The 54,382-nt window shown below is 59.9% G+C and carries 56 protein-coding genes, 2 tRNA genes and 2 pseudogenes (1 of these 60 cut by a window edge); 25 read left to right on the forward strand and 35 right to left on the reverse strand.

Going from position 1 to position 54,382, the window contains the following annotated elements:
- Positions 1-504 precede the first annotated feature (504 nt).
- From AC1RP7_RS25150 to dapA, 5 genes are all read right to left on the reverse strand, one after another.
- Positions 505-594, reverse strand: a tRNA-Ser gene (locus AC1RP7_RS25150).
- Between the two features lie 83 nt (positions 595-677).
- A complete protein-coding gene (purC, locus tag AC1RP7_RS25155) occupies positions 678-1,391 on the reverse strand; it encodes a phosphoribosylaminoimidazolesuccinocarboxamide synthase (RefSeq protein ID WP_007944067.1) in 714 nt (237 codons plus the stop codon).
- Positions 1,392-1,419: 28 nt separating this feature from the next.
- Entirely contained in the window at positions 1,420-2,178 is a 759-nt protein-coding gene (locus tag AC1RP7_RS25160) for an MBL fold metallo-hydrolase (RefSeq protein WP_429520617.1), read from the reverse strand.
- Between the two features lie 4 nt (positions 2,179-2,182).
- Positions 2,183-3,298 (reverse strand): NlpB/DapX family lipoprotein, encoded by a 1,116-nt coding sequence (bamC, locus tag AC1RP7_RS25165; protein WP_057716016.1) that lies wholly within the window; start codon positions 3,296-3,298, stop codon positions 2,183-2,185.
- Positions 3,299-3,315: 17 nt separating this feature from the next.
- Positions 3,316-4,194 carry a 4-hydroxy-tetrahydrodipicolinate synthase gene (dapA, locus tag AC1RP7_RS25170; RefSeq protein ID WP_057716017.1) on the reverse strand — a complete coding sequence of 293 codons (879 nt, stop codon included), beginning with the start codon at positions 4,192-4,194 and terminating at the stop codon, positions 3,316-3,318.
- Between the two features lie 327 nt (positions 4,195-4,521).
- Here dapA and AC1RP7_RS25175 point away from each other — a divergent pair, with 327 nt between their 5' ends.
- Both AC1RP7_RS25175 and AC1RP7_RS25180 read left to right on the forward strand, forming a co-directional pair.
- Complete coding sequence (locus AC1RP7_RS25175; protein WP_007979776.1) at positions 4,522-5,082, forward strand: glycine cleavage system transcriptional repressor; 561 nt, start codon at positions 4,522-4,524, stop codon at positions 5,080-5,082.
- 10 nt (positions 5,083-5,092) lie between these two features.
- Positions 5,093-5,566, forward strand: coding sequence for a peroxiredoxin (locus tag AC1RP7_RS25180; protein WP_493182270.1), 474 nt, complete (start codon positions 5,093-5,095; stop codon positions 5,564-5,566).
- A gap of 143 nt (positions 5,567-5,709) precedes the next feature.
- Here the strand turns inward: AC1RP7_RS25180 and AC1RP7_RS25185 are convergent, their stop codons facing one another.
- Together AC1RP7_RS25185 and AC1RP7_RS25190 are read right to left on the reverse strand one after the other, a co-directional pair.
- The gene (locus AC1RP7_RS25185) at positions 5,710-6,780 is read right to left on the reverse strand and encodes an AI-2E family transporter (RefSeq protein WP_057716019.1); all 1,071 of its coding nucleotides are present in this window, start codon (positions 6,778-6,780) and stop codon (positions 5,710-5,712) included.
- Positions 6,781-6,811: 31 nt separating this feature from the next.
- Positions 6,812-7,051 carry a sulfurtransferase TusA family protein gene (locus AC1RP7_RS25190; RefSeq protein ID WP_007979782.1) on the reverse strand — a complete coding sequence of 80 codons (240 nt, stop codon included), beginning with the start codon at positions 7,049-7,051 and terminating at the stop codon, positions 6,812-6,814.
- Positions 7,052-7,149: 98 nt separating this feature from the next.
- Between AC1RP7_RS25190 and AC1RP7_RS25195 the strand changes: the two genes are divergently transcribed.
- Entirely contained in the window at positions 7,150-8,583 is a 1,434-nt protein-coding gene (locus AC1RP7_RS25195) for a M48 family metalloprotease (RefSeq protein ID WP_150814285.1), read from the forward strand.
- Between the two features lie 76 nt (positions 8,584-8,659).
- Here the strand turns inward: AC1RP7_RS25195 and AC1RP7_RS25200 are convergent, their stop codons facing one another.
- The 4 genes from AC1RP7_RS25200 to rpoE form a co-directional block, all read right to left on the reverse strand.
- Positions 8,660-10,084 (reverse strand): DegQ family serine endoprotease, encoded by a 1,425-nt coding sequence (locus tag AC1RP7_RS25200; protein ID WP_090453675.1) that lies wholly within the window; start codon positions 10,082-10,084, stop codon positions 8,660-8,662.
- A 178-nt stretch (positions 10,085-10,262) separates the two neighbouring features.
- Entirely contained in the window at positions 10,263-11,222 is a 960-nt protein-coding gene (locus AC1RP7_RS25205) for a MucB/RseB C-terminal domain-containing protein (protein WP_154861746.1), read from the reverse strand.
- A gap of 8 nt (positions 11,223-11,230) precedes the next feature.
- Positions 11,231-11,818: a sigma-E factor negative regulatory protein gene (locus AC1RP7_RS25210; RefSeq protein WP_057716023.1), complete on the reverse strand. Its 588-nt coding sequence runs from the start codon at positions 11,816-11,818 to the stop codon at positions 11,231-11,233.
- A gap of 31 nt (positions 11,819-11,849) precedes the next feature.
- Positions 11,850-12,431, reverse strand: coding sequence for an RNA polymerase sigma factor RpoE/AlgU (gene rpoE, locus AC1RP7_RS25215; protein WP_003172477.1), 582 nt, complete (start codon positions 12,429-12,431; stop codon positions 11,850-11,852).
- A gap of 552 nt (positions 12,432-12,983) precedes the next feature.
- Between rpoE and nadB the strand changes: the two genes are divergently transcribed.
- Positions 12,984-14,600 carry an L-aspartate oxidase gene (nadB, locus tag AC1RP7_RS25220; protein WP_492587805.1) on the forward strand — a complete coding sequence of 539 codons (1,617 nt, stop codon included), beginning with the start codon at positions 12,984-12,986 and terminating at the stop codon, positions 14,598-14,600.
- On the opposite strand, the gene AC1RP7_RS25225 is transcribed toward nadB, so the two are convergent.
- On the reverse strand, positions 14,569-15,021 hold the full coding sequence (locus AC1RP7_RS25225; RefSeq protein ID WP_493182268.1) for a protein YgfX: 453 nt from the start codon (positions 15,019-15,021) through the stop codon (positions 14,569-14,571). The two genes, nadB and AC1RP7_RS25225, sit on opposite strands and share 32 nt — an antisense overlap.
- Entirely contained in the window at positions 15,005-15,259 is a 255-nt protein-coding gene (locus AC1RP7_RS25230) for an FAD assembly factor SdhE (protein WP_057716026.1), read from the reverse strand. The genes AC1RP7_RS25225 and AC1RP7_RS25230 overlap by 17 nt, the downstream gene beginning before the upstream one ends.
- 149 nt (positions 15,260-15,408) lie before the next feature.
- Here AC1RP7_RS25230 and ygfZ point away from each other — a divergent pair, with 149 nt between their 5' ends.
- Together ygfZ and AC1RP7_RS25240 are read left to right on the forward strand one after the other, a co-directional pair.
- Entirely contained in the window at positions 15,409-16,350 is a 942-nt protein-coding gene (gene ygfZ, locus AC1RP7_RS25235; RefSeq protein ID WP_493182266.1) for a CAF17-like 4Fe-4S cluster assembly/insertion protein YgfZ, read from the forward strand.
- 34 nt (positions 16,351-16,384) lie between these two features.
- Entirely contained in the window at positions 16,385-17,206 is an 822-nt protein-coding gene (locus AC1RP7_RS25240) for an HDOD domain-containing protein (protein ID WP_493182265.1), read from the forward strand.
- Between the two features lie 114 nt (positions 17,207-17,320).
- Here the strand turns inward: AC1RP7_RS25240 and AC1RP7_RS25245 are convergent, their stop codons facing one another.
- Positions 17,321-18,709, reverse strand: a complete 1,389-nt coding sequence (locus AC1RP7_RS25245) for a sensor histidine kinase N-terminal domain-containing protein (protein WP_493182263.1) — start codon at positions 18,707-18,709, stop codon at positions 17,321-17,323.
- On the reverse strand, positions 18,702-19,373 hold the full coding sequence (locus tag AC1RP7_RS25250) for a response regulator (protein WP_007979804.1): 672 nt from the start codon (positions 19,371-19,373) through the stop codon (positions 18,702-18,704). Before AC1RP7_RS25250 ends, AC1RP7_RS25245 begins: the two co-directional genes overlap by 8 nt.
- 237 nt (positions 19,374-19,610) lie before the next feature.
- Between AC1RP7_RS25250 and AC1RP7_RS25255 the strand changes: the two genes are divergently transcribed.
- Genes AC1RP7_RS25255 through AC1RP7_RS25275 form a run of 5 tightly spaced genes read left to right on the forward strand, consistent with a single transcriptional unit; the run spans position 19,611 to position 24,983 of the window.
- Positions 19,611-20,900: an OprD family porin gene (locus AC1RP7_RS25255; protein ID WP_057716030.1), complete on the forward strand. Its 1,290-nt coding sequence runs from the start codon at positions 19,611-19,613 to the stop codon at positions 20,898-20,900.
- A gap of 39 nt (positions 20,901-20,939) precedes the next feature.
- On the forward strand, positions 20,940-21,917 hold the full coding sequence (locus AC1RP7_RS25260) for a Bug family tripartite tricarboxylate transporter substrate binding protein (protein WP_090453661.1): 978 nt from the start codon (positions 20,940-20,942) through the stop codon (positions 21,915-21,917).
- Positions 21,918-21,975: 58 nt separating this feature from the next.
- Entirely contained in the window at positions 21,976-22,434 is a 459-nt protein-coding gene (locus tag AC1RP7_RS25265) for a tripartite tricarboxylate transporter TctB family protein (protein WP_057716032.1), read from the forward strand.
- Between the two features lies 1 nt (position 22,435).
- Entirely contained in the window at positions 22,436-23,950 is a 1,515-nt protein-coding gene (locus tag AC1RP7_RS25270) for a tripartite tricarboxylate transporter permease (protein ID WP_057716033.1), read from the forward strand.
- A complete protein-coding gene (locus AC1RP7_RS25275) occupies positions 23,943-24,983 on the forward strand; it encodes an AbrB family transcriptional regulator (protein ID WP_407514063.1) in 1,041 nt (346 codons plus the stop codon). The genes AC1RP7_RS25270 and AC1RP7_RS25275 overlap by 8 nt, the downstream gene beginning before the upstream one ends.
- 102 nt (positions 24,984-25,085) lie before the next feature.
- On the opposite strand, the gene ung is transcribed toward AC1RP7_RS25275, so the two are convergent.
- Complete coding sequence (gene ung / locus AC1RP7_RS25280) at positions 25,086-25,778, reverse strand: uracil-DNA glycosylase (RefSeq protein ID WP_493182261.1); 693 nt, start codon at positions 25,776-25,778, stop codon at positions 25,086-25,088.
- A 132-nt stretch (positions 25,779-25,910) separates the two neighbouring features.
- Between ung and dspII the strand changes: the two genes are divergently transcribed.
- Entirely contained in the window at positions 25,911-27,023 is a 1,113-nt protein-coding gene (dspII, locus tag AC1RP7_RS25285) for an enoyl-CoA hydratase/isomerase DspII (RefSeq protein ID WP_154947598.1), read from the forward strand.
- Between the two features lie 144 nt (positions 27,024-27,167).
- Here the strand turns inward: dspII and AC1RP7_RS25290 are convergent, their stop codons facing one another.
- Together AC1RP7_RS25290 and AC1RP7_RS25295 are read right to left on the reverse strand one after the other, a co-directional pair.
- Entirely contained in the window at positions 27,168-27,620 is a 453-nt protein-coding gene (locus AC1RP7_RS25290; protein WP_079246795.1) for a hypothetical protein, read from the reverse strand.
- Positions 27,621-27,787: 167 nt separating this feature from the next.
- The gene (locus tag AC1RP7_RS25295) at positions 27,788-28,042 is read right to left on the reverse strand and encodes a hypothetical protein (protein ID WP_079246796.1); all 255 of its coding nucleotides are present in this window, start codon (positions 28,040-28,042) and stop codon (positions 27,788-27,790) included.
- Positions 28,043-28,329: 287 nt separating this feature from the next.
- On the opposite strand from AC1RP7_RS25295, the gene AC1RP7_RS25300 reads away from it, so the two are divergent.
- The 8 genes and pseudogenes from AC1RP7_RS25300 to AC1RP7_RS25335 form a co-directional block, all read left to right on the forward strand.
- Positions 28,330-29,823 (forward strand): sensor domain-containing diguanylate cyclase, encoded by a 1,494-nt coding sequence (locus AC1RP7_RS25300; protein ID WP_493182259.1) that lies wholly within the window; start codon positions 28,330-28,332, stop codon positions 29,821-29,823.
- Entirely contained in the window at positions 29,810-30,028 is a 219-nt protein-coding gene (locus tag AC1RP7_RS25305; RefSeq protein ID WP_008050697.1) for a cysteine-rich CWC family protein, read from the forward strand. The genes AC1RP7_RS25300 and AC1RP7_RS25305 overlap by 14 nt, the downstream gene beginning before the upstream one ends.
- Before the next feature lie 34 nt (positions 30,029-30,062).
- The gene (locus AC1RP7_RS25310; RefSeq protein WP_493182257.1) at positions 30,063-30,755 is read left to right on the forward strand and encodes a pseudouridine synthase; all 693 of its coding nucleotides are present in this window, start codon (positions 30,063-30,065) and stop codon (positions 30,753-30,755) included.
- 313 nt (positions 30,756-31,068) lie between these two features.
- Entirely contained in the window at positions 31,069-31,953 is an 885-nt protein-coding gene (locus tag AC1RP7_RS25315) for an alpha/beta fold hydrolase (RefSeq protein ID WP_090453634.1), read from the forward strand.
- Between the two features lie 181 nt (positions 31,954-32,134).
- A tRNA-Gly gene (locus AC1RP7_RS25320) sits at positions 32,135-32,208 on the forward strand.
- Between the two features lie 335 nt (positions 32,209-32,543).
- Complete coding sequence (locus tag AC1RP7_RS25325; RefSeq protein WP_493182255.1) at positions 32,544-34,088, forward strand: Fic family protein; 1,545 nt, start codon at positions 32,544-32,546, stop codon at positions 34,086-34,088.
- Positions 34,089-34,550: 462 nt separating this feature from the next.
- Positions 34,551-34,820: a short-chain dehydrogenase gene (locus AC1RP7_RS25330; RefSeq protein WP_095966257.1), complete on the forward strand. Its 270-nt coding sequence runs from the start codon at positions 34,551-34,553 to the stop codon at positions 34,818-34,820.
- 77 nt (positions 34,821-34,897) lie between these two features.
- Positions 34,898-35,152, forward strand: a pseudogene (locus AC1RP7_RS25335) (type II toxin-antitoxin system HicB family antitoxin); the annotation flags it as partial.
- 370 nt (positions 35,153-35,522) lie between these two features.
- Here AC1RP7_RS25335 and tam read toward each other — a convergent pair.
- The 6 genes and pseudogenes from tam to AC1RP7_RS25365 all read right to left on the reverse strand — a co-directional run bounded on the left by tam (position 35,523) and on the right by AC1RP7_RS25365 (position 40,419).
- Positions 35,523-36,293, reverse strand: a complete 771-nt coding sequence (gene tam / locus AC1RP7_RS25340; RefSeq protein WP_057716043.1) for a trans-aconitate 2-methyltransferase — start codon at positions 36,291-36,293, stop codon at positions 35,523-35,525.
- 213 nt (positions 36,294-36,506) lie between these two features.
- On the reverse strand, positions 36,507-37,010 hold the full coding sequence (locus AC1RP7_RS25345) for a DUF4142 domain-containing protein (RefSeq protein ID WP_057716657.1): 504 nt from the start codon (positions 37,008-37,010) through the stop codon (positions 36,507-36,509).
- Positions 37,011-37,082: 72 nt separating this feature from the next.
- Positions 37,083-37,240 (reverse strand): annotated as a pseudogene (locus AC1RP7_RS25350) (KGG domain-containing protein).
- Positions 37,241-37,358: 118 nt separating this feature from the next.
- Positions 37,359-38,705: a sensor domain-containing protein gene (locus AC1RP7_RS25355; protein ID WP_493182252.1), complete on the reverse strand. Its 1,347-nt coding sequence runs from the start codon at positions 38,703-38,705 to the stop codon at positions 37,359-37,361.
- Positions 38,706-38,784: 79 nt separating this feature from the next.
- The gene (locus tag AC1RP7_RS25360; RefSeq protein ID WP_218495096.1) at positions 38,785-39,423 is read right to left on the reverse strand and encodes a LysE family translocator; all 639 of its coding nucleotides are present in this window, start codon (positions 39,421-39,423) and stop codon (positions 38,785-38,787) included.
- An 87-nt stretch (positions 39,424-39,510) separates the two neighbouring features.
- Positions 39,511-40,419 carry a LysR family transcriptional regulator gene (locus tag AC1RP7_RS25365; protein ID WP_493182250.1) on the reverse strand — a complete coding sequence of 303 codons (909 nt, stop codon included), beginning with the start codon at positions 40,417-40,419 and terminating at the stop codon, positions 39,511-39,513.
- A gap of 77 nt (positions 40,420-40,496) precedes the next feature.
- Here AC1RP7_RS25365 and AC1RP7_RS25370 point away from each other — a divergent pair, with 77 nt between their 5' ends.
- Positions 40,497-40,985 (forward strand): DMT family transporter, encoded by a 489-nt coding sequence (locus AC1RP7_RS25370; protein ID WP_493182248.1) that lies wholly within the window; start codon positions 40,497-40,499, stop codon positions 40,983-40,985.
- A gap of 118 nt (positions 40,986-41,103) precedes the next feature.
- Here the strand turns inward: AC1RP7_RS25370 and AC1RP7_RS25375 are convergent, their stop codons facing one another.
- The 4 genes from AC1RP7_RS25375 to AC1RP7_RS25390 all read right to left on the reverse strand — a co-directional run bounded on the left by AC1RP7_RS25375 (position 41,104) and on the right by AC1RP7_RS25390 (position 45,881).
- On the reverse strand, positions 41,104-42,435 hold the full coding sequence (locus AC1RP7_RS25375) for an MFS transporter (protein WP_154861768.1): 1,332 nt from the start codon (positions 42,433-42,435) through the stop codon (positions 41,104-41,106).
- 184 nt (positions 42,436-42,619) lie between these two features.
- Entirely contained in the window at positions 42,620-43,546 is a 927-nt protein-coding gene (locus tag AC1RP7_RS25380) for a hydroxymethylglutaryl-CoA lyase (RefSeq protein WP_493182246.1), read from the reverse strand.
- On the reverse strand, positions 43,543-44,736 hold the full coding sequence (locus AC1RP7_RS25385; protein WP_407514080.1) for a CaiB/BaiF CoA transferase family protein: 1,194 nt from the start codon (positions 44,734-44,736) through the stop codon (positions 43,543-43,545). Before AC1RP7_RS25385 ends, AC1RP7_RS25380 begins: the two co-directional genes overlap by 4 nt.
- A gap of 236 nt (positions 44,737-44,972) precedes the next feature.
- On the reverse strand, positions 44,973-45,881 hold the full coding sequence (locus tag AC1RP7_RS25390; protein WP_493182244.1) for a LysR family transcriptional regulator: 909 nt from the start codon (positions 45,879-45,881) through the stop codon (positions 44,973-44,975).
- Positions 45,882-46,012: 131 nt separating this feature from the next.
- Between AC1RP7_RS25390 and AC1RP7_RS25395 the strand changes: the two genes are divergently transcribed.
- The gene (locus tag AC1RP7_RS25395) at positions 46,013-47,032 is read left to right on the forward strand and encodes a DUF4917 family protein (protein ID WP_493182243.1); all 1,020 of its coding nucleotides are present in this window, start codon (positions 46,013-46,015) and stop codon (positions 47,030-47,032) included.
- A gap of 98 nt (positions 47,033-47,130) precedes the next feature.
- On the opposite strand, the gene AC1RP7_RS25400 is transcribed toward AC1RP7_RS25395, so the two are convergent.
- The gene (locus AC1RP7_RS25400; protein WP_493182241.1) at positions 47,131-47,673 is read right to left on the reverse strand and encodes a helix-turn-helix domain-containing protein; all 543 of its coding nucleotides are present in this window, start codon (positions 47,671-47,673) and stop codon (positions 47,131-47,133) included.
- A gap of 159 nt (positions 47,674-47,832) precedes the next feature.
- On the opposite strand from AC1RP7_RS25400, the gene AC1RP7_RS25405 reads away from it, so the two are divergent.
- Positions 47,833-48,615 carry an aldolase gene (locus AC1RP7_RS25405; RefSeq protein ID WP_057716053.1) on the forward strand — a complete coding sequence of 261 codons (783 nt, stop codon included), beginning with the start codon at positions 47,833-47,835 and terminating at the stop codon, positions 48,613-48,615.
- A gap of 26 nt (positions 48,616-48,641) precedes the next feature.
- Positions 48,642-49,529 (forward strand): dihydrodipicolinate synthase family protein, encoded by an 888-nt coding sequence (locus AC1RP7_RS25410; RefSeq protein WP_493182239.1) that lies wholly within the window; start codon positions 48,642-48,644, stop codon positions 49,527-49,529.
- Positions 49,530-49,671: 142 nt separating this feature from the next.
- Here AC1RP7_RS25410 and AC1RP7_RS25415 read toward each other — a convergent pair whose 3' ends face one another.
- The 3 genes from AC1RP7_RS25415 to AC1RP7_RS25425 all read right to left on the reverse strand — a co-directional run bounded on the left by AC1RP7_RS25415 (position 49,672) and on the right by AC1RP7_RS25425 (position 51,090).
- Positions 49,672-50,016, reverse strand: a complete 345-nt coding sequence (locus AC1RP7_RS25415; RefSeq protein ID WP_090453598.1) for a YegP family protein — start codon at positions 50,014-50,016, stop codon at positions 49,672-49,674.
- A 172-nt stretch (positions 50,017-50,188) separates the two neighbouring features.
- The gene (locus AC1RP7_RS25420) at positions 50,189-50,494 is read right to left on the reverse strand and encodes a ribbon-helix-helix domain-containing protein (RefSeq protein ID WP_090453597.1); all 306 of its coding nucleotides are present in this window, start codon (positions 50,492-50,494) and stop codon (positions 50,189-50,191) included.
- A 14-nt stretch (positions 50,495-50,508) separates the two neighbouring features.
- Positions 50,509-51,090 (reverse strand): DJ-1/PfpI family protein, encoded by a 582-nt coding sequence (locus AC1RP7_RS25425; RefSeq protein ID WP_492587790.1) that lies wholly within the window; start codon positions 51,088-51,090, stop codon positions 50,509-50,511.
- 322 nt (positions 51,091-51,412) lie between these two features.
- On the opposite strand from AC1RP7_RS25425, the gene AC1RP7_RS25430 reads away from it, so the two are divergent.
- Positions 51,413-52,333, forward strand: a complete 921-nt coding sequence (locus AC1RP7_RS25430) for a DMT family transporter (RefSeq protein ID WP_349733367.1) — start codon at positions 51,413-51,415, stop codon at positions 52,331-52,333.
- A gap of 60 nt (positions 52,334-52,393) precedes the next feature.
- On the opposite strand, the gene AC1RP7_RS25435 is transcribed toward AC1RP7_RS25430, so the two are convergent.
- The 3 genes from AC1RP7_RS25435 to AC1RP7_RS25445 form a co-directional block, all read right to left on the reverse strand.
- Positions 52,394-53,608 (reverse strand): class I SAM-dependent methyltransferase, encoded by a 1,215-nt coding sequence (locus AC1RP7_RS25435; RefSeq protein ID WP_492624644.1) that lies wholly within the window; start codon positions 53,606-53,608, stop codon positions 52,394-52,396.
- Positions 53,609-53,741: 133 nt separating this feature from the next.
- On the reverse strand, positions 53,742-54,104 hold the full coding sequence (locus AC1RP7_RS25440; protein ID WP_057716059.1) for a hypothetical protein: 363 nt from the start codon (positions 54,102-54,104) through the stop codon (positions 53,742-53,744).
- Positions 54,105-54,106: 2 nt separating this feature from the next.
- Positions 54,107-54,382 carry the 3' portion of an Ogr/Delta-like zinc finger protein gene (locus AC1RP7_RS25445; RefSeq protein ID WP_349733369.1) on the reverse strand. The gene runs 3 nt beyond the window's last position, so only the last 276 of its 279 coding nucleotides appear in the window; its start codon lies beyond the right edge, outside the window; its stop codon occupies positions 54,107-54,109.

Here is a 54,382-nt window from a genome sequence, read left to right on the forward strand (position 1 = left end):
AGCACCCACACGAATTGCTTGATTCAGTTGTTAAAGAGCGGTTGGTTAAGATCTTTCGTCTCAACCGAGGCGCGCATCTTACAGCGCATCTTTTCAATTTGCAACCTTAAAAGTTTCTGATTTTTCAATAAAATCAACTACTTAAACCAAGAGCCACATCAAACTGCTCGTTAGCGGGAGGCGAATAATACAGTATTAAAATACGTGGTCAACCCCCCACCTGAAAATTCTTCTTCCTTACCAGAGCACCCGGGTCGCCACCATGAGAACCTCCAGCATCTATATAAAGCACTGGGGCAGCAACGAACCCAAACCACATCACCTGGACATATAGATACAACAATGGTGAGAAAGCCCTACGGCAAATGGATACCCGGTGGATCCCAAGAGCACAGCAGGCATCGCATCGAAAATGCCGGGGCACGAAACACCCGACCAATACGACAGAAACGAAAAAGCCCCTGTAATCTTTAACGATTACAGGGGCTTCGTCTTGTTCAATAATGGCGGAGAGATAGGGATTCGAACCCTAGGTACCGGTGAAGGTACAACGGATTTCGAATCCGTCCCATTCGGCCACTCTGGCATCTCTCCAACGGCGCGCATCATAACAACACTTTCGCAGGAAGCGAACCCCCTAAGCGAAATATTTCTGTGCTATCAGATGCTTGCGTCGGTTAAAGCGGTACGCCCAGACGATTGGCGACTTCTTCATAGGCTTCGATGACGTCACCGAGGCCCTGACGGAAGCGGTCCTTGTCCATTTTCTTGCCGGTGGCCTTGTCCCACAGACGGCAGCCGTCCGGGCTGAATTCGTCGCCCAGCACGATGGAGCCATCGTGGAACACGCCGAACTCCAGTTTGAAGTCGACCAGCAGCAGGCCGGCGTCGTCGAACAGTTTGCTCAGGACTTCGTTGACCTTGAGCGACAGCTCTTTCATGCGCACCAGTTGCTCGGCGGTGCCCCAACCAAAGGCCACAACGTGGGATTCGTTGATGAACGGGTCGCCCTTGGCGTCGTCCTTCAGGAACAGTTCGAAGGTGTAAGGGTTGAGCTTCATGCCCTCTTCGACACCCAGACGCTTGACCAGGCTGCCGGCGGCGTAGTTACGCACGACGCATTCGACCGGGATCATGTCGAGCTTCTTCACCAGGCATTCGTTGTCGCCCAGCAACTTGTCGAATTGGGTCGGCACGCCGGCCGCTTCGAGCTTCTGCATGATGAAGGCGTTGAACTTGTTGTTCACCATGCCTTTGCGGTCGAGCTGCTCGATGCGCTTGCCGTCGAACGCCGAGGTGTCGTTACGAAACAGCAGGATCAAGCGGTTAGCGTCGTCGGTCTTGTAAACCGACTTGGCTTTGCCGCGGTAGAGTTCTTCACGTTTTTCCATGATGGGCTCCGCTTGCTAAGTAGATGGGCTAGGCGATATGTCGCCAGTCGAGCCCTGAATCTTGATCGGCCAGTTGCAGCCAGTCCGGGTCGCACCCAAGGGTGTCGACAAAACATTGCCGGGCCAGCCGCGGCAGGTTGTTCTTGCTGCTCAGATGGGCCAGGACCAGGTGTTGCAGGTTTTTCCAGCCCAGCTCGGCCACCAGGAATGCCGCCTGGTGGTTATTCAAATGCCCCAGTTCACCGCCTACCCGCTGCTTGAGAAAGTACGGGTAATGACCGCGAGCCAGCATGTCACGACAGTGATTGGACTCGATCATCAACGCATCGAGGTCCCGATAGCCGTCCAGCACCTTGTCACAATACGAGCCCAGGTCGGTCAACAGGCCGAAGCGCCGTAAACCGTCACTGAAAACATATTGCGTCGGTTCTTGTGCATCGTGGGCCACGGCAATGACACCGATGCTCAAGTCGCCGATTTGCAGTTGATCGCCGCCGGCCAGAAAGCCCGCGGGCTCAATAGGTTTGCGCATCCCGCGCAAGGTCCCGCGACTGAGGTAGACAGGCAGATTGTAGCGCCGAGACAGCAAACCCACGCCATGCACGTGGTCGGCATGTTCGTGGGTCACGAGTATCGCGCTCAGCTGCGCAGGGTTCACACCCAGGCGCAGCAGGCGTTTTTCGGTTTCCCGCAGGGAAAAACCACAATCCACCAATACGTACGTATCAGCGCTGGCTATCAGCGTGCCGTTCCCTTGACTACCGCTGCCGAGAACGGCAAAACGCATAGGATCAGCCCAGGTTGTCCTGAATCTTGCTCAACACTTTACGCGCCACATCGGCCGGCGCCACGGTGTTGATGTTTTTCTCTACGGTGACCTGGACGTTCTCGCCAACCTTGCTCAGGCGAACCTGATAACGCTCGGCGCGGGCCTCAAGCTCTTCCTTGCTCGGCGCGCTGCCGAACAGGCTGCTGAAGAAGCCTGGCTTGTCGTCTTTGCTCTCGGCTTTTTCGGCCAGGTTGATGTAGTACAGGCCCAGGCTGCGGTTGATGTCTTCAACACGCCATTCGCCTTGTTCCAGCGCACGACCGACGCTCGACCAGGCACGATCCAGGTCGGTACCGACGTTCAGCACAGGGTTACCGCTGCCGTCTTCACTCAGGCTGACACGACTTGGCGCGTCGAAATCACGCGAAGCCAGCATGGAAACCGAACCGCCCTTCTCGGAGATACGGCTCATGCTCGCGAGCATGTCGTCGACCAGTGCCGCGTCCAGGCCAGTGTTGACCGAACGGTTGGTGAAGGCCACGTCGGCGGTGCTGCCGGCGGGACGCTCGGCGCTGACCACATAGACTTCACTGGTATTGCGCTGCACGCCCGGCTCGATGCGCACCCGCACGCGGGTTTCGCTGTCCGTGCTGACGCCGGCCGCGCTCAGGCGCTTGGCCATGGCCGCAGACAGTTCATCGGAATGCTGCCAGGTCGTGGTGAATTCACCGGTTTGCGGACGCTGTTCATCCAGACGGAAACCGTTGTCCTGGAAGAACTGAACGGCCACGGGCCAGACTTCAGCCGGCGGATTCTGCGCCAGGATGGAGCTGGAGCCGCCGCTCTTCTGCAGGGAGTAGGCACCGGCGTCAGCACCCGCGGTCAGCGGCTGCGGCCGAGGAACGATGTATTCGCCCTTGGCGGTGTCATCGGCCACGTTGCGCGGGATCGGCAACAGCGGATCCAGACGCTTGGCGGTACGGACATCCGGTGGCATTTGCATCGGTGCAGTCTGTTGCGCTTCCAGGTAATCGCTACCACGGTCACGGAAATAACCTTCCGGGCCCCAGATCCATCCACAGCCACTGGTGCTGGAGATAATCAAGGCAAGTGCGGAAAGTCCGGCCATTCGCTTCATGCGTTGTACTTCCTCAATTAAACCAGGACGCCGCACTGGCGCAGGGCCGTGCGCAGCGTTTCGTGACAAGGTGCGCTCAGCCAGGTCAACGGCAGGCGAATGCCTTCGTGCATCAGGCCCATTTCAACCAAAGCCCACTTCACCGGAATCGGGTTGGCTTCGATGAACAGGTCCTTGTGCAGCGGCATCAGTTTTTCGTTGATTGCCCGTGCAGTCTCGGCATCCCCCTTGAGGGCGGCCTCGCACAGATCGGCCATTTCACGCGGCGCGACGTTGGCGGTAACGGAAATGTTGCCCTTGCCGCCCATCAGGATCAGCTCGACCGCGGTCGGATCATCGCCGGAAAGGACGATGAAGTCCTTGCTTACGCCGTCGAGGATGGCCTTGGCGCGCTTGAGGTCGCCAGTCGCTTCCTTGATACCGATGATGTTCGGCACGGTGGACAGGCGGATCACGGTTTCGGCCTGCATGTCGCAGGAGGTGCGGCCGGGAACGTTATAGAGAATCTGCGGGATGTCGACCGATTCGGCGATGTGCTTGAAGTGCAGGTACAGGCCTTCCTGGGTCGGCTTGTTGTAGTACGGCACTACCAGCAGGCAGGCATCGGCGCCGGCTTCCTTGGCATTACGGGTCAATTCGACGGCTTCGCGGGTCGAATTGGCGCCGGTACCGGCAATCACCGGAATACGACCGTTGACCTGCTTGACCACGGCACGGATGACTTCGATGTGCTCGTTGACGTCGAGGGTTGCCGACTCGCCGGTGGTGCCGACGGCGACAATGGCATGGGTGCCGTTTTCAAGGTGGAAGTCCACGAGTTTGCTGAGGCTGTCCCAGTCAAGACGCCCCTGTGCATCCATGGGTGTGACCAGTGCCACCATACTGCCCGCAATCATGAAACCGCTCCTGCCGGAAAAAGAGAGCCGTAATGGTACTGGCGCCAAGATGCTTGCACAAGCGAAGTACTGTGCTGCCGCCATTCCCCTTGGCGCCGGTTTTCGCTACCCTTCAGACTTTGATCGGTACAGACAAGCTCGCGCGCCGGGTTTCAGCCTCCATTTACGGCATCACAAGCCCTGATCCAGCGTTGCCGCCTCTCGCTCCCGCCCTGCCGGAGCACGTCGCGACCTGCCGCTTGGGGGTTTCTGAATTCGCATCCGCAGGCTCGCCCCGGCAAAACGCCCTCTGGACGTACCGACCGCTCATCGCTTTAGGAATGCTGCATGTCCACCCCCACAGTTCGCGAACAATTCCTTGTTATCAGTGCCCTCGGCGCCAACCCCATGGAGCTGACCAACGTCCTGTGCCGCGCCAGCCATGAAAACCGCTGCGCCGTTGTCACCTCTCGCCTGACCCGCCATGGCGAATGCAGTGCCCTGGTGCTGGAAATCTCCGGTAGCTGGGATGCCCTGGCACGCCTGGAAGGCAGCCTGCCAGTATTGGCTAAGCGGCATGCGTTCACGGTCAACGTGGTGCGCAGCGCGGCCTTGGAAAACCGCCCTCAGGCCCTGCCGTACGTCGCTTATGTCAGCTCGGCCTACCGCTCGGACATCATCAACGAGCTGTGCCAGTTCTTCATGGACCACAATGTCGAACTGGAAAACCTGACCTGCGACACTTATCAGGCTCCGCAGACCGGCGGCACCATGCTCAACGCCACGTTTACCGTGACCTTGCCGGCCGGCGTGCAAATCAGCTGGCTGCGCGATCAGTTCCTGGATTTTGCCGACGCGCTGAACCTCGATGCCCTGATCGAACCCTGGCGCCCACAGAACCCAATGTAAGGAAGCTTTCATGGCCGTTGCCATCGACCAACCGGTTGCCGATTTCCAAGCCCCTGCCACCAGCGGGCAAACCGTCAGCCTCGCCGGCCTGAAAGGCAAGCAGGTAGTGATCTATTTCTACCCCAAGGACAGCACCCCGGGCTGCACGACCGAGGGGCAGGGCTTTCGTGATCAATACGCTGCGTTCAAGGCCGCCAATACCGAAGTGTTCGGAGTGTCTCGCGACAGCCTCAAATCCCACGAGAACTTCAAGTGCAAACAGGAATTCCCCTTTGAGCTGATCAGCGACAAGGACGAAGCCATCTGCCAACTGTTCGACGTGATCAAGCTGAAAAAGCTCTACGGCAAGGAATACATGGGCGTGGATCGCAGCACGTTCCTGATCGACGCCAAAGGCGTGTTGCGCCAGGAATGGCGCGGCGTGAAGGTGCCGGGGCATGTCGATGCGGTATTGGCCGCGGCCCAGGCTCTGAATAAGGCCTGATTTCCGGGCGTTCTTTCGGACGCCATCGCGAGCAAGCTCGCTCCCACAGTTGACCGAGTTGCCCGGGCATCCACGGTTCAATGTGGGAGCGAGCTTGCTCGCGATGAGGCTCGTCGCTTCAGCTCATAAATCCACTTCGTGAATTAAAGCAGCGGCGCCACCTCCGGCTCCTTGCGCGGCCAGGCATCCAGCACGGCCTTGAACAGCGTCGCCAGGGGAATCGCGAAGAACACCCCCCAGAACCCCCACAACCCGCCAAACAACAGCACTGCGCAGATGATTGCCACCGGGTGCAGATTGACCGCCTCCGAGAACAACAATGGCACCAGCACGTTGCCATCCAGCGTCTGAATGATCCCGTAGACCGCCATCAAGTATATGAACTGATCGCTCCAGCCCCACTGGAACAGCGCAATCAGAAACACGGGCACGGTCACCACCACGGCACCGACATAAGGCACCACCACCGAAATCCCCACCAGCAGTGCCAGCAGCGCCGCGTAATTGAGTTCCAGGACAACAAAGGCGATGTAGGTCACGCCACCGCAAATGAAGATTTCGATGACCTTGCCGCGAATGTAATTGGCGATCTGCCGGTTCATTTCATGGGCGACCCGGGTGATCAATGCCCGCTCACGGGGCAGGTAACCGCGCACCCACTGGCCGATCATGGCCCGATCCTTGAGGAAGAAGAACACCAGGATCGGCACCAGCACCAGGTAGATCATGATGTTCACCAGCAATGGCAGGCTCGACAGCGAGAACGTCAGTGCCCACTGACCAAACTTGCCGATTTCGCCCCGCGCCGCTTCGATGGCCTGCAGTACTTGCTCATCGGACACCAGATGCGGATAGCGTTCGGGCAGCAGCAGCAACAGCGACTGCCACTTGGCGAGCATGCCGGGCAACTCGTTGAACAACGTGATCAGTTGATGCCACAGCAACGGCACGACCACCACGATAAACACCAGCAACAGCCCCATGAACAACGCAAAGACCAGCCCCACCGCGACCCCGCCCGGCACCCGCAGGCGCTCGAGCGTCACCACCAGCCCCTGCATCAGGTACGCCAGCACCATCCCGGCGAGCACCGGCGCCAGCATACCGCCCAGGGTCAGCACGGCGGTGAACGCCAGAAACAGCAGGACAGCCAGCACCACCGCTTCTTCATCGGAGAAATAGCGCTGAATCCAGTCGCGCAACACTTTGAACATCAATAATCCTTAGGAGTAAACGCAGCCGATTTCAGGCTTTTTTCAACCAGTAGCGGTAAACACCCGCCTCGTCTTCTTCACGAAGCAGGGTATGACCGGCCAATCGGGCAAAGGTGCGAAAGTCGCGTTGCGAACCCGCATCGGTGGCGATGACCTTGAGCACCGCGCCACTGGCCAGCCGGTTGAGCTCCATCTTGGCCTTGAGCAACGGCAACGGGCAATTCAGGCCGCTGGCGTCCAGTTCAACGTCATGCTCTACAGCGTCGGTCATTGCATCACTCCGGGTCAGGTGGTTGTGTTGCCTAGAATATCTGGTCGCAACGCCGGTGTCCGGCTACAGTAAGGTCTTTGTCGACTAAGGCTTTGTGCATGACTTTTTTGCGCCCCACCCTGCTGACGCTCGCTTGCCTGCTCGCCTCACCGGGCTTTGCCGACGACCTGCCGTCACTCGGCGACGCCAGTTCTGCCATTGTCTCGCCGCAACAGGAGTACCAGCTCGGCCGCGCCTGGCTGGCAATGTTGCGCAGTCAGGTTTCGCAACTCAACGATCCGCAGCTCAAGAATTACGTGGAATCCAGCGTTTACCGACTGGTCGAGACCAGCCAGGTCACTGACCGACGCCTGGAATTCATCCTGATCAACAGCCCGCAGCTCAACGCCTTTGCAGCGCCGGGTGGGATCGTCGGGGTGAACGGAGGTTTGTTCCTCAATGCCCAGACCGAGGGCGAATACGCTTCGGTACTGGCGCACGAATTGGCTCACTTGTCGCAGCGCCACTTTGCCCGAGGCGTCGAAGCGCAGCAACGCATGCAAGTACCGATGATGGCTGCATTGCTGGCGGGTATCGTGCTGGCCGCCGCCGGTGGCGGTGACGCCGGGATCGCGGCCATTGCCGGCACACAGGCCGCAGCCATCCAGGAACAGCGGCGATTCTCCCGCCAGAACGAGCAGGAAGCCGACCGTATCGGCATCCTCAATCTGGAAAAGGCCGGTTACGATCCCCGCTCGATGCCAACCATGTTCGAACGGCTGGGGCGTCAGTACCGCTACGATGCCAAGCCACCGGAATTTCTGCTGACCCACCCGGTCACCGAATCGCGTATCGCCGACACCCGCAACCGCGCCGAACAGTTTCCAAAGGGCGGTATCGAAGACAGCATGCGCTACCAACTGATCCGCGCACGCGTACAGCTGATCTATGAAGAAACCCCGGGGCTTGGTGCCAAGCGCTTCCGCGCCCAGCTCGACGAGAACCCGAAAAACGACGTGGCACGCTACGGCCTGGCGATCGCCCAGATCAAGGGCGGCCATCTGAACGAAGCACGGGAAAACCTCAAGCAGTTGCTGGCCAAGTCACCCAACGAAATCATCTACAACCTGGCTCAGGTCGATCTGGATATCACCAATAATCGCCTGGCGGATGCCCAGTCCCGGGTTGACCGGTTGATGGGCCAATACTCTGGCAACTACCCGCTGAACCAGATCCGCGTCGACCTGCTGCTCAAGCAAAACCGTACTGCGGATGCGGAGAAAGCCCTCGAAAGTCTGCTCAAGTCCCGCCCGGATGACCCGGACGTGTGGTATCAGGTTGCCGAGACGCGCGGCCTGTCGGGCAATATCATCGGCCTGCATCAGGCTCGCGCCGAATACTTTGCGCTGGTCGGTGACTACAAACAGGCCATTCAGCAACTGGACTTCGCCAAACGCAGGGCTGGCAGCAACTTCCCGCTGTCTTCGCGGATCGACGCGCGGCAACGCGAGCTGATGGAACAAGAGCGCATGATCAAGGACATGATGGGCTGACGCCCCGGCGACAAAAGGTCCGGACACAAAAAAACCGCCTCTTTCGAGGCGGTTTTTTATGCAACCAACAACCGGGTTATTCAGCCAGCTTGAAGGTGATGAAGCTCGCACGCCCCTGACGCAGTACCCGCATCGACACCGAACGGTTCTTTGGCAGCGCCTTGGCGATGTCCGCGAACTCCTTGGTGGAACCGATGGCCTGGTTGTTCAGATGGGTGATCACATCACCCGGCTGCAAGCCGATCATGGCAGCAGGGCCGTCCTGTACTTCCTTGATCAGCACACCACCCTTGAGGTCGTAGGTTTTCTTTTGCTCGTCAGTCAGCTCGACCACGGAAACACCCAGGCGATTACTGCTGCGCTCAATGCTGGATTTTGGCAGCGCATCCAGCTCCTTGCCTTCTTCCGGAATCGCGCCGACTGTCAATTCGACATTCTTGCGCTTGCCGTCACGAATCACTTCCAGATCGGCCTTGTTGCCAGCCTTCAACGCGCCAACGAGGTGCGGCAGGTCGGCCGACATGACGATTGGCTGACCGTTCATGCTCAGGATCACGTCGCCAACTTGCAGGCCGCCCTTGGCAGCCGGACCATCGTCCTGGATCTGGGCAACCAGCGCACCGGCCGGCTTCTCCAGGCCGAACGACTCGGCCAGGTCCTTGCTCACTTCCTGAATCACGACGCCCAGCCAGCCACGGCTGACCTTGCCACCGGATTTCAGCTGATTGGAAACATCCATGGCCACGTCGATCGGGATTGCAAACGACACGCCCATGAAGCCACCGGAGCGGGTATAGATCTGCGAGTTGATCCCGACCACCTCACCGTTGAGGTTGAACAGCGGACCACCGGAGTTACCCGGGTTGATCGGCACGTCGGTCTGGATGAACGGCACATAGTTTTCGTTCGGCAGGCTGCGACCGACGGCACTGACGATACCTTGGGTCACCGTGTGGTCAAAGCCGAATGGCGAACCAATCGCGACAACCCATTGGCCAGCCTTCAGGTCCTGGGATTTACCGAGCTTGAGCACTGGCAGATCCTTGCCTTCGATTTTCAGCAGCGCCACGTCGGAACGTGGATCGGTACCGATCAGCTTGGCTTTCATTTCGCTGCGATCGGCCAGGCGGACGAGGATTTCGTCAGCATCGGCGATCACGTGATTATTGGTCAGGATATAGCCATCGGAAGAGATGATGAAACCCGAACCCAGGGAGGTTGCCTCGCGCTGACGGTCACGAGGTGAGCGCGATTGTGGCGGCATGCCCCGTTCGAAGAATTCGCGCAGCATCGGTGGCAAGCCTTCGAGGTCGGGCATCTGCTGGTTGACTTTGCGATCCGGCAGCTTTTGCGTGGTACTGATGTTTACGACCGCAGGCGAGGCCTGTTCGACCAGTTGCGTAAAATCAGGCAATTCGACCGCTTGGGCGGTGACCGCCTGACCGAGCACCAGCACGGTGGCAATAATGGAAAGGTAGGACTTCAAGCGTGGTATCGACATACGGCTCCCGTTACGACGAGCATGGTTAAGCGATATGGAGCAAGGAACACCGGGAACAATACGCCGGTATTTTTGTTCCGGGAACAACAAACAAGGCCAGAGCCGAGGGGCTCTGACCTATAAAAAATTTACGGGATTTTTGCAAACTGAAATGCTCACGAAACATTTCAAATTCAGCTCACTGCTTGGTTGCAGCGGCGTCGGTGCGCATTGAAAGCGCTATCCGCTCAGCAGTACCGACCGGTATCTCGCCAACGACAGTCACCATCATGTCGCCCTGTGCCGTGGCCAGGCGCCGGGAAACCGCAACGGTCGGCCCCAACTGAGTACGGGTGTCGGTGACTGTTGCGCCATTCAACGGCTCGAGGAATACCGAAAAACGCGTCAGGCCATCGTCATACATCAGGCTATTGACCTGGGTCTTGGTCTGCGGATCCTTGCGAGCGGTGCTGCTGGTCAGCTCGAAGCCGGGCGGCAACCAGTCGGAACGCCAGACCTGGGCAGCCTTGACGGCAGAGGCCTTGTCACTTTCGAGATTGACCGGCTTGCAATCAGTACTGGCCTGCAGGTCTTTTTCGGAAGGGACGTCAGCGGTATCCATTTGCGTGAACTGGAAGCGCTCCAACAACCGCCCCTTGTCGTCCAGTAGCAAGGACTTCAGAGGCAGGCCGGTCTCCTTGTCCAGATGCAGTTCAAAACCGTAGCGGTGCTGATCACGGGGTGTCAGCGATACGATCACCGCCGAACGCCCGGCGACACGCGACTTGCCGATGACGGCCAGGTCATACCAATTCTTGAGCTTTTGAGGATCGAGTGCACGGGCGGCGGAGTTCGGGGAGTCCCCAAGCCCTGCTATCAGTGTGCCGCTGACGCATTGGGTTTGCCCATCAATGCGAACGACTTCCTGAGCGGAACCGTCGAGCTGGATCAAACGCTCGCGGACCTTTCCATCCTGGACGCGGTGCCAGATGTTATGGGTAGAAAAACTACCGTTACGCTCGTAGACGAAAGTACCCTGAAAGCTTTGCTGTTGCTCTGCCTGGCCCAGGCGGGTCAACCAGTCCTGGGCTTCACCGGCTTGGGCTGGAACGATGAACCAGCCGCTGAGCAGAAGCGAAAGTAGAGGTATGGCGCGCATGATCCTCCTTAACGGTTTTCCAGACTTGCGGCACGAGCGTAAGGCAGAGCGCTCTCAGTGCCTTTCAATGCAGCCTGTTGTGCGTGTTGGCGCAAGTAACCTGGCAGACGCTGATCGTGCCAGCCTGGCTGACCTTGCAGTACGCCGTTGGCCATTGGGCCAGTAGCATCCGAACTCTCATTGTAGCCTGCCAAAACGGCTGGGCCTTTTACTTGTGGAGCAGCCAGTCCGGGTTGAGCGGATTGCTGGGCCAGTTCGACACCGGCGATCTCATCCTGGTTGTATAGACGCACACCGGCCAGCACCGCCAGGGTCACCGAGGCAGCGACCGCCAGACGACCCAGGCTGCGCCATGGACCACGGGAAGCTTTTGCCGGTACGGCTTCGTCAGCCAGGGCAGCAGAAACAGCCGCGGCGATGTCCAGGCGTGGAAGCAGCAGATCCTTGTGCATCACTGCCCGAGCGATCTGATAACGAGCCCAGGTTTCACGGGTTTCAACATCGTCACAGGCATTCAATACCCGACGCAATTCCAATTCGTCCGCTTCGTTATCCATCACTGCGGACAGCGATTCCTGCAGGGCTTCACGACTCATGGCGTTCCTCTCTTGGCTGTCGCCGCTGTCTTTAGTTTTCCTGCAACAACGGCTGCAGGGCTTTGTCGATGGCCTCCCGGGCGCGGAAAATCCGGGAGCGCACGGTGCCTACCGGACATTGCATGACACTCGCAATGTCCTCGTAACTCAGACCATCAAACTCACGTAAAGTTAAAGCCGTACGCAAATCTTCCGGCAGTTGCTGAATGGTTCGATGGACGGTGCCTTCGATCTCATCCCGCAGCAAAGCCCGTTCTGGCGACTCGAGATCCTTGAGGCCATGATCGCCATCGTAGAACTCTGCATCCTCGGAACTGACATCGCTATCCGGCGGCCGACGGCCGCGTGAAACCAGATAGTTTTTCGCCGTGTTGATGGCGATGCGGTAAAGCCACGTATAAAACGCGCTGTCTCCGCGAAAATTTCCAAGTGCACGGTATGCCTTGATAAAGGCTTCTTGTGCCACATCCTGGGCTTCATGGGTGTCGTGCACGAAACGCACGATCAACCCGAGAATTTTGTGCTGGTATTTCAGCACTAGCAGATCGAAAGCACGCTTGTCGCCGCGCTGAACGCGTTCGACCAGTTGCTGATCCTCTTCCTGGGTTAGCATGAACACTCCTCGATGAGCTCGGAGGAGGCTTGCAGAAGTAAACCACCAGACTTGCAAACATAGACTCGGGCTTTTCGCAAAAGTTCTCCCCCTCCAGGCAAGTTTCCTGCGGGCTCTGATTTGGCACGCACGAAAAGCGCAGCACGAGTTGACCCGGCTGCGCGGATAATCTTGTCATCGGATTCTTCAGCAAGGATCGAACTGCAATCCGGCACTGAAGCCGACACTGTCCCTTGTTTCAGGCAACCGTCTATTGATCTTGGCCCTTTGGCAAAAGTTCCAATTATTTATAGCCGTACCAACCCGACATTGTGCAACCGTGAAGGGAAAAAGACTGTTAAATCGGCGATACAGTCATTCTCGCGCCCAACGGGCAGAAAAACATCCGACGAAGCGACCGATGTTTTGCGTCACGGTAGTTTCACAATGCCATGCTAGCTCGGGTATTGTGCCGCTCCCCCCCTCTATATACTAGTGGGCAGTGCGGCTGCATTGACTCGAAAGTCCAGCTGCGCCACCCCCGACCCGGGTCGCTTTGAGCGGAATCCTGAAATGAGCCAACAGTTTCAACACGATGTTCTGGTAATTGGCAGCGGTGCTGCCGGCTTGAGCCTTGCGCTGACCTTGCCCGGTCATTTGCGCATTGCCGTTCTGAGCAAGGGCAACCTCGCCAATGGCTCGACTTTCTGGGCCCAGGGCGGCGTTGCGGCCGTGCTGGACGACACCGATACCGTTGAGTCCCATGTCGATGACACCCTCAATGCCGGCGGCGGCCTGTGTCATGAGGACGCCGTGCGCTTTACCGTCGAGCACAGCAGGGAAGCGATTCAATGGCTGATCGACCAGGGCGTGCCCTTTACCCGCGATGAACAATCGGGTAACGAAGATGGCGGGTTCGAGTTCCACCTCACCCGCGAGGGCGGTCACAGCCATCGGCGCATCATCCACGCCGCCGATGCCACCGGCGCTGCCATTTTCACCACCCTGCTCGACCAGGCCCGGAAACGACCGAACATCGAACTGCTGGAGCAGCGGGTTGCGGTTGACCTGATTACCGAGAAACGCCTGGGACTCGAAGGTGATCGCTGCCTCGGCGCCTATGTGCTCAATCGCGGCACCGGCGAAGTCGACACCTACGGCGCCCGCTTTGTGATCCTCGCCTCCGGTGGTGCCGCCAAGGTTTACCTCTACACCAGTAACCCTGACGGCGCCTGCGGCGATGGCATCGCCATGGCCTGGCGCTCGGGCTGCCGGGTGGCGAACCTGGAATTCAACCAGTTCCACCCTACTTGCCTGTATCACCCGCAAGCCAAGAGTTTCCTGGTCACCGAAGCCCTGCGAGGCGAAGGTGCCCACCTGAAGCTGCCCAACGGCGAGCGCTTCATGCAGCGCTTCGATCCACGGGCCGAGTTGGCCCCACGAGACATCGTCGCCCGGGCCATCGACCATGAAATGAAGCGCCTGGGCATCGACTGCGTCTATCTGGACATCAGCCACAAACCCGAAGCCTTCATCAAGACGCACTTCCCGACGGTGTACGAACGCTGCCTGGAATTTTCCATCGACATCACCAAACAACCGATCCCGGTGGTCCCGGCGGCGCACTACACCTGCGGCGGCGTGATGGTCGATCAACAGGGTCGCACCGATGTGCCGGGGTTGTATGCCATCGGCGAAACCAGTTTCACCGGCCTGCACGGCGCCAACCGCATGGCCAGCAACTCGCTGCTGGAATGTTTCGTCTATGCCCGCTCGGCGGCCGCGGACATTCTCGAACAGTTGCCCCGGGTTCCGATGCCAACGCCCCTTCCCGCCTGGGATGCGAGCCAGGTCACCGATTCCGATGAAGACGTGATCATTGCGCACAACTGGGATGAGCTGCGGCGATTCATGTGGGACTACGTTGGCATCGTGCGCACCAACAAGCGCCTGCAACGGGCGCAACATCGCGTGCAGCTGTTGCTGGATGAAATCGACGAGTTCTACAGCAACTACAAGGTCAGCCGGGACTTGATCGAGCTGCGCAACCTGGCCCAGGTTGCCGAGCTGATGATTCTGTCAGCCATGGAACGCAAGGAAAGCCGTGGCCTGCATTACACCCTCGACTACCCGGACATGTTGCCGGTCGCGCTGGACACTATTCTGGTGCCGCCCACCTACGTCGGCTGAACTTGAGCCGCACCCGCAGGCGTCGGTGCACATCCGCCGCCTGCGCATCCCGGGGTACGCAAATGGCCCTGACCCGGCGCTCGCCCCGTAATCGAAAACGCAGTACCACCACCAACGGCAGCGCCAGGCTGTCCGGCCTTAGTTGCACGGGCTGCCAGCCCTTGGCACGACTCCACAACTGCCAGCCATCGGCATCGCGCCGCAAGCCGCAAAAGGCCTGCGGGTGGGTCAGCAGGATCTGCCGGGGCAACAGCCAGGCTCCGTGAACCACGCACAGCATGACGCCGAGCAAGCTGGCCCAGACCGGAATCGACAGTAAAAACAACGAACCCAACGCGAACAGCTGGGCCAGAAGATAGGCCGCCAGCAACTGCCGTGAGGCATGCCAGCGGCATTCGAACCCATTACTTGGGCTGGACACGATCCAGGATCATGCGAACCATGCGTTGCAGCTCAGGATCTTCCGATTCGCTGCGTTCCATGAACCAGCCGAACATGTCCTGATCTTCGCACTCGAGCAACCTGACATAGCAGGCGCGATCAACCTCGTTGAGGTGTCGATAAACCTCTTTCACAAACGGCACCAGCAACACATCAAGCTCAAGCATGCCGCGGCGGCTGTGCCAATAGAGGCGGTTCAGTTCAACATCTTCGACCATGGAGCGCTCCTCAAATAGGCCGCAAGTATACAGGCCCGCGCCCCGTCGAACAGTCGGCTTTGGTCGGTCACCGTCGAGCCTTTGTTAACTACCCATTTCGAAGGCGGCCCCTTATGATGTCCACCAGACTTTTTACCCTGCGATGACCCATGGCCGACTCTGCTTTTTTCTGCACCCTTTCTCATGAAGGTGTTCTCGCGGTCCGCGGCGCGGACGCCAGCAAATTCCTGCAAGGCCAACTGACCTGCAACCTCAACTACCTGAGCGATTCCCGGGCCAGCCTCGGTGCCCGCTGCACGCAAAAAGGCCGGATGCAATCGAGTTTCCGCATCCTGCTCGAAGGTGACGGCGTGGTCCTGGCCATGGCCACCGAATTGCTCGAACCGCAACTGGCGGACCTGAAAAAATACGCGGTATTTTCCAAATCGAAACTGACCGACGAAAGTGCCGCCTGGGTCCGCTTCGGCGTTGACCATGGCGACGCCGCACTGGTCAGCCTCGGTCTGGACCTGCCGGCAGAAGCCGAAAGCGTCGTGCGCAACGATGGGCTGATCGCCATCCGCGTCTCGCCTGAGCGTGCCGAACTGTGGGTTGCCGCCGGTCAAGCCGATGCGGTCAAAGGCAAGCTTTCGGCTGTGCTGAGCGAAGGCGATCTGAATCAATGGCTGCTGGGCCAGATCCGCGCCGGGATCGGCCAGGTCATGCCCGGCACCCGCGAGTTGTTCATCCCCCAGATGCTCAACCTGCAAGCGGTCGGTGGCGTGAGTTTCAAGAAAGGTTGCTACACCGGACAGGAAATCGTCGCGCGGATGCAGTACCTGGGCAAACTTAAGCGCCGCCTGTATCGCCTGCAACTGGCTGCCGGCGAACTGCCTGAACCGGGTACCCCGCTGTTTTCCCCGACCCACGGCAGCGCCATCGGCGAAGTGGTGCTGGCGGCCCGCGCCGGACAGAACATTGAACTCCTGGCTGTGTTGCAAGCCGAAGCAGCAGAAAGTGGAGACATCCACCTGGGCGCGCTCGAAGGGCCGTCCTTGCAGCTGCTCGACCTGCCTTATGAACTGGACCGCGACCGCGAAATCCAGCAATAACGGCAGCACTTGGCGCGACACCTAGAGAGACTAAATGAGCAAGCTGGCGGAAAAGGTCCAACAGGATTTGGTTGAGGCCATCAATAACGATGACCTGGTTCTGCCAACGTTACCGGAAGTGGCCCTGCAGATTCGCAAGGCCGCGGAAAACCCGGAAGTCAGCGTCAGTACCCTGAGCAAAGTGATCGGCCGTGATACCGCGCTGTCGGCACGCCTGATCAAAGTGGTCAACAGCCCACTGTTGCGCGCGACCCAGGAAGTGACCGATCTGCATACCGCGATCACCCGCCTGGGCATCAACTACAGCTGTAACCTGGCGATCGGCCTGGTCATGGAGCAGATTTTCCATGCCCGCTCCGACGTGGTGGAACAGAAGATGCGCGATGTCTGGCGTAAAAGCCTGGAAATCGCCGGCGTCAGCTACGCCTTGTGCCGCAGTTGCACCCGACTAAAGCCCGATCAGGCGGCCCTTGGCGGCCTGGTGCACCAGATCGGCGTGCTGCCGATCCTGACCTATGCCGAAGATCACTACGAGCTGCTGTCCGACCCGGTCAGCCTCAACCATGTGATCGACCGGATTCATCCGCTAATCGGCGAAAAACTGCTCAGGGTCTGGGAATTTCCCGATTTGCTGGTACAAGTGCCGCGACTTTACCTGAACTTCAAACGCCAGTCTGCGCAGGTCGACTATGTGGATCTGGTGCAGGTGGCCAGCCTGTATTGCCTGCAGGACACCGATCACCCGCTCGCCAGTACCGATGCGTTGAACGTACCGGCCTACAAGGCACTTGGAATCGATTTTGACGACAAGGCGATGTGCGCCGACCTGGAAGAAACGCGCACGATGTTTTACTGATCAAAGACCGCGTTGCCCCCTTCGCGAGCAAGCCCGCTCCCACATTGAACCGAGTCGCCGCTGATCAAATGTGGGAGCGGGCTTGCTCGCGAAGGGGCCTGAACAGACGCGGCATCAATCCCCCGCAACAAAACTCACCCGCACCTTCAACCCCGCCCGCTCGCCATCGTGCAGGCTGATCTGGGCCAGATGCGCGCGGCAGATCTCACCGACAATCGCCAACCCCAATCCGGAACCGGCCACTTGCTGATTGCGGCGATAAAAGCGCTCGAATACCCGATCGCGTTCTTCAAGAGGTATGCCGGGGCCATCATCTTCGACTTCCAGCACGGCAGGCGCCGAGACCCGCAGAATCACGTTGCCACCCGGCGGCGTGTGGGCCAGTGCGTTATCCACCAGATTGCTCAGCAGCTCGTTCAATAACGTCGGCTCGCCCCGCAGCCAGACCGGCTCATCCGCCTCCAGCGCCAGCGCGATACCACGCTTGTGGGCCAACGGCGCCATGGCCATGCCCAGCTCCCGTGCCAACTGACTCAGGTCGAGTAACTGCGCGCCGCCCTCGGCAATCGCCCGGGCACCATTTTCGACCCGCGCCAGGGAAAGCAACTGATTGGCCAGATGAGTCAATCGATCAGTGCCCTGGGCGGCATTCTCCAGGGTGCTGCGCCAGACATCGGGCTCAGCCGAGCGCTGGCCCAGCTCCAGGCGCGCCTTGAGTGCCGCCAGCGGCGTGCGCAGTTCGTGGGCGGCATCGGCGATGAATTGCGCCTGCTTCTCGAACTGGCCACGCAAGCGCTCGGTAAAGTGATTGAGTGCGCGCACCAGCGGCCACAATTCGCGCTGCACTTCCACCAAAGGCAAGGGGCGCAGATCGTCCGGCTGGCGCTCTTCCACCGCCGTGCGCAAGCGCTCCAGCGGGCGCAACGCAGCACTCACCGCGAACCACACCAGCATCAACGCACCGATTGCCAGCATGCCCAGGCGCAGCAAAGTATCCGCCGCCAGACTGCGGGCCATGCTGACGCGCGCTTCATCGGTTTCCGCCACGCGAATTTCCGCCATGCCATTCATGTTCGGCTCGCTCACGGGCTTGAGCAGGCTCACCACGCGCACGTTCTGCCCGCGGTACTGGGCGTTGTAGAAACGTGCGAGCGCCGGATAGTCATCGGTGCGCGGCGTTCCCGGCGGTGGCGCGGGCAGGTTTTCGTAACCGGAAATCAGCTTCTGATTGATGTCGTTGACCAGGTAGAAAATTCGCCCGGCACTGTCGTAGGCAAAGGTATCGAGGGCCACGTAGGGCACGTCGGCACTCAGGGTGCCGTCGCGCTGGGAGACGCCGGCAGCGATGGTTCGCGCCGACGCCAGCAGGGTCCGGTCATAGGCCGTATCGGCAGCTTCGCGTCCGTTCCAGTAGGCGCTCAAACCACTGGCCAGCATCAACACCACCAGCAGCAGCGCCAGGTTCCACAGCAACCTCCAGCGCAGGCTGCTGGGCTTATGCATCGCGGCTTTCCAGCAAGTAACCGAGGCCGCGGAAGGTCACGATGGCGACCGGCTGACCGTCGAGTTTCTTGCGCAGGCGGTGCACGTAGATTTCGATGGCATCGGGGCTGGCTTCTTCGTCGAGGCCGAACACTTGCGACGCCAGCTGCTCCTTGCTCATCACCCGACCGGGGCGCGCTATCAGGGCTTCGAGCACGGCCTGTTCGCGGGAGGTCAGGGTCAGCAATTCTTCCCCGAGGGTGAAACGCCGGGTTTCCAGGTCGTAGGCCAGCACACCGCAACGCTGAATGCGCTCACCGCCCAGCACGCTGCGGCGCAACAAGGCTTTGACCCGGGCTTCGAGTTCGGTCAGTTCGAACGGCTTGGCCAGGTAGTCGTCGGCGCCGAGGTTCAGGCCGTGGACCCTATCCTTGACGTCGCTGCGGGCGGTCAGCATCAACACCGGCAGGTTCTTGCCCCGCGCCCGCAAACGCGCCAGCACTTCGAAACCATCCATGCGCGGCAAGCCGACATCGAGGATCGCCATGGCGTATTCCTCGCTGCCCAGCGCCAGGTCGGCCGCCACGCCATCGTGCAGGACGTCCACGGTCAGCCCGGTGCTCTTGAGCGCCTGGGCGACACTTTCGGCGAGCTGCAAATGGTCTTCGACGAGCAGAACACGCATGGATCTTTACCTCATTCCGGGATGGTCGACGCCATTCTCTGGCGCGAAGTTTACAGCCGCAACCGCCGCTGTGAAGCCCGAAAACCGTGAAAGTCAGCTGAAAGGTTAGCGAAAGGTTAGCCCGTTACAGTCCAGCCACGGACAGTTTCGACTGCCGTCGCTGCAGCCACACAGCGATACGAAAAACGCCTCGAAGCGTTTTCGACAAATAAGAACAATAAACGGAGTAAGTCATCCATGCAGTCCTTGCAGACCCAGGCTATCGCGCCTGCCCGCCTCTCCCGTTTCAGCCACACTGCGCTTGCCAGCGCTGCCGCCCTTGCCGGCTTTTCGCCGTTGAGCCAGGCCGCATTCTTCGAAGACAGCTCGGCCACTTTCGAAACCCGCAACATGTACTTCAATCGCGACTTTCGCGACGGCACCAGCGCCCAACAGTCCAAGCGTGACGAGTGGGCCCAGGGGTTCATGCTCAATCTGAAATCAGGCTACACCGACGGCACCGTGGGGTTCGGTGTCGATGCGCTGGGCATGATGGGGGTCAAGCTCGATTCGAGCCCGGACCGTACAGGTACCGGCCTGCTGCCGACCGACGATGGGCGCGCCGTCGACGAATACTCCAAGCTCGGCCTGACCGGCAAAATGAAAATCTCCGCCAGCGAGCTGAAAATCGGCACCCTGATCCCGGAATTGCCGATCCTCAAGCCCAATGACGGGCGCATCCTGCCGCAGACCTTCGAGGGCGGCATGCTGACCTCCAAGGAGCTCAAGAACCTGACCTTCACCGGCGGGCGTCTGGATAAAGCCAAGGACCGCGACAGCACCGACTTCGAGGACATAGCCCTCAACAACAAGAACGGCCGTTTCGCTGGCACCGTGGCCGGCAAGCACTTTGATTTTGGCGGCCTGGACTACAAGCTCACCGACAAGATCACCGGCAGCTACCACTTCGCGCAACTCGATGAAGTCTACAACCAGCATTTCCTCGGCTTGATCGCTTCGCAGCCATTCGGCCCCGGCACCTTTGCCACCGACCTGCGGTTTGCCATCAGTGATGACCAGGGCGAGGCCCGCGGCGGCAAGATCGACAACAAGTCCCTCAACGGCCTGGTGAGTTACGCCTTGAGCGGCCACAAGTTCAGCGCGGGCTACCAGCACATGTCCGGCGACAGCGCATTCCCGTATGTGGATGGCGCCGACCCGTACCTGGTGAACTTCGTGCAGATCAACGACTTTGCCGGCGCCGAAGAACGCTCCTGGCAAGCGCGTTATGACTTCGACTTCGTCACCCTCGGCGTCCCCGGTCTGACCTTCATGAGCCGTTACGTGAGCGGTGACAACATCAAGCTCAAGAACGGTGACGAAGGCAAAGAGTGGGAACGCAACTCCGAGATTAAATATGTTGTACAAAGCGGCGCGCTCAAGGATGTCGCCGTGCGCCTGCGCAATGCCACCTACCGCTCCAACTACTCTGCTCGCGATGCCGATGAAGTGCGTCTGCTGGTGAGCTATAGCGTTGCCCTTTGGTAATTCAGTGCGTCCATAACAACAACTCCCAAGGAGACTTGAATGAACCTGTCAATGCGTAAAATTGCCCTCGCGGCCAGCGTACTGCTGTTTACCGGCCATGCGCTTGCCGAACCCAAACGCCCGGAATGCATCGCCCCGGCCTCGCCCGGCGGTGGTTTCGACCTGACCTGCAAACTGGCGCAAAGCGCGCTGATCAACGAAAAACTGCTGACCAAACCGATGCGCGTGACCTACATGCCCGGCGGCGTTGGCGCAGTGGCCTACAACGCAGTGGTCGCCCAACGTCCGGCCGATGCCGGCACCCTGGTAGCCTGGTCCAGTGGTTCGCTGCTGAACCTGGCCCAGGGCAAGTTCGGTCGTTTCGATGAAAGCCACGTGCGCTGGCTGGCTGCCGTTGGCACCAGCTATGGCGCCATCGCGGTGAAAAGCGATTCGCCCTACAAGACCCTCGACGATCTGGTCCAGGCACTGAAGAAAGATCCGAGCAAAGTGGTGATCGGCTCCGGCGGCACCGTCGGCAGCCAGGACTGGATGCAAACCGCGCTGATCGCCAAGGCCGCCGGGATCAACCCCCGTGACCTGCGTTACGTTGCCCTCGAAGGTGGCGGCGAGATTGCTACCGCCCTGCTCGGCGGCCACATCCAGGTCGGCAGCACCGACATCTCCGACTCCATGCCGCACATCCAGAGCGGCGACATGCGCCTGCTGGCGGTGTTCTCCGACAAGCGCCTGGACGAGCCGGAAATGAAGGACATTCCGACAGCCCGCGAGCAAGGCTACGACATCGTCTGGCCGGTGGTTCGCGGCTTCTACCTCGGGCCAAAAGTCAGCGATGAAGACTATGCCTGGTGGAAGGATTCCTTCGACAAGCTGCTGGCCTCCCCCGAGTTCGCCAAGCTGCGCGACCAGCGTGAACTGTTCCCGTTCGCCATGACCGGCCCGGAACTGGACACCTACGTGAAGAAGCAGGTTGCGGACTACAAAGTGCTGGCCAAAGAGTTCGGCCTGATCCAGTGATCGCCTCTGTCTAGCGGCCGCGGCTCCGTTTGGCGGAGTCGCGGCACAGGAGTTCCCCATGCTCTTACAACGCATTTTTGCTTCGGTGCTGTTGCTGGCCTGCCTCAGCCTGGTGGCGATGGCCTGGCCCTACCAGGCACCTTTTTCCTACGAACCGATCGGCCCGCGAGCCTTCCCCCTGCTGATGCTGGGACTGATGGGCCTGGCGCTGGTGTACATGGTGTATCGCCCTTCGCCGATCAAGCACACCGATGAAGAGCCACCGCTGGATCGCGAAACCCTGACCAAAATTGGTGTTTGCGTACTGTTGCTGCTGGTCTTCGCCGGGCTGTTCGAACCGCTGGGCTTCATTCTCAGCAGCATGCTGGTTGGCATACCGATGGCTCGCCTGTACGGCGGACGCTGGCTGCCGGGCGCGATAATCATCAGCCTGATGAGCGTCGGTCTGTACCTGCTGTTCGACAAAGTCATGGACGTGCCACTGCCTCTGGGCCTGCTCGACGTTCTGGAGAACTGATATGGATACGCTTGGTTATTTGAGTCACGGCTTCGGCGTCGCACTAACCCCTTACAACCTGGTGACCGCCCTCAGCGGCACGCTGATCGGCACCGTCGTCGGCCTGCTGCCGGGGCTGGGGCCGATCAACGGTGTGGCATTGCTGATCCCGATTGCGTTCGCACTGGGCCTGCCGCCGGAGTCGGCATTGATCCTGCTGGCGGCGGTATATCTGGGTTGCGAATACGGCGGCCGGATCAGTTCGATCCTGCTGAATATTCCCGGCGAAGCCTCCACCGTGATGACGACCCTCGACGGCTACCCGATGGCCCGTCAAGGCCTGGCCGGTGTTGCCCTGTCGCTGTCGGCCTGGAGTTCGTTCATCGGCGCTTTCATTGCCACCTGCGGGATGGTGGTGTTCGCGCCGATACTGGCGAAATGGGCGATTGCCTTCGGCCCGGCGGAATACTTCGTGCTGATGGTGTTTGCGATTGTCTGTCTCGGCGGCATGGCCGGCGACCGCCCGCTCAAGACCTTCATCGCCGCGCTGATCGGGCTGTTTCTGTCGACGGTCGGCATTGATGCCAACAGCGGTGTGTACCGCTTCACCGGCGATAACATCCACCTCACCGACGGCATTCAATTCGTAGTGCTGGTGCTGGGCCTGTTCTCCATCAGTGAAATCCTGTTGCTGCTGGAAAAAACCCACCGTGGCCAGGAAGCCTTCCAGGCGACCGGGCGCATGCTGTTCAACTTCAAGGAAGCCGCTTCGGTGTTCTGGGTGAACATGCGTTGTGGCGTGCTCGGTTTCATCATGGGCGTACTGCCGGGTGCCGGAGCGACGCTGGCCAGTGCGGTGGCCTACATGACCGAGAAACGCATTGCCGGCCCAAGCGGCAAATTCGGCCAGGGCGACAAACGCGGTCTTGCGGCCCCGGAAACCGCCATCGGTGCCGAAGCCTGCGGCGCGTTGGTGCCGATGCTGACCCTCGGTGTTCCCGGCTCGGGCACCACGGCGGTGATGATCGGTGCGCTGTCGCTGTACAACATCACGCCCGGCCCCCTGCTGTTCCAACAGCAACCGGACATCGTCTGGGGCCTGATTGCGTCATTGTTTATCGCCAACATAATGCTGGTGATCCTCAATATCCCGATGATCCGCATCTTCACCAAAATCCTCGCCGTGCCGAACTGGGCGCTGGTGCCGATGATTGCGATCATCACCGCTATCGGCGTGTACGCGGTGCATGCCACCACCTTCGACCTGTTCCTGATGATCGGTATCGGCATCTTCGGCTACATCCTGCGCAAGCTCGACTTCCCGCTGTCGCCGGTCCTACTGGGTTTCATCCTTGGCGGCTTGATGGAGCAGAACCTGCGTCGGGCGCTGTCGATCTCCAACGGTTCGCTGGACATCCTCTGGTCGAGCGGCATCACCGTCGGTGTCTGGGGGTTGATCGTGGTCATGCTGCTGGTGCCGATTGTGCGGATCTGGCGTAAACGCTCAGTGGCGCAACGCGTTGTCGCCGATGTCTGATCGGTCCCCCTTCAAACTCTGGTGGGGAACCCCGCTGGTCGGCCTGCTTGGCGGTTTCCTCGCCAGCCAGGTCGGCTGGCCTTTGCCGTGGATGGTCGGCTCGTTGCTGGCGATCATCCTCGTGCGCTGCCTGACACCCTGGCAATTGGCCGAAATCCCTGGCGGACGCAAGTGCGGCCAGTGGATCGTCGGTATCGGCATCGGCCTGCACTTCACCCCGGTGGTGATGGAGCAGGTGCTGAGTCATTTCGGTTTGATTTTCTTTGGTGCGTTGGTCACCAGCCTGTCCGCCGTGGTCGGCGTGTGGCTGATGCGCCGTACCGGAGAAGATCGCGCCACGGCGTTCTTTTCCAGCATGCCCGGCGGTTCCGGGGAGATGGTCAACCTCGGCGCCCGCAATGGTGCGGTACTCAGCCGTGTGGCGGCGGGGCAGAGTTTGCGGGTGTTGGTCGTGGTGCTCTGCGTGCCGGCAGCCTTCAAGTATTTGTTGGGCGACGGTGCGCCGATTTCCCACGCTGGCAGCATCGATTGGCGCTGGCTGGCGGTATTGTTTCCCGCTGGCGCGTTGGCGGCCTGGATCTGGGAGCGCCTGCGTCAACCCAACCCCTGGCTGTTCGGGCCGCTGCTGGTCAGTGCGGCCGTCAGCATCGGCTGGGACCTGCACATCGGCTTGCCCGACGGCGGTAGCCAGATTGGCCAATGGTTGATCGGCAGCGGTCTGGGCTGTCACTTCAACCGGCAGTTTTTCCGGCGTGCGCCGTCGTTCATGGGGCGCACCCTGATCGGCACGGTGTTGACCATGCTGATCGCCACGGCGGCGGCATTGGGGTTGAGTGCGCTGACCCATCTGGATCTGCGCTCACTGACCTTGGGCATGATGCCCGGCGGGATCGCCGAGATGAGCCTGACGGCGGAAACCCTGCAACTGTCGGTGCCGCTGGTGACGGCGATGCAGGTGATGCGGCTGTTGTTTGTGTTGTTTCTGGCGGAGCCGTTGTTCAAGTACTGGAACCGGGGTCCGGATTCAGTCTGATAGACCGAGTTGCCTTCATCGCGAGCAAGCTCGCTCCCACAGGGTTCGCGTGATCCTTGTGGGAGCGAGCTTGCTCGCGATGGGGCCCTCTTGCTCAGCCCATCAAACCGGCGGCAACCGCCACTCGATCGGCGTCTCGCCATTCTGCTCCAGAAACTTGTTGGTCCGGCTGAAGTGCCCGCAACCGAGAAAGCCGCGATAGGCCGACAGCGGTGACGGATGCACCGAGGTCAACACCAGATGCTTGGTCGCATCGATCAGCTTCTGCTTGCTCTGGGCATGGGCGCCCCACAGCATGAAGACCAGGTGCGGTTGCTGTTGGCTGACCACTTCAATGATTCGATCCGTGAAAAACTGCCAGCCCTTGTCCTTGTGCGCATTGGCATTGGCGCGCTCGACGGTCATGGTGGTGTTGAGCATCAGCACGCCCTGATCGGCCCAGCTTTGCAAGTAGCCATGGTTGGGAATGTCGATGTTCAGGTCGCGTTTGAGTTCTTTGTAAATGTTCACCAGCGACGGCGGCGCCGGCACGCCCGGTTGCACCGAGAAGCACAAGCCATGGGCCTGGCCCGGGCCGTGATAAGGGTCCTGCCCGAGGATCACTACCTTGACCTTGCCCAGCGGCGTGGAATTGAGCGCGTTGAAAATCATCGGCCCCGGCGGATAGATCTCCTTACCGGCCGCCCGCTCCTGTTGCAGGAAGTTTCGCAACTCTGCCATGTAGGGCTGGTCGAATTCGGCACGCAGTGCCTCCTTCCAGCCCGGTTCGAGTTTGATACGGTCGTCAGCAGTCATGGTTACATCCGGCAAAAACAATGGGGCGAACCCTAGGAAAGCGCATCACGCTTGTCAATTGATCTGACGCAGATCCGGCACTTTCCCACACAGCGATCATACTTAACCCTCAAATTCCCGATCGAGGTCACGATGAATCTGCACTTCGAAGAACTCACCGGCACCGACGGCGCGCGCATCGGCATCGCCAGCCTGGATGCCGAAAAGTCCCTGAACGCCCTGTCCCTGCCGATGATAAACGCCCTGCGCGACCGAATGGGGGCTTGGGCCAAGGACCCGCAGATCGTCTGCGTTCTATTGCGCGGCAATGGTGCCAAGGCCTTTTGCGCTGGCGGCGAAGTGCGCAGTCTGGTGGAGGCCTGTCGCGTCCATCCGGGCGAAGTACCGCCACTGGCCGCGCAGTTCTTTGCGGCGGAATATCGCCTGGACTTCAAACTTCATACCTACCCGAAACCCCTGATCTGCTGGGGCCACGGCTATGTGCTCGGCGGTGGCATGGGACTGTTGCAAGGGGCAGGCATTCGCATCGTCACGCCGAGCAGCCGCTTGGCCATGCCGGAGATCAGCATCGGCCTGTACCCGGACGTTGGCGCCAGTTGGTTTCTGTCGCGCCTGCCCGGCAAGCTCGGGTTGTTCCTGGGCCTGACCGGTGCGCACATGAACGGCCGCGATGCCATCGACCTGGACCTGGCCGATCGTTTCCTGCTCGATGAGCAGCAGCCACAATTGATCGAAGGCCTGTTGCAATTGAACTGGCAGGAACAGACACCCATGCAGCTCAACAGCCTGCTCAAGGCCTTGCAGCAGGAAGCCGTGGCGCAGATGCCCGAAGCCCAGTGGCTGCCGCGCCGCCAGCAGATCGACGAACTGCTGGATGTCAGCGACGTGCGTTGCGCCTGGAAGGCCATCAGCGCCTTGCGCGATCACACCGACCTGTTGCTGAGCCGCGCAGCCAGGACCCTGAGCGAAGGCGCTCCGCTGACCGCTCGTCTGGTGTGGGAGCAGATCATTCGTGCCCGACACCTGTCATTGGCCGAAGTCTTCCAGATGGAATACACCCTGAGCCTCAACTGCTGTCGGCATCCGGAATTCAGCGAAGGCGTACGTGCCCGGCTGATCGACAAGGATCAGAAGCCGCACTGGCACTGGCCGGACATCAACAACGTGCCGGATGCGGTGGTAGAGGCGCATTTTCACAAGGCTTGGGAAGGTCGGCATCCGCTGGCGGATTTGTCCGAATACTGAAAACTGCACACAACACTGTGGGAGCGGCGGTGCGACGATTCGACTTGCTCGCGAAAGCGTCATCTCAGCAACATTGATGTTGACTGACACTCCGCCTTCGCGAGCAAGCTCGCTCCCACATTCAGAGTTGTGTTTTGTACAAAGCTATCGGTGGCCGCCCCGCCCGCTGCGATAGCCTCGACCGTTTCCGCGATAGTCGTTGTTCCAGTTCCCGCGGTTACGGCCGTCCCAGCCATGGTTCTGATGCGTGCGGTAGTCGCCACGCGACGGCTGATAGTAACGAGGGGCCGACTGGTAATGGCGCGATGGTTGATACATCCGCGGCTGCGAGTAATAGCGCGACGGTTGATAGATCCGTGGCTGTGAGTAATAGCGCGGTGTCGGCTGGTAATACCGCGCTGGCGGCACGTAGTACCGGGGCGGCGGTGTGTAGTAACCGCCACCATTGGAGTAGTAGGAACTCCCCCCGGCGTAATAGGTTGGCGATGGCGAGGTATAGACCTCGGAACTGTAGTAACTGCCTCCTTCATCGTAATAAGGCACGCACCCACCAAGGGACAATCCCAACACAGCTAACAGAAGAATTCGACAGAGCATGGCGGCCTCCTGGACCGCGGGTAAGCCACACCAGCGACGCTGGCAGGCGACAGACAAATGTTCGGTGACTGTCGAAAGATCAGACACCGAATTCGGAATCTGGTGCGCCCTCGAAACAAGTGGAAACATCTGGCCGATGAAAGGTTTTTCATTCGTTCGCGCCCTGATTAACGGTGGCCACCTCGATGTCCACCGCCATGATGTCCGTGTCCGCCGCCGTGGCCACGGTAGTAACCATGCCCACCGTAGTAATAGGCGCGATAACCACCGTAATAACGCGGACCGTAGTAACCGTAGTAATAGGGCGAGTAGTAGCCGGGGTAGTAATAAGGTCCCCCGTAGACGTCGGCAGGACCGGCGTAGTAGTAGCAGCCAGACAATCCAAGACCCAGTACTGCACCTAACAATAATCGACGCAACATGGTGGCCTCCGTAAAGACCTGTAACAGCAGTCGGCACGCTCCGACTTACACCTGTTTTGACTGGCATTCCCCTGCCAAGTGCGACGTCACACCCACCGTCTGATCAGCGGCGGACAGGTTCCAATGCGGTGCACACGAGCACCATCAAAGTGCCGCCTCATTCACGCTGGCGGCGGGCGTAACCCTTCGTGGAATGTGGGAACGACCATTCGCGGCACACATAGAGCAGTTATTTCCCCGCAGTGCCATTAGAATGCAACCATCGGATGACTGCCAATGGAACTGCCATGCCGCTTCGCTCTCCGCTGTATTCTCAACGTTTGTTGGTTCTCACGCTGGTCGCGTTGCTGGGCGCAGGTTTCCTCGCCACCTCCTTCCTCAGTTACTACGCCTCCCGGGCCTCGATCCGCGACAACATCGTCAACACCGAACTGCCGCTGACATCGGATACGGTCTACTCGGAAATCCAGAAAGACCTCGTCAGGCCGATCCTGATTTCCTCGATGATGGCCCGCGACACCTTCATGCGCGACTGGGTGGTCAATGGAGAACAGGACTCCGACCAGATGACCCGTTACCTCAACGAGGTCATGACCCACTACGGCGCCTACACCGCGTTCTTCGTCTCCAACACCAGCCTGACCTACTACCACGCCAAGGGTGTGCTCAAGCAGGTCAAGACCACCGAGCCCCGCGATGCCTGGTACTTTCGCGTGAGGGACATGAAGGATCCGTACGAGATCAACGTCGACCCGGATCTCGCCAACAAGGACAACCTGACCTTCTTCATCAACTACAAGGTCTACGACTACAACAGCCGATTCATCGGCGCGGCCGGGGTTGGCCTGACCGTCGACGCCGTGATCAAGCTGATCGACAAGTACCAGCAGCGTTATCAACGCAGTGTGTATTTCGTCGACAACTTCGGGCGCCTGGTGCTCACCGGCGCCGAAGGGGGTCCGCAGGGTGCGCACATCGGGCAGAAACTCAGCGAACTCGACAGCATGAAAGACCTGGTCAGCCGGCTGCCCAAACCCCACAGCGGCAGCTATGAATACTCCGTGCAGGGCCAGGGGCATTTCCTCAACGTGCGGTTTATCCCGGAGCTGAGCTGGTACCTGTTCGTCGACAAACGCGAAGACAGCGCCCTCGGTGAAATCCGCCAGTCGCTGTACCTCAACCTGCTGATCTGCCTGCTGGTCACCTTGATCGTGCTGGCCCTGCTCAACCGGGTGATCAAACGCTATCAGGACAAGATCCAGGCCCAGGCCATCCTCGACAGCCTGACCGAACTGCCCAACCGTCGCGGCTTCGATCTGCTGGCCGCGCAGGCCATGCACGAAGCCCGGCGCGAGCCCAAGCCGCTGACCGCTTTGCTGCTGGACCTGGACCACTTCAAGGCGCTGAACGACACCTACGGCCACCTGGCCGGCGACCAGGTACTGATCGGTTTCGCCCGGGATCTGGAAAGTTGCCTGCGGCACTCCGACATCGTCTGCCGCTGGGGTGGTGAAGAGTTCATCGTGCTGCTCAAGGACACCGACGGTAAGACCGGTCTGATGATTGCCGAGAAAATTCGTCAGCACGTGGAACAACAGCGCTATGCCTACAACAGTCAGGCCTTGCATGTGACCGTCAGCATCGGCCTCACCACCCAGCAGCCCGATGACACCTTGCACAGCCTGCTGTCACGGGCGGATCATGCGATGTATCGGGCCAAGCAAACTGGCCGTAACCGAACCTGCGTGGAAAAACCTCACTCCAGCTATGAACCAGCCTGACCTCTGCCCGGCCTGCGGTGCACCCAACGACTGCACCCTGGCCGATCCGCGAACCGCCGACCGCGCCTGCTGGTGCTACGGCGTCAGCATCGACCCGGCGGTGCTCCAGGCGCTGCCGGCGGAACTGCGCGACGCCTCGTGCCTGTGCCCGCGCTGCGCTGAAGTCGAGGCGCAGTTGCAAGCAGCGTCCGGGTCGATCAAGTAAGATGCGCGCCCCTGTCCTTACCGATCCTTAAGTCATGCGTGTCGACCGTTTCCTCAGCAACCTGCCGTGCTTCAACCGTAAGCAGGTGCGCTTGTTGCTGGTGGAAAAACGCGTCAGGGTTGACGGAAAAGTCGTCAGCGACCCGCACAGCGAAGTCCGCGAATTCAGCCGCGTCGAAGTCGACAACGAGGTGCTGCAGGCCGGTAAACCCCTGCGCCATTTCATGTTGCACAAGCCCGCCGGATGCGTCAGCGCCACCCGGGATCCGCAGCACCCGACCGTGCTCGATTTGATCCATGAACCGGACAAGGACGAACTGCACATCGCCGGACGCCTGGACTTCAACACCACCGGCCTGATGCTGATCACCAACGACGGCAGCTGGTCGCGGCGCCTGACCCAACCGCAGACCAAACTGCCCAAGGTCTATTACGTCGAAACCGAGCAGGACATCGGCCCCGAATACGCGATCAAATTCAACGAAGGGCTGTACTTCGCCTTCGAAGACCTCACCACGCAACCCGCCGGGCTAGAGCTGCTCGGGCCAAAATGCGCACGCCTGAGCATCGTCGAGGGCCGCTATCACCAGGTCAAGCGCATGTTCGGCCACTTCGACAACAAGGTGATGCGCCTGCATCGCGAACGCATGGGGTCACTGGTGCTCGACGACACCTTGAAACCGGGCGAATACCGCCCGCTGACCGACGAAGAGATCGGATCGATCTAAGCGCGCGACCGCTCAGCAGAAAGTTGTCGAACAATTTACCAACGGCACTTGCGCAATGATGTGACCCCTGCTTGAATCAGGACGTCGGCCGAAATGTGACCGACGAGTCACCCCATACTTCTAAGAAACTTTTTGCCGGTAGGAACCCAAGGGTTCCGGCCTCATCCGGCAGACTGCCCGCCAATAACAATACCCGTCGACCGGACTGCAATGGATCGACATGGGCCTCTCAAATTCCAGGCGTATGCCTACCTGTCACAAAGCTCGTGCAATCTCATTTGCGCGCATACCCGCTTGCCAGGAGTCTTATGACATGAGGCCAGAAATCGCTGTGCTGGATATACAGGGTCAGTATCGGGTTTACACGGAGTTCTATCGCGCAGACGCCGCAGAGAAGACCATTATCTTGGTCAACGGCTCGATGGCTACGACTGCGTCGTTTGCACAAACCGTGAAAAACCTCCATCCGCAGTTCAACGTCGTCTGCTACGACCAGCCCTACGCGGGCCGGTCAAAAGCCCACAACCTGCATGAAAAAATGCTCACCAAGGAAATCGAAGGGCAGATCCTGCTGGAGCTGATCGACCACTTCGCCGCCGAGCACGTGCTGTCGTTTTCCTGGGGCGGTGCCGCGACCATGATGGCATTGTCGCAACGGCCACGGCGCATCGAAAAAGCCGTGATCAGCTCGTTCTCCCCTGTGATCAACGCGCACATGCTCGACTACCTCGAGCGCGGCGTCGAACACCTCGGCAACCTGGATCGCGACCGGGTCGGGCACCTGGTGAACGACACCATCGGCAAACACCTGCCGTCGTTGTTCAAGCGCTTCAACTATCGCCACGTCAGCTCCCTGGCCGAACATGAGTACGGGCAGATGCACTTCCACATCAGCGACGTGCTGCACAGCGACCGCCAGTGCTACCTGCACGCGGCGAAGAAAATCGACGTGCCGGTGCTGTTCCTCAACGGCGAATGGGACGAATACACCGCCGCCGACGACGCACGGTTGTTCGCCGGCCACGTGCAACACAGCACGTTCAGCACCATTCAGGCCACCGGTCACTTTCTCGACATGGAGCACAAGGCCGCCTGCCGAGACAGCCGCAACGCACTGATGGGCTTCCTGAAACCAGCGCAACTCGAAAGCCGACCGCGTTACCACAACGTCCAGGAACACCATGCATTGGCAGGCTGAAGTAGCGTCATCGCGAGCAAGCCCCGCCCTGCTGCGTTAAACGTATTCTGCAGGCGCGAGGCTTGCCCGCGATCGACCGTCATGCGGTCCGGGCTTTTTTGTCACTTCTGCGTTAAACCCGCCCCACGTAAAGAAAAACTTCAAATCCGCAGCCGTATCTGGTACAAAGTCAGCGCTCTGAGCGGGTGTCGTATAATGGCATTACTCCAGCTTCCCAAGCTGATAACGAGGGTTCGATTCCCTTCACCCGCTCCAATCGAATTTTGATCTCACGTCAGGGTTGTTTTGACGGGGGATGCAGAGACAGAAAAAACCGGCCTTGATGGCCGGTTTTTTTATGGGCGTAATTTGATGGCGTCGGATTTATGGATAGCTTGGTCGGTCACTTTTCTGTGATCAATCGGTGAGTACATTCTTTCTTTCGCGGCTGTGTCGGCTACTCTGAAAGCTATTAGCGTTTTTCTCCAAAAATACGAATTCAGTATCAAATTTCATCCAGCATTAGTATTTTTCCACCCACGAAATTATCGTTTCGCCATAATACGGAAGTTTCGTTAGCGTTTTTCCTGTCTCCGTAAAGGATTTCGTCAATGCAAGTCGGTTTCCAGACCCTCGCGAACCGTTACAACATCGCATTGGCGCAGCCTCTGCGCGTACAGTCGATGATTGGCACCGTACGTGTCAGCCGTGAAAGCGCTGGAAACGTGGAGAACAGGTATCCGCCACGCTACCGCCCTGCAGACGATTTCGCAGGGCATTTCGAGTTCGGTCTCAAATACGAAGAGATTCATCTCGAGTTCTTTGCTCGCCTGTTTGCGGCCATAGGCCCGCAGCCTGTTGAAGACTGGTGTCGACGGGAGCCTTTTGGCCAGTATGCCCGTCGCACAGGATTCCTCTACGAATGGCTGACAGGGGAACGTCTGGAGGTGCCTGATGTGACCAATGGCGCCTATGTTGATGTACTTTCACCACAAAATTACCTGACTCGTCGTGAGTCGTTGCGAACGCGGCGCTGGCGAATCAATAACAATCTGCCAGGGACACCCGACTTCTGCCCCTTGGTTCGTCGTACCGAGCCAGTGCGGGAGGCCTTGCAATTCGATCTGCGTGCGGCTTTGGATGAGTTGGATCAAGCCTTTGGTTCCGACATCCTGATGCGAACGGCCAGCTGGCTGACGTTCAAGGAATCGCGCGCGAGTTTCCTCATCGAAAAGGAAGCCGACCAGGCCGATCGCATCCAGCGGTTTGCGCATGTCATTGCCCAGCACTGCGGCCATATAGATGCCCCATTGAGCAACGACACCCTTCGATCCCTGCAAGCCGGCATTCTGGGCCACGATGCCATCGGACTAGGCTTGCGGCGCTCCCCTGTCTTCGTGGGACAAGCGACAATGCGCGAAGACATCGTGCATTACATTGCCCCGCACTTTGAAGATCTTGCCCCCCTCCTGGAAGGCCTCAACGAGTTCGAGGTCGCAACGCGTGGTGCCGAGTCAGTGGCGCGCGCCGCGGTGCTTGCATTCGGATTCGTGTACATCCATCCAATGCGTGACGGCAACGGCCGGATCCATCGCTTTCTAATCAATGACACCTTGATCCGGGATAAGGCAGTGCCCGACGGAGTGATTCTGCCCGTGTCAGCCACGATCACCAGCTCTATCGATTTCAGGGCCGGCTACGATCGTACGCTTGAAGTATTCTCACGACCGTTCATGCGCCGTTACGCGGCAGCCTATCGGTTTGGCGAACTCGTGACCTACGAGGACGAAACGCTTAGCAATTTCAACTTCGATGAATACGTAGACGCAAGCTTTGCCTGGCGGTACCCAGACCTGACCGAGCACGTTCTCTACACCGCACGCGTTGTCGAACATACGATTCGTACGGAGATGGCAGATGAGGCCAGAGTACTGGTGATCTTTCAGCGAGCGCAGGAACAACTCAAAGAAGTGATCGAAATGCCGGATCAGGATGCCAATCGCATCATCCGCTCGATCAAGGAAAATGCTTGGAAGGTCTCCGGTAAGCTGAAAAAAGGGTACCCAATACTTGAAGATGAGCGCATGGCGCAACGTGTTGTGGATGCAGTGCGTTCGGCGTTTGAGGATCGATTGATGGGGGCCGGTGAAGAGTGATCTCCGGTAGAACTGGATAGCGTACATCTGCAGCTCAGGAGAAAGCCGGTCCGGGTGACCGGTTTTTTTGTGCGCGGGATCTGGTGATGCGCCTGCCAACGCTAGCGTTAATGCCCTACTTTTAAGGGCCCAGCAGGGGTCAACGTTAGAAAAAGCAACGTCCTACACGACACTGGGAAATGTCCGTAGACTTGCGCATTGCTGTGCCTTTGTCATGAGACCTATAGTCCGACCGCGTCCAAATGGCGTATCGGGTTTGGCGACTCGATGACAAAGCATAGAAACCTCCGAGCAATCTCGGAGCGTTTCTGAACGCACTTGGCTACCTGTTTATGGTGGCTGTGCGTGGGAGACCTTTGGGTCTGCCGGTTTGCCTTGTCCCGGTTCGCCAACCTGCGTACAGCTACCACCTTTTGTTTGGCGACACTGAGTGGTAGTTCACTTCAATTCAAGGAATCACTCATGAATGAATATATGGCTTTAACCAGTAACGCCGACGACCTCCCCTCCCTCTTCGTCAACACCACCCAACCCCTGCATTCCCTGCTCAGCACCGCCAGTTACAGAATTCGAGCCGTCACTCAGCTCCTTGAAAACCTCGCGATGCGTGGCGACCTGACCTCCGACACCGTGGTCCTCAGCGACTTCGCATTGCTCTGCTGCGTGCCATTGCGCGATGGTTGCGATGTGCTGGACGTTATCGCTCGACGCATGGATGCAGAACCATCCTGACAGTCCACCCGGCGCCTTTCGGGGGCGCCCTTTGGGGTTCATAACCTCACCCGCGGTGTTCACGGAGGACCATGAACATGTTTTACCCGATTGCGATTTTCATGGACGACGACGAACATGCGTGGGGTGTTGAAGTCCCGGATGTGCCAGGTTGTTTTAGCGCCGGTGAAGATCTGGAAGATGCAATAGCCATGGTTCAACAAGCCATTGAGGGGTATTTCGAGATGCTCGCCGAGAACGGTGCACCCTTCCCCTCAGCCAGCAGCGTTACCCTGCACACATCTAATCCAAGGTACGCTGGCTGTACGTGGGCACTAGTGGAAATCGACGTGATCGAGTAACTGATTGGAGCCCCTGATATGACTCAAAACAGTGGGTTGGTGTTCAGCGCTGAATGTGACCCTGCCACCTGGACGCTCATATCTTTTGCGTATAGATCACCGCAAGCGAGTAAAGAAGCCGTAGAGCTGCGTTGAGCCCAGCAACAGTTCCCTTATTCTCCCGGCTCATCCTTCGCCTCGAGATCAACATGCACAATTCAGAGTTGGGAATCATGATCATTTCATTGATCGGGTTGTTCGGCTTTGCCTCCTTTGCTTTTGAGTACTTGAGTGCCCGGCGCTCAAAAAAGAACAAGCCACAGTGATTTTTCAAAATCGAAAAAAGGGGCAGATGACGCTCATCAACTGTCCCTGTTTTGCTTCAGCGGGTCGCGACGATAAACAGTCGCGGAAATGGTAACAGCACCGAACCATCGGCCAGGGCCGGATACGCCCGCTCGATAGCAGTCTGATATTGCTTCAGATACTGCGCCCGTTCCGCCTCGTCCAGCGGATCGAGAAACGGCCGCAAGCCACTGCCCTTGAACCACTCCACCACGCCAGACGCACCGCCCGCGAGCGGATGATGGTAAGTGGTGCGCCATACATCGACACGGGTGCAACAGGCTTTGAGTATCGAGTAATAACCGCTGGCATCGGCCATTTCGGTCCTCTGCCCGGCGGCACCTGCCAGTTTGCCGACCCATGGGCCATCAGCGGCGACTTCACGCATCAAACGGTGCGAGTGTTCATTCAGGTTGTCAGGCATCTGGACGGCCAGGCTGCCACCCGGCGCCAGTTTGCTCACCAGCGACGGTAGCAACGTGGCGTGATCAGGCACCCACTGCAACACCGCGTTGGCGAAAATCACATCGAACGGGCCACTGTCATTCCAGGTGTCGATGTCGGCGATGTCGAATTGCACCTGCGGCAAGCGCTTGCGCGCGGCGTCGATCATGTCGCTGGAACTGTCCAGCCCACGCACCGTGGCATCGGCAAAGCGCTCCACCAGCAACTCGGTGGAGTTGCCGGGCCCACAACCGATATCGATGGCCAAGCGCACGTCCCCGGCGGGGACAGCCGCCAGCAGGTCACGGGCGGGACGGGTGCGTTCATCTTCAAAAGCGACGTACTGTTTGGCGGACCAACTCATTGCGTTCTCCTGTCGGTACGTTGTCCTCGGGACGCTACGATACCGCGGCGAGCACCGCTAAAGGTTTCAGAAAATAACCTTTTCGATCACGTCGAGTGTTTGACCTCAATGGCCTGAATCCAACGCATAACCCCAAGCCGCATCTGGATCCGTGCTGAACAGAAAAACGGCGCGTGACTGAAGCCCCGCGCCGTTTGTGTTCAAACCTTCAGGTCAACGGCTGGCTTGCAACGCCTTGGCCATTTCCAGGTGATTTTGCAATTTAGGCAGGGTTTCTTCGGCGAACGCCTTTATTTGCGGCACGTCGGTGGTCTGCGCCTCCTGCTGCAGCTGTTCGATGGCTTCCTGCGTGGTCTTCACCTGACTGGCGGTATAGGCCTCGTCGTAGGTCGCCCCATCCATGACTTGTGGCATCAGGGCTTTGGCCTTTTCGACAATTTCTTCCCGGGGGGCGACCGGTATATCCAGTTGTTTGGCGATTTTAGCCAGGTGCTGGTTCGCCGTGGTGCGGTCGTTGATGACGATAATGGTGTAGTCCTTGACCTCTTTGGACTCGGCTTTCTGGTGCGCCAGGCGACTAGCTTCAATATCGGCAATACCTTTTGCCGAGGCCTCGTCGATGAACTCGGCAGTCGACTGGGCAAAGACGCCACTGGCAAACAGGCCCAGTAACGCGGCAAGACTGGTATTACATAATCGGGTGGCCATCCGGTTCATGGTCGCGCCCTCCTCTTCAAATTCAAACGGGAGCTTTCGCCCCCGCTTCTCAATCAAAACCACCATCATCCATTACTTGGATTTCTGTCCGGGCTTGCGGCCCATGTCGGGTTTCGCAGGCTCTTGTCGACAGTCGTCGTGGTGGTTTTCCCACCCTTGCGACCGGCTTCAGAGGCCTTCGTTCGATCATTGGCGAAGTTCCCCGAGTTCGAGTTTCTTGAATTAGGCATGATTCTCTTCCTCTTGGTGGTAGTCGCGGCGAGCTGTAGCCCGCATAGAATCTGAATTTGCGCGCCCCAAAAGGTTTAGAAAATTACGTGGATGCCACGACGAACGGTGCGCGGTTTTTCAGACCAGTCGCAGGTGATGCTCGCGTTTGGCGCAGTACATCGCCTCGTCGGCATGCCGGAACAATTGCTTCTCTTCGGTGCCGTGATCGGGGTATCGGGCGACGCCGATGCTGGGCTGGATACTCAGGCTGTGCCCGTCCAGGCGCAGGGGCTGACCCAGGACCTGACGGACTTTCTCGACCACAAGGTCGGTATCGTCCGCCGCGTGAATGCTGTGCAGCAACACCACGAATTCATCGCCGCCGATGCGGGCCACGGTGTCGATTTCCCGCACGCAGCCCTTGAGCCTGTTGGCCACCGCTTGCAACAGCATGTCGCCGACCGCGTGCCCATGGGTGTCGTTGACTTGCTTGAAGCGGTCAAGGTCGACGTACAGCAGCGCCATGCGCCCGCCGCCCTCCCGGGCCACTTGCAGTGACGCCTTGAGCCGTTCGCGCAGCAGCTCGCGGTTGGGTAACTGGGTCAGTTGGTCGTACTGGGCCATGTGTTGCAGGCGGGCGTGCAATTGCTTGCGCTCGATGGCAGTGGCCACCTGGGCGCAGACGTATTGCAGCAGCTCCTTGTCTTGCTCGGTGTAGCGTTCGCCGCCCGGAATGCTTTTGACGATCAGCGCGCCGATGGTGCCGTTTTGCGAACTCAGCGGCACACCCAGCCAACAGGGTGCGTTCTGTTCGGTCTGCAGCATTTCGAAGCCGGCAAGAGGTGGGCACTGGCCCGGAGTCAACAGGATCGGCTGCCCCGTGCAGATCACCTCGACACACAGGCGCCCGGTCATGGTTCCGGGCTGTTCGGGCTGTGGCTCGTGGTCATCGACGTGATAGGGGAAGTTCAGCTGTGCGCAGTGCTGGTCGTACAGCGCCACGGAAAAACTCAATGCCGGCAGCCATTCGCCGATGATCATGTGGATGCGCTTGAACAACGCCAGCAGATCCTCTGTCGCATGGGCCGCTTCGGAAATCGCATACAACGCTGCCTGCCGGGACTCGGCCTGCTTACGCTCGGTGATGTCACGAGCAACGGCGATGCGCAGTTGATCGTCCTCGGACCAGCGTGCCGACCAGAGGATGTGCACCACACTGCCATCCTTGCGCAGGTAGCGGTTTTCGAAGTTGAGCTTGGGCTCACCGCCCATGATTTCCCGGGCCGCGTCGAGGGTGCGCTGGCGATCGCCCGGGTGCACCATGTCGATCATCGCCTCCCCGATCATCTCATCGGCGCTGTAGCCAAAAATGCGCTCGCATGCCGCGCTGACAAAGACGAAGCGGCCCTGCTTATCCACCGCACAGACGGCGTCCAGCAACAGATCGATATAACTCGCCAGCGGCGCGGAATTCCGGTTTTCCATGGTTCAGCGTGGGTGCCCCGATAATGCAGCGCTCTTCAATCATCCCTGCCCCGTCAGCCTTGCATCCCTGTGATTACATTCAAGCCTTTTCCGGCATCAGCCCCGGCAACGCATGGACCAGCGCATTGATGGCGAAACCGATGAACATTACCCCGCACAACCGGGTGATTGCCAGTTCATGACGCTGGTACAAGGTGCGCACACGCCGTGCACCGACGATGCCGATGAGAATAGCGTAGGCGAGCAACCCGCCGACGAAACTCAGGGCGATCAGCGCCGGCAGCATTGACCAGTTGAGCAGTTCCGCGCGACTCGACAGCAATGCCGTGAACGTCGCCACCGCCACCGGATAGGCCTTGGGATTGGTCAGGCCAAACAGGATGCCGTGCCAGAACGGCTGCCGCGCCGGGCCCTGCGGCGCATCACCGCTGCTACGCCGGGCGCGCACCGCACGCCAGCCGAGCCAGAACAGGTACAGGCCGCTGAGCACACCGAGCACGTCGAACGCGGTACTGCCGATCTCCCGCGCACCGACAATCGCAATCAGCGCCGTGCTGCACCAGAGCACATCGCCGAGCAAATGCCCGCACAGAAACCCCGCCCCGGCCCGTCGCCCATGGGCCGCGCCAATGCCGAACACCGCCAGCACACCCGGCCCCGGGGTGATGCCGTAGATAAAACCCGAGGCAAGCACGGCCATTAGCAACGATGGGGTCATGGGGAGTCCTTTTGAACGGCTTGGTGAATGGTGGCCAGTCTATATCAGGACCTCAACTGCCGACTGCCTGATCGCGACAGAAATCAGTCAACGGTGGGTCCCTTGGACGATCCGCTCATTCAACCAGTTCAACGCCTGATCCCCACCCCGCCGTTTATGCCACGCCAACACAAAGGTGAACGACGGAATGTGAAACGGCGGTGGCACGACAACCAATGAAGACTGATCGATATCGCGCAAGCCGCGCGACGCGACGGTGAGGATCAGGTCGGTGCCGCTGATGAGCTCCGGGGCCACGCTCCAGTGTGGCAGGCTGATAGCCACACGACGACGTTCGCGCAATGCAGTCAATGCACGTTCGATTTCCGGGGTGCCGCTGCCGCGCATTTCCAGCAGGACGTGAGGCCGAGCCAGGTAAGTGGGCAGGTCGAGGCCACCATCGGCGGGCAGGCTGTTGCGGTCCACCAGGCAGGCATAGTGCTCTTCGAACAGGGGCGTGCTGCGCAACTCATGGGGCATTTCCGGGAATACACCGGCGGCGACATCAATGTCACCGTTGAGCACCCCTTCGAGCATGCTTTCGCGGCTTCCATGGCTGATTTGCAGGTCGATGCCCGGCGCTTCGCGGCGCAACGTTCGGATCAGTCCCGGCAAGACAATGGCGGCGCCGTAGTCGGACATCGCCAGACGGAAGGTGCGCTGGGTGGTCGCAGGATCGAAGGCGTTCGGCGCCAGCAGCGCTTGCACCTGGGCCAGGGTTGCGGCCAGCGGTACCACGAGTTCCAGCGCTCGCGGAGTCGGCACAAGACCGGCACCGGCGCGCACCAGCAGCGGATCGCCGAGCAGGTCACGCAAGCGCGCCAGCGCATGGCTGACCGCTGGCTGGCTCAAGTGCAGACGCTCGGCCGCCCGGGTCACGTGTTGCTCGCTGAGCAAGGCGTCGAGGATCACCAGCAAGTTGAGGTCGATACGGCGAAGATTATTCATCTGCTGCATGTTCTGGATAACAAAACGGAATTTAAATCTGCGCGACGAATACCCTAGAGTCCAGCAAAACCTGTTGGAGATCGATCATGAGTACGTTGCATTGGGCCGGTCTGATTGGACTGGCGATGATCGCCGGGGCGGTGGTGCCGTTTCAGAGCGCGATCAACGTCAATCTCGGGCGCGGATTGGGCCATCCGCTGTGGGCGACACTCGCCTCGTTGCTGGTGAGCGTCGTGGTGCTGATGCCGATCATCGTTGCGATGCGCTTGCCGTTGCCATCACTGGCATTCATCAGCAAGGCGCCGCTCTGGATGTGGGCCGGTGGCGCTTTTGGGGTGATATTCATTTCCCTGGCATTGGTGCTGCTGCCCAAGCTGGGTGCCGCGGGGTTCATGGCATTGGCGCTGGCGGGGCAGGTGGTGGGGTCGTTGTTGCTGGATCACTTCGGCTGGTTTGGGTTGGTGGAGCGGCAGATCAACCTGCCCAAGCTGGTGGGAGTGATGTTGTTGATGGCCGGGGTGGTGTTGATCCAGTTTTTTGATGCGCCGGCCAAAGGGTTGGTGACGGCGGGTTGATGGGATAACCGACGATGCGAAGGTGTTCTCCTGGCCGCCTTCGCGAGCAAGCCCGCTCCCACAGGGAGGTACGCGGTTCCTGTGGGAGCGGGCTTGCTCGCGAAAGCGGTCTATGGCATCAGGCCTTGTCGAGTGTGCGCAACTTCTGCGGCAACCCCCACAACAACAGCGCCACGGCGATCAGCGCACACACACCAATGACATACAACGCCGGCGTGGTGCTGCCGGTCAGATCCTTGATTCGGCCGACCATCACCGGGCTGACGATGCCGCCGAACTGGCCCAGGGTGTTGATCACCGCAATCCCGCCGGCCGCGCCCGCGCCGGCACCGGCCAGCAGTTTCGGCGGCAGGGTCCAGAAGCTCGGGATGGAGGCGATGATCCCGGCACCGAGCAGGCCCAACGCGACAATCAGGAAGGTCGTGTGACTGGCGAAGATCCCCGCACAGAAGAACCCGACCGCACCGACCGCCACCAGACCGGCGACAAACTTGCGCCGCTCGCCAGTAGCATCGGACAGCCGTCCGATCACCACCATGCTGATGGCGCCGCAGATGTACGGGATGGCCGTCAGCAAGCCGATCATCACCGGACTCTCGGTACCTGCGCTGCGGATCAGTTGCGGCGCCCAGAAATTCAAGCCGTAGGACGCCACCTGAATCAGGAAATAGATCAGCCCCAAAGTCAGGAAGCCCGGAATCCGCAGCGCGGCGAGCAGCGAACCACCGCTCTTGTGCGGCTCATGCTGAGCGATACGGCTGGCCAGCAAAGTCTTCTCCGAAGGCGTCAGCCAATGGGCGTCTTCGATGCGGTCCTTGAGCAGGGTCAGCACCAGCAAACCGAGGCCGATACACGGCACGCCACCGAGCAGGAACAACCAGTGCCAGCCACGCATTTGCAGCACACCGTCAAGGTGTTGCAGCACAAGGCCGGAGAACGGCGCGCCCACCAGGCCGGCGAACGCCGACGCCAGGAACAGCATCGAGGTGATGCGCCCGCGATAGTGCTGCGGGAACCACAGGGTCAGGTAATACAGCACGCCCGGAGCGAAACCCGCCTCCATCGCGCCGATCACGAAGCGCAGCACGTAGAACTGCCATTCGCTGTTGACGAACACCATGGCCGCCGTGGCCAGGCCCCAGGACATCATGATCCGGGCGATCCAGCGCCGGGCGCCGACCTTGTACAGCATCATGTTGCTGGGCACTTCGAAAATCACATAACCGACCACGAACAACCCGGCGCCGAGGCCGTAAGCGGTGTCGCTCAGGCTCAGGTCGGCCTGCAGCTGAAACTTGGCGAAGCTGATGTTGATGCGGTCGAAAAAGGCGAACAGGTAACAGACCATGATCAGCGGCATCAGGCGCCAGGCGACTTTGCTGACCAGGGCTTTTTCTTCGTCGTGGCTAACGGCCGGGCTTGCGCCGGCCTCCAGTGCATTAAGGCTCATTGCGTTTCTCCAGGCGGACTTCCCGTGGGTGTCCGATTGTTTTTGTTGTCTGGTAAATGTTCGATTTCACTGTAGGAGCGAGCTCGCTCGCGATGAACCTGAGATCGCCGAGGGGTATCTGGCATCCAGCGTTATCGTTGACGTCCATCGCGAGCATGCTCGCTCCTACAGGAGGGCAGTTTGCTCAGGAGGGCACGGGGTGCAGGTCACAATTGCGCCCAGCCTTGGCCAGTTGACCGGGCACTTCATGGCCGAGCAGCGCCGGCAGTCCCCGGGACAGTTTCAACAGCAGCGGCAGATCGATGCCGGTATGAATGCCGACTTCATCGCACAGGTTCACCAGATCCTCGGTGCAGATGTTTCCCGATGCCCCCGGTGCGAACGGGCAGCCGCCGAGGCCACCGAGGGCTGCGTCGAAGCGCCGGGCACCGGCCTCGTAAGAGGCCAGCACGTTGCACAGGCCAAGACCGCGAGTGTTGTGAAAATGCAGGGTCAGGTCTGATGGGAAAACCCTTTGCAGCACCCGGCGCACCAGCCGGTCGACCTGTCGCGGGTTGGCCATGCCCGTGGTATCGGCCAGGGTGATGCCCTGGATGCCGAGTTCCTGATAGGCGTCGACGATTTGCAGTACCCGGTCCTCATCGATCTTGCCTTCAAACGGGCAGCCGAAGGTGGTGGCGATGCTGGCGTTGAGTCGCACCGGGCTGTCGCCGACGAACTGCACAATCTCGCCGAACGCCGCCAATGAATCCTCACAACGCATGCGCATGTTCGCCAGGTTGTGGGTCTGGCTCGCGGACATCACCAGGTTCAGCTCATCGACACTGCACGCCAATGCCCGTTGCGCGCCTTTGAGGTTGGGGATCAGCGCGACATAGATCACCCCCGGTTGCCGGCTAATGCCCTTGAACACCAGTTCACCATCGCGCAGCGCAGGAATCGCCTTGGGCGACACGAACGAACCGGCTTCGATGCGGCTGAACCCGGCCAGCGACAGTTGATCGATCAGAGCGATCTTGTCGTGGGTTTCAACCCAGGTCGGCTCGATTTGCAAACCGTCGCGCGGGGACACTTCCTGCACGATCAGGCTGTTGGAATAATCGGTGATCATTGCACCACTCCTTCGACTTTCAGGCGTTCGATGTCTGTTGCAGTCAGGCCCAATTGCGCGAGGATGTCGTCGGTGTGCTGGCCCAGCCCGGGGCCGGACCAGTTCACGCCGCCGGGCGTCTCGGAGAGTTTCGGCACGATGCCTGGCATCTTCACCGTGGCGCCACCGGGCAACTCGGCATTGAGCAGCATGTCCCGCGCCTGATAGTGCGGATCGGCGACGATGTCGGCCACCGAGTAGATGCGTCCGGCCGGGACTTCGGCGGCTTCCAGCGCGGCCAGCACTTCGTCGATGGGCAGGCTGCTGGTCCAGTGGGTGATGGCGGCGTCGAGCAGGTTGCTCTTGGCTGCACGCCCGTCGTTGTGGGCGAACTCCGGGGCCTCGGCCAGATCGGCGCGGCCGATGGTTTGCATCAGGCGTTTGTAGATCGGATCGCTGTTGCCGGCGATCACCACGTAGGCACCGTCGGCCGTCAGGTAGGTGTTGGACGGCGCGATGCCCGGCAAGGCACCGCCGCTGCGTTCGCGCACATGGCCAAGCATGTCGTATTCCGGCACCAGGCTTTCCATGACGTTAAACACGCTTTCGGCCAGGGACACATCAACGATTTGCCCGCCGCCCTGCCCGGTCTTGACCCTTAGCAGCGACATCAGCGCACCGATCACCGCATGCAGCGAAGCCAGGGAATCGCCAAGGCTCACGCCGACCCGCGCCGGCGGAGAACCAGGCGTGCCGGTGGTGTAGCGAATCCCGCCCATGGCTTCGCCTATGGCACCGAAACCCGGACGATCGCGATACGGGCCGGTCTGGCCGTATCCGGAAATCCGCACCAGCGTCAGGTTGGGGTTGAGTGCGTGCAACACGTCCCAACCCAGGCCGAGTTTCTCCAGGGCGCCGGGGCGCAGGTTTTCGATCAGTACATCGGCGCTGGTCGCCAGTTGCTTGACCAGTTCGATGCCTTCAGGGGATTTGAGGTTCAGCGCCAGGGACTTCTTGTTGCGCGATTGCAGGTACCACCACAGCGAGGTGCCTTCGTGCAGCTTGCGCCATTTGCGCAGGGGATCGCCCTGGCCCATGGCTTCGATCTTGATCACTTCGGCGCCGAACTCGGCCAGCATGCGCGCCGCAAACGGCGCGGCGATCAGCGTGCCGATCTCGATCACTTTGATCGCACTCAAAGGGGCAGTCATCGCGGGGTACCTCTTGTTCTTGGAATATGTGCCAAGGCTAGAGGACAGGTAGCTCGGGAATCCAACCTTCAGTTGGCAACGGGCGTTCGCGAAATGCGAACGCTTTAGGAAATTGTCGTGGCCTCAGGTCAGTCATCGCGAGCAAGCTCGCTCCCACAGGGATCCTCAGTGCGGCGCCGACCCAGTGTGGGAGCGAGCTTGCTCGCGATGAGGCCCGCCCATTCAGCCGAGAACTATCAGGCTGTATCCCGCAAATGCTCAAACAACATCCGGCTCACCGGCGACAGCAACGCCTCATCGCGCACCACCAGAATCAACGCCCGATCGGACCATTCGTCCGTCAACGGCACCGCGTGCAAACCCAGCGCCCGGCCAAACAATTCATAGGCGCGCTGCGGAAGGATGCCGATGCCCATATTGGCCTGGATCATCCGACACATCGCATCAAACCCCGGCACATGAATACGAACCCGCAGTACCTTGCCGGCCTGGCGCGCCGCCGCATGGGTACGCATGTTGATCGAACTGGCGGCATGTAACCCAACGTAATCACTGTCCAGCGTATCGGCGAACGCCACGCTGGACCGACTCGCCAATGGATGGTGCGACGGCATCAACACCACTAGTTTGTCATGGCGATACAGCACGCTGTGCAGGCCCTTGACGTCACTGTCGATGGAACAGATCCCGAGGTCGGCCACGCCGTCGAGCACGCCCTGAATCACCCCGGCGCTGGGGCGTTCTTCGAGGTCGGTCTTGACCTGTGGGTGACGCTCGGAAAAATCCCGCAGGTCCTCGGGCAAAAACTGAATGATCGCCGACAGGTTGGCGAGCATCCGCACGTAGCCGCGCACACCGTGGCTGTGCTCGCCCAGTTCAAGTCCCATTTTCTCGACGTTGAACAACATCTGCCGGGCATGGTGCAGCAGGGTTTCACCGGCCGGCGTCAGGGACATGCCCTTGGCCTGGCGCACGAACAGGCTGATGCCCAGCGCCTCCTCCAGCTCCATCAAACGCTTGCTCGCCGCCGAGACGGCAATCGCTTCGCGCGCCGCTGCACGGGTCAACGTGCCCTCTTCGTGCACGGCGACGAACAGTTGCAGGGTGATCAGGTCGAGACGGCGGATCAGGCTTTTTTGCAGCATCGGGTACTCGGCGAAGTCGGCTCAGGCGAAGTCGCAGCATAGCGTTCTTCGCCCACGTCGTGCCGTGGTCCAGGCACCGGTCGTGATAAAGTCGCCGCCCACAGACCTTTTGCCGTGAGACGAAGAACGCAATGACCGATTTCCAGGATGTCGATGCTCAACTTGAAGACTGGAACGCCTTGCGCAGCACCACTTCGTTCAGTGGCTTGCTGGTGGGCAACGGTGCCAGTCGCGCGGTGTGGGACGATTTCGGCTACGAATCGCTGTTCGAAAACGCCCGCACCGTTGAAGAAAAGCCCCTGAGCCCGTCCGAGTTGAGCGTGTTCGATGCGATGCAGACCCGCAGTTTCGAGCAGGTACTGAGCGCCTTGAAAACCACCAGCCGGGTCAACAAGGCCCTGGCTGTCAGCTCCGCCGCCCCGCGCAATCGCTACTACGCGATCAAGGAAGCGCTAATCAACACTGTGCACGCTGCGCATATCCCGTGGCGGCTGGTAGTGCCTTCGACGCTGGCAACCATCAATCAGGAACTGGCCAGCTACCGCACGGTGTTCACCACCAATTACGACCTGCTCAACTACTGGGCGGTGCAACACCAGCCTGAGGCGATCACCGATCTGTTCCAGGGTGCCGAACCCGGTTTCGACCTGAGCGACACGGCCACCGATAAAACCCGTTTGCTGTACCTGCACGGCGGTCTGCATCTGGTGCGCAACCAGGACGGTACGGCGCGCAAGCTGATGTCGACCGAGGGCACGTTGCTGGGCAATTTCGCCATCAACAACACGATCAAGACCCTCGACGACGTGCCGCTGTTCGTCAATGAAGGCCCGAGTGCGGACAAGCTCAAGACCATTCGCAGTTCGGATTACCTGTCGTTCTGCTACGAGCAATTACTCGGTCACGGCCAGGCGCTGTGCATCTTCGGCCATGCGTTGGGGGAGCAGGACAGCCACATCATCCATGCCTTGCGCCTGGCGAAACCGCAGGTGGTGGCGATCTCGATTTACCCGCGCAGCAAGGCCTTCATCCAGCACCAGAAGCGGCATTACGCGAAGGTGTTTGAGGGGACTGGGGTTGAGTTGCGGTTCTTTGATTCGAAGAGCCATGCGTTGGGTGGCACGAAGCTGGCGGTTCCGGTCGAGGTTTAGCGGCAACTGATCTGACGCATTCGCGAGCAAGCCCGCTCCCACAGGTTCAGCGTGATCCCTGTGGGAGCGAGCTTGCTCGCGATGCTTTTGCAGTCAACTCATTCTTCAGTGCTGTGCACCACCACCAGCAACTGCGCCTGCACCTCGCCCACCGAACGAATCCGGTGCGGCTTTTGCGCATTGAAGTGCAACGCATCGCCACGATCGAGCAGCACGCGCTCGTTCATGAAGTCCACCTCCACCCGCCCTTCGTGGACGAATAAAAACTCCTCGCCCAAATGCTCCTTGAAGGTCTTGTCGGTGAACTCGGCCGGCGGGTAGATGATGAACGGCAACAAGCTGCGTTCGCTGACCTGATGGGCCAGCACCGCGTAGCCCGAATTGTTGTCACTGACGCCCAAGGGTTGCCGTTCGTGGCTGCGCACCAGGCTGTAGCTGTCGAGGCTGACGTTGTCTTCAGAGAACAGTTCCTCGACCTTCACATTCAGCGCCCTGGCCAGTTTCAGGGCCGCAGCAATCGACGGCGTGTTCAACCCGCGCTCGACTTTCGACAGGTAACTCTTGGTCATGCCGGATTGTTCGGCCAGGGCTTCCAACGTCACGCCAAGTTTTTTTCTGAGTAATTTCAAACGGATAGACATGTAGAGCGATTTATCCATCAAGGAGGCAACGATTTGTCCTTGCCAATGACACACTGTGTCATATAGCCTCTTTAGTGTCATTTGCACTCACCGACGACTTTGCGAGGAACCGGTGAACGGCAAACCCGACGTCCATTGAATCACCCAAAGGACACCGATATGGCCAAGACATTAGCGCTGCCCAAAGAGCAACTGGTCAAGCACGCGCTGAGCCAAATGCAAAATACCCTGGCAGATAATACGTGGACCGCCCGGCAAAAGCTGGCCCTGACCTGCCGCATCCTGTTCGAGCATGGTCACGATTCCGGCCTTGCCGGACAAATCACCGCCCGCGGTCCGCAACCCGGCACTTACTACACTCAACAACTGGGCCTGGGTTTCGACGAAATCACTGCGGGCAACCTGCTGCTGGTCAACGAGGACCTGGAGGTGCTCGAAGGCCACGGCATGCCCAACCCGGCCAATCGTTTTCACAGTTGGGTGTACCGCGCCCGAGCAGATGTGAACTGCATCATTCACACCCATCCGACCCACGTTGCAGCCTTGTCGATGCTGGAAGTGCCGTTGCAGATTTCCCACATGGACCTCTGCCCGCTCTATGACGACTGCGCGTTTCTCGAAGGCTGGCCGGGCGTGCCGGTGGGGAACGAGGAAGGCGAGCTGATTGCCGGGGCACTGGGCGACAAACGGGCGATCCTGCTTTCGCATCATGGCCAATTGTCCACCGGCGGTACCATCGAGGAAGCCTGTGTCATCGCGCAACTGATCGAACGCGCCGCGAAACTGCAACTGCTGGCGATGAGCGCCGGGACCATCAAGCCGATCATTCCCGAACTGGGCCGTGAAGCCCACGACTGGATTGCCCGGCCCAAGCGGCATGCCGCCGCTTTCAACTACTACGCCCGGCAGATCCTGCGCCAACACGCCGATTGCCTGAACTGAACCCATCGATCGAACGGAGAGACACCATGTCCACCGCAAACATTCACGGCATCATCGGCTACACCATCACCCCTTTCACCCCCCACGGTGAGGGCGTTGACCTGGATGCCCTCGGGCGCTCCATCGACCGACTGATCGAGGGCGGCGTACACGCCATCGCACCGCTGGGCAGCACCGGTGAAGGTGCCTACCTGAGCGACGCAGAGTGGGATCAGGTCAGCGAGTTCAGCATCAGGCGCGTGGCCAGGCGCGTGCCGACCGTCGTCAGCGTGTCCGACCTGACCACCGCTAAAGCGGTGCGTCGCGCGCGTTTCGCCGAAGCTCACGGCGCCGATGTGGTGATGGTGCTGCCCACGTCCTACTGGAAGCTCAGCGAAGCAGAGATCCTCGCCCATTACCGCGCCATCGGCGACAGCATCGGCGTGCCGATCATGCTCTACAACAACCCGGCCACCAGCGGCACCGACATGTCGGTGGACCTGATCCTGCGCATCGTCAACGCCGTGGAAAACGTGACCATGGTCAAGGAGAGCACCGGCGACATCCAGCGCATGCATCAACTGCAACGTCTCGGCGAAGGCCAGGTGCCGTTCTACAACGGCTGCAATCCGTTGGCCCTGGAGGCCTTCGCCGCCGGCGCAAAAGGCTGGTGCACCGCTGCGCCGAACCTGATCCCGCAGCTCAACCTGGATTTGTACGAAGCAGTGCTGGCCAACGATTTGCGCAAGGCACGCGAACTGTTCTATCGCCAGTTGCCGCTGCTGGATTTCATCCTCAAGGGTGGCTTGCCGGCGACGATCAAGGCGGGTTTGCGGGCAACGGGCCTGGAGGTGGGGGATCCGCGGCTGCCGGTATTCCCGTTGAGTGAGGCGGGTTGTGATCAGCTGGAAGATCTGTTGAAGGCCCTGCGCTGATCTCCAGCTGTACATAAAGCCACTGTGGGAGCGAGCTTGCTCGCGATGAGGCCATTACATTCAACACGGATGTTGACTGTCAGACCGCCATCGCGAGCAAGCTCGCTCCCACAGGGATTTTTGCTGGATTTGAAAGCTGTACTCAAAGCACCGGCAACGTCTTGTCCTTGACCACCTTGGACGAACCGTTGGCCTTCACGCTGGCGATGCCTTTCTCCATGGCGGCATCGGAGGAATAGGCCTCGCTGCTGCCGATGATCTCGTGGTTGCCCGCCTTCAGGTTGAAATACGGTTGGCCATCCTTGGTGATTTTCTTCTCGTAACGCTCATCCAGCGAGCTGTTGGCCTGGACCGAGGCAATGCCTTTGTCGGCGGCGGCGTGGGTGGTGTACAGCTCGCTGGTCAGAATGGTCTCGGCGTTGGCCGCCTTGAGGACAAACCTGAACTGGCCATTGCTGCTTTTGCTCACTTCATACCATCCGGACATGCTCTTTCTCCTTGGCGATTGAAAGGTTGCGCGCTTCACAGTAAAGACCAGCCTCGGGTTTCTGTCGCCTGCTCTGGCCCCTTCGCGAGCAAGCTCGCTCCCACAGTAGATTTGTGTACACCAAACCATTGTGGGAGCGAGCTTGCTCGCGATGGCGTCGACACGATCTTCCTTACTTCACCGCAGCCCGCACCACCGACAACTCCGGTGCTGACGTCCGCCGCTGGCTCAGATACCGCGTACAACTCACCCGCAGGAACGAAGCGAAATTGACCACCTCGCCGCGGTAGTCCATCACCTCTTCATACAGCTTGGCGATCAACTGATTGGTGGTCATGCCGTCGACCTCGGCGATTTCGCTGAGGATGTCCCAGAACTGATTCTCCAGCCGCAAGGTGGTGACCACCCCGCAAATGCGCAGCGAGCGGGAGCGCGATTCGTAGAGTATCGGGTCGGCTTTGACGTACAGCTCGCACATGGGCATGCCCCTCTTTACAGCGTGATTTTAGTACCCAGCAACCCCAGGAAACCGGCCAGCCAGTTCGGATGCGCAGGCCAGGCCGGAGCCGTGGCCAGATTGCCCTGGACATGGCCGTCCGTCACCGGAATCTCGATATACGTACCGCCCGCCAGTCGCACTTCCGGAGCGCAGGCCGGATAAGCGCTGCATTCGCGACCTTCGAGAACACCCGCTGCCGCCAGCAACTGCGCGCCATGGCACACGGCAGCGATCGGCTTGCCAGCCTTGTCGAACGCGCGCACCAGTTCCAGGACTTTTTCGTTCAGGCGCAGGTACTCCGGCGCACGGCCGCCCGGAATCAGCACCGCGTCATAATCGGCGGCGTTGACCTTGGCGAAATCGAAGTTGAGGGCAAACAGGTGACCGGGTTTTTCACTGTAGGTCTGGTCGCCTTCAAAGTCATGGATCGCCGTGCGCACGGTCTGGCCGGCAGCCTTGTCCGGGCAAACGGCGTGCACCGTGTGGCCGACCATCAGCAACGCCTGGAACGGCACCATCACTTCATAGTCTTCGACGTAATCACCGACCAGCATCAGAATTTTTTTCGCAGCCATGGGGAGGACTCCTCTGGAAGTGGGCGTGCAGGAGTATTCAAGGTAGTCCTTATCCGGCGGGTCGGGTAACAACCGGCTACTACCTTGTGGCGAGGAGGCTTGCCCCCGTTCGCCTGCGAAGCAGGCGCAAAATAGGACAGTGCGGTTCGGTTGATGAAACCGGATAGGGGCTGCTGCGCAGCCCAACGGGGGCAAGCCCCCTCGCCACATAGGTGTGTTCGCAACTGTACGGATAACTCTGCACCTAGCTGTAACAGCGGCTTACACCGGGTTTATGGCTAGATAACAACACCTCCCACCTTCCACGATTCTGGTTGCCATCATGTCCTCGCGCGAAAACACCGGCATGGCCCTGGGCCTGCTCGGCGTTGTGATCTTCAGCCTCACCCTGCCCTTCACGCGGATCGTCGTGCAGGAACTCCACCCGCTGCTCAATGGCCTGGGCCGGGCACTGTTTGCAGCGGTTCCGGCGGCGTTGCTGTTGCTGTGGCACCGGGAAAAATGGCCGACCTGGAAGCAGGTCAAAGGCCTGGCGCTGGTGATGGCCGGGGTGATCCTGGGTTTCCCGGTATTGTCGGCCTGGGCCATGCAAACCTTGCCGGCGTCCCACGGCGCGCTGGTCAACGGATTACAGCCGCTGTGCGTGGCGCTGTACGCCGCGTGGTTGTCCCATGAGCGGCCTTCGAAAGCCTTCTGGGCCTGCGCCGCATTGGGCAGTGCGCTGGTGCTCGGTTATGCACTGATCAGCGGTGCCGGCAGCATTCAGGCCGGTGACTTGCTGATGCTTGGCGCCATTGCAGTGGGCGGATTGGGTTACGCCGAAGGAGGCCGGCTGGCCAGGGAGATGGGCGGCTGGCAGGTGATCTGCTGGGCGCTGGTGCTGTCGACGCCGCTGCTGATTGGCCCGGTGGTGTATCTGGCACTACAACATCAGGGCGAGATTTCCGCCAAGACCTGGTGGGCCTTCGGATATGTCTCGCTGTTTTCGCAGTTCATCGGTTTCTTTGCCTGGTACGCCGGACTGGCCATGGGTGGCATTGCCCGGGTCAGTCAGATCCAGTTGCTGCAGATCTTCTTCACCATCGCCTTCTCGGCGCTGTTCTTCGGTGAACATGTGGAGCCGATTACCTGGCTGTTTGCTGGCGGGGTGATCGTGACGGTGATGCTCGGGCGCAAGACAGCGATCAAACCCAATCCTGTGGGAGCGAGCTTGCTCGCGAAGGACTTGAAACCGACGCGTTGATTCAGAAAGCACGCGTTATCGTTGACGTCCATCGCGAGCTAGCTCGCTCCTACAACAGGATCAGAGGTAACCGTCGGAGCGCAGCAGGGTTTCCAGGCAATGCTCGCTGATGTGATAGAAATCCTTCAGCTCCTGAATCTTCGCCAGCAACTGAGCCGGGTCCACTGGTTCTGCGCGTTTGACCGCCAGGATCATCTTGTTCTTGTTGGTGTGGTCCAGTGAGATGAACTCGAACACCTTGGTCTCGTAGCCGCAGGCCTCAAGGAACAACGCGCGCAAACTGTCGGTGACCATCTCGGCCTGCTGGCCCAGATGCAAGCCGTATTGCAGCATCGGCTTGAGCAGCGCCGGGCTCTGGATTTGCAGGCGGATCTGTTTGTGGCAGCACGGCGAGCACATGATGATCGCCGCGCCGGAACGGATGCCGGTGTGGATCGCATAGTCGGTGGCGATATCGCAGGCATGCAGGGCGATCATCACGTCCAGCTCGCTCGGCGCCACGCTGCGCACGTCACCGCACTTGAACACCAGCCCGGGATGTTCAAGCTTGGCGGCGGCGGTGTTGCACAGGGTGACCATGTCTTCACGCAGTTCGACGCCGGTCACCTCGCCTTCGGCCTTCAAGGTGTTGCGCAGGTAATCGTGGATGGCGAAGGTCAAGTAGCCCTTGCCCGATCCGAAGTCCGCCACACGCACCGGCTTGTCCAGCGCCAGGGGGGACGACGTCAGCGCATGGCTGAACACTTCGATGAACTTGTTGATCTGCTTCCACTTGCGCGACATCGCCGGGATCAGCTCGTGCTTGCTGTTGGTCACACCGAGGTCGGCGAGAAACGGCCGACTCAGGTCAAGAAAACGGTTTTTCTCACGGTTGTGCTCGGCCGAAGGCACTTCGCGCAATTGCTGAGGTTGGCTCTTGAACAGCGATGACTTGCCTTTTTTGCTGTATTCGAGCTGGGCTTCGTCGGTCAACGACAACAAATGCGCATTTTTGAACGACGCCGGTAGCAGCCCGGCAATGCTCGCCACGCCTTCGACCAGCGGCAGGTTCTTGGTGATATCGCGGGTCTTGTAGCGGTAGACAAAAGACAGGCAAGGCTGCGCCTTGACCGTCACCGGCTTGATAATGATCCGCTGCAGGTCCGTTTCATCACCCACATATTTGGCCAGCACCAGTTTGATGAATGCGTTGTGCTCGAGGCTCGATTGCAGCAGGTCGATGAACTGGGCGTGATGATCCGGCGCGAGGCTGGCGGGAGTGGCGGTGACGGACATGGAAAAACGGCCTCGGCAATACGAATCGGGGGGATGCCGGGTATTTTAGGGGGGACGAGGGTTTTGGGCACGGGGTAATTTTGCGCCAGGTCCCGTTCCCGCCGATCGGGACCTGAATTCAACCGTCGCTACCTCATGGCTCCACCAGTCGAAGTTTGCGATTGGTCGGCGAGTTGATGACGAACTTGACGATCAACCCTACCGGCACCGCCCACGTCAGACCGTTGACCGGATCAGTGACCACGGCGACAGTTTCGGAACTTGCAGCCAGATCCAGACGTCGGCGATCGTTGCTGGATTTGAGTAATCCATATGCATGGCTGACCAGCCGCTCCGCCTGGTGCATCGGCATATCCAGACTCTGCAAATGCCTCACCGCACGGCAGAACAGCACTTGATCATCAATCACACCCTCACCTTCATGACGGGTCAGAAACGCCTGCGCTATGGCCAATAGCTCCTCATTCAAATGGGCCTGTTCATCAACCTCCTTCATGCTCAAGACTCCTGTTGCGCTTGCGCCGCCGGAGCACTCTCGACGACAGGCCGTGCGGCGCGGCGCAAGTCAGGTCCGGCGCACGGCAGGTGCACGGCCGGATTGGGCATGCCACTGGGGGAAAGCTCATGGGTCATTTCGAACTCGGCCCGTACCGACCAGCCACAGGCCTCCGACGTACATTGCAGGTATGCCACCCGCAGGAAGATATGCCGCCCTTCGCTGGTACGTATGCGCATCCGGTTCAGGCAGTGCGGGCACACCATCTTGTAAGTACT

Source organism: Pseudomonas sp. GW822-FHT01E03 (assembly GCF_058802985.1).

Coding starts and splice junctions, on each gene's coding strand:
- purC (WP_007944067.1), bottom strand. CDS start 1,391: ATGGAAAAACGTGAAGAACTCTACCGCGGCAAAGCCAAGTCGGTTTAC.
- AC1RP7_RS25160 (WP_429520617.1), bottom strand. CDS start 2,178: ATGCGTTTTGCCGTTCTCGGCAGCGGTAGTCAAGGGAACGGCACGCTG.
- bamC (WP_057716016.1), bottom strand. CDS start 3,298: ATGAAGCGAATGGCCGGACTTTCCGCACTTGCCTTGATTATCTCCAGC.
- dapA (WP_057716017.1), bottom strand. CDS start 4,194: ATGATTGCGGGCAGTATGGTGGCACTGGTCACACCCATGGATGCACAG.
- AC1RP7_RS25175 (WP_007979776.1), top strand. CDS start 4,522: ATGTCCACCCCCACAGTTCGCGAACAATTCCTTGTTATCAGTGCCCTC.
- AC1RP7_RS25180 (WP_493182270.1), top strand. CDS start 5,093: ATGGCCGTTGCCATCGACCAACCGGTTGCCGATTTCCAAGCCCCTGCC.
- AC1RP7_RS25185 (WP_057716019.1), bottom strand. CDS start 6,780: ATGTTCAAAGTGTTGCGCGACTGGATTCAGCGCTATTTCTCCGATGAA.
- AC1RP7_RS25190 (WP_007979782.1), bottom strand. CDS start 7,051: ATGACCGACGCTGTAGAGCATGACGTTGAACTGGACGCCAGCGGCCTG.
- AC1RP7_RS25195 (WP_150814285.1), top strand. CDS start 7,150: ATGACTTTTTTGCGCCCCACCCTGCTGACGCTCGCTTGCCTGCTCGCC.
- AC1RP7_RS25200 (WP_090453675.1), bottom strand. CDS start 10,084: ATGTCGATACCACGCTTGAAGTCCTACCTTTCCATTATTGCCACCGTG.
- AC1RP7_RS25205 (WP_154861746.1), bottom strand. CDS start 11,222: ATGCGCGCCATACCTCTACTTTCGCTTCTGCTCAGCGGCTGGTTCATC.
- AC1RP7_RS25210 (WP_057716023.1), bottom strand. CDS start 11,818: ATGAGTCGTGAAGCCCTGCAGGAATCGCTGTCCGCAGTGATGGATAAC.
- rpoE (WP_003172477.1), bottom strand. CDS start 12,431: ATGCTAACCCAGGAAGAGGATCAGCAACTGGTCGAACGCGTTCAGCGC.
- nadB (WP_492587805.1), top strand. CDS start 12,984: ATGAGCCAACAGTTTCAACACGATGTTCTGGTAATTGGCAGCGGTGCT.
- AC1RP7_RS25230 (WP_057716026.1), bottom strand. CDS start 15,259: ATGGTCGAAGATGTTGAACTGAACCGCCTCTATTGGCACAGCCGCCGC.
- ygfZ (WP_493182266.1), top strand. CDS start 15,409: ATGGCCGACTCTGCTTTTTTCTGCACCCTTTCTCATGAAGGTGTTCTC.
- AC1RP7_RS25240 (WP_493182265.1), top strand. CDS start 16,385: ATGAGCAAGCTGGCGGAAAAGGTCCAACAGGATTTGGTTGAGGCCATC.
- AC1RP7_RS25245 (WP_493182263.1), bottom strand. CDS start 18,709: ATGCATAAGCCCAGCAGCCTGCGCTGGAGGTTGCTGTGGAACCTGGCG.
- AC1RP7_RS25250 (WP_007979804.1), bottom strand. CDS start 19,373: ATGCGTGTTCTGCTCGTCGAAGACCATTTGCAGCTCGCCGAAAGTGTC.
- AC1RP7_RS25255 (WP_057716030.1), top strand. CDS start 19,611: ATGCAGTCCTTGCAGACCCAGGCTATCGCGCCTGCCCGCCTCTCCCGT.
- AC1RP7_RS25260 (WP_090453661.1), top strand. CDS start 20,940: ATGAACCTGTCAATGCGTAAAATTGCCCTCGCGGCCAGCGTACTGCTG.
- AC1RP7_RS25265 (WP_057716032.1), top strand. CDS start 21,976: ATGCTCTTACAACGCATTTTTGCTTCGGTGCTGTTGCTGGCCTGCCTC.
- AC1RP7_RS25270 (WP_057716033.1), top strand. CDS start 22,436: ATGGATACGCTTGGTTATTTGAGTCACGGCTTCGGCGTCGCACTAACC.
- AC1RP7_RS25275 (WP_407514063.1), top strand. CDS start 23,943: ATGTCTGATCGGTCCCCCTTCAAACTCTGGTGGGGAACCCCGCTGGTC.
- ung (WP_493182261.1), bottom strand. CDS start 25,778: ATGACTGCTGACGACCGTATCAAACTCGAACCGGGCTGGAAGGAGGCA.
- dspII (WP_154947598.1), top strand. CDS start 25,911: ATGAATCTGCACTTCGAAGAACTCACCGGCACCGACGGCGCGCGCATC.
- AC1RP7_RS25290 (WP_079246795.1), bottom strand. CDS start 27,620: ATGCTCTGTCGAATTCTTCTGTTAGCTGTGTTGGGATTGTCCCTTGGT.
- AC1RP7_RS25295 (WP_079246796.1), bottom strand. CDS start 28,042: ATGTTGCGTCGATTATTGTTAGGTGCAGTACTGGGTCTTGGATTGTCT.
- AC1RP7_RS25300 (WP_493182259.1), top strand. CDS start 28,330: ATGCCGCTTCGCTCTCCGCTGTATTCTCAACGTTTGTTGGTTCTCACG.
- AC1RP7_RS25305 (WP_008050697.1), top strand. CDS start 29,810: ATGAACCAGCCTGACCTCTGCCCGGCCTGCGGTGCACCCAACGACTGC.
- AC1RP7_RS25310 (WP_493182257.1), top strand. CDS start 30,063: ATGCGTGTCGACCGTTTCCTCAGCAACCTGCCGTGCTTCAACCGTAAG.
- AC1RP7_RS25315 (WP_090453634.1), top strand. CDS start 31,069: ATGAGGCCAGAAATCGCTGTGCTGGATATACAGGGTCAGTATCGGGTT.
- AC1RP7_RS25325 (WP_493182255.1), top strand. CDS start 32,544: ATGCAAGTCGGTTTCCAGACCCTCGCGAACCGTTACAACATCGCATTG.
- AC1RP7_RS25330 (WP_095966257.1), top strand. CDS start 34,551: ATGAATGAATATATGGCTTTAACCAGTAACGCCGACGACCTCCCCTCC.
- tam (WP_057716043.1), bottom strand. CDS start 36,293: ATGAGTTGGTCCGCCAAACAGTACGTCGCTTTTGAAGATGAACGCACC.
- AC1RP7_RS25345 (WP_057716657.1), bottom strand. CDS start 37,010: ATGAACCGGATGGCCACCCGATTATGTAATACCAGTCTTGCCGCGTTA.
- AC1RP7_RS25355 (WP_493182252.1), bottom strand. CDS start 38,705: ATGGAAAACCGGAATTCCGCGCCGCTGGCGAGTTATATCGATCTGTTG.
- AC1RP7_RS25360 (WP_218495096.1), bottom strand. CDS start 39,423: ATGACCCCATCGTTGCTAATGGCCGTGCTTGCCTCGGGTTTTATCTAC.
- AC1RP7_RS25365 (WP_493182250.1), bottom strand. CDS start 40,419: ATGCAGCAGATGAATAATCTTCGCCGTATCGACCTCAACTTGCTGGTG.
- AC1RP7_RS25370 (WP_493182248.1), top strand. CDS start 40,497: ATGAGTACGTTGCATTGGGCCGGTCTGATTGGACTGGCGATGATCGCC.
- AC1RP7_RS25375 (WP_154861768.1), bottom strand. CDS start 42,435: ATGAGCCTTAATGCACTGGAGGCCGGCGCAAGCCCGGCCGTTAGCCAC.
- AC1RP7_RS25380 (WP_493182246.1), bottom strand. CDS start 43,546: ATGATCACCGATTATTCCAACAGCCTGATCGTGCAGGAAGTGTCCCCG.
- AC1RP7_RS25385 (WP_407514080.1), bottom strand. CDS start 44,736: ATGACTGCCCCTTTGAGTGCGATCAAAGTGATCGAGATCGGCACGCTG.
- AC1RP7_RS25390 (WP_493182244.1), bottom strand. CDS start 45,881: ATGCTGCAAAAAAGCCTGATCCGCCGTCTCGACCTGATCACCCTGCAA.
- AC1RP7_RS25395 (WP_493182243.1), top strand. CDS start 46,013: ATGACCGATTTCCAGGATGTCGATGCTCAACTTGAAGACTGGAACGCC.
- AC1RP7_RS25400 (WP_493182241.1), bottom strand. CDS start 47,673: ATGTCTATCCGTTTGAAATTACTCAGAAAAAAACTTGGCGTGACGTTG.
- AC1RP7_RS25405 (WP_057716053.1), top strand. CDS start 47,833: ATGGCCAAGACATTAGCGCTGCCCAAAGAGCAACTGGTCAAGCACGCG.
- AC1RP7_RS25410 (WP_493182239.1), top strand. CDS start 48,642: ATGTCCACCGCAAACATTCACGGCATCATCGGCTACACCATCACCCCT.
- AC1RP7_RS25415 (WP_090453598.1), bottom strand. CDS start 50,016: ATGTCCGGATGGTATGAAGTGAGCAAAAGCAGCAATGGCCAGTTCAGG.
- AC1RP7_RS25420 (WP_090453597.1), bottom strand. CDS start 50,494: ATGTGCGAGCTGTACGTCAAAGCCGACCCGATACTCTACGAATCGCGC.
- AC1RP7_RS25425 (WP_492587790.1), bottom strand. CDS start 51,090: ATGGCTGCGAAAAAAATTCTGATGCTGGTCGGTGATTACGTCGAAGAC.
- AC1RP7_RS25430 (WP_349733367.1), top strand. CDS start 51,413: ATGTCCTCGCGCGAAAACACCGGCATGGCCCTGGGCCTGCTCGGCGTT.
- AC1RP7_RS25435 (WP_492624644.1), bottom strand. CDS start 53,608: ATGTCCGTCACCGCCACTCCCGCCAGCCTCGCGCCGGATCATCACGCC.
- AC1RP7_RS25440 (WP_057716059.1), bottom strand. CDS start 54,104: ATGAAGGAGGTTGATGAACAGGCCCATTTGAATGAGGAGCTATTGGCC.